General features: G+C 62.7%; 53 protein-coding genes, 1 pseudogene and 1 riboswitch (1 of these 55 running past the window's edge). Of the genes and pseudogenes, 25 read left to right on the plus strand and 29 right to left on the minus strand.

Annotation, left to right across the window (positions count from 1 at the left end; translation table 11 throughout):
• Positions 1–235: 235 nt before the first annotated feature.
• The 5 genes from ASD64_RS01855 to argH form a co-directional block, all read right to left on the minus strand.
• A complete protein-coding gene (locus tag ASD64_RS01855; protein WP_056099762.1) occupies positions 236–610 on the minus strand; it encodes a glyoxalase superfamily protein in 375 nt (124 codons plus the stop codon).
• A gap of 35 nt (positions 611–645) precedes the next feature.
• Positions 646–3216, minus strand: coding sequence for a TIGR02302 family protein (locus tag ASD64_RS01860; RefSeq protein ID WP_056099764.1), 2571 nt, complete (start codon positions 3214–3216; stop codon positions 646–648).
• Positions 3217–3338: 122 nt separating this feature from the next.
• Positions 3339–4604 (minus strand): diaminopimelate decarboxylase, encoded by a 1266-nt coding sequence (lysA, locus tag ASD64_RS01865; protein WP_056099767.1) that lies wholly within the window; start codon positions 4602–4604, stop codon positions 3339–3341.
• A gap of 19 nt (positions 4605–4623) precedes the next feature.
• Entirely contained in the window at positions 4624–4830 is a 207-nt protein-coding gene (locus ASD64_RS01870; RefSeq protein ID WP_056099769.1) for a hypothetical protein, read from the minus strand.
• Positions 4831–4897: 67 nt separating this feature from the next.
• Positions 4898–6298: an argininosuccinate lyase gene (gene argH / locus ASD64_RS01875; protein WP_056099772.1), complete on the minus strand. Its 1401-nt coding sequence runs from the start codon at positions 6296–6298 to the stop codon at positions 4898–4900.
• A gap of 34 nt (positions 6299–6332) precedes the next feature.
• Between argH and tlpA the strand changes: the two genes are divergently transcribed.
• The 5 genes from tlpA (at position 6333) to ASD64_RS01900 (ending at position 11531) form a co-directional block, all read left to right on the plus strand.
• On the plus strand, positions 6333–7013 hold the full coding sequence (tlpA, locus tag ASD64_RS01880; RefSeq protein WP_056099774.1) for a thiol:disulfide interchange protein TlpA: 681 nt from the start codon (positions 6333–6335) through the stop codon (positions 7011–7013).
• Between the two features lie 227 nt (positions 7014–7240).
• Complete coding sequence (ugpB, locus tag ASD64_RS01885) at positions 7241–8548, plus strand: sn-glycerol-3-phosphate ABC transporter substrate-binding protein UgpB (RefSeq protein WP_056099777.1); 1308 nt, start codon at positions 7241–7243, stop codon at positions 8546–8548.
• Positions 8549–8726: 178 nt separating this feature from the next.
• Positions 8727–9611 carry a sn-glycerol-3-phosphate ABC transporter permease UgpA gene (gene ugpA / locus ASD64_RS01890; protein WP_056099780.1) on the plus strand — a complete coding sequence of 295 codons (885 nt, stop codon included), beginning with the start codon at positions 8727–8729 and terminating at the stop codon, positions 9609–9611.
• A 6-nt stretch (positions 9612–9617) separates the two neighbouring features.
• The gene (ugpE, locus tag ASD64_RS01895; protein ID WP_056099783.1) at positions 9618–10466 is read left to right on the plus strand and encodes a sn-glycerol-3-phosphate ABC transporter permease UgpE; all 849 of its coding nucleotides are present in this window, start codon (positions 9618–9620) and stop codon (positions 10464–10466) included.
• Positions 10467–10472: 6 nt separating this feature from the next.
• Positions 10473–11531, plus strand: coding sequence for a sn-glycerol-3-phosphate import ATP-binding protein UgpC (locus tag ASD64_RS01900; RefSeq protein WP_056099785.1), 1059 nt, complete (start codon positions 10473–10475; stop codon positions 11529–11531).
• Positions 11532–11662: 131 nt separating this feature from the next.
• Here the strand turns inward: ASD64_RS01900 and ASD64_RS01905 are convergent, their stop codons facing one another.
• Positions 11663–12478, minus strand: coding sequence for a lytic transglycosylase domain-containing protein (locus ASD64_RS01905; RefSeq protein WP_056099787.1), 816 nt, complete (start codon positions 12476–12478; stop codon positions 11663–11665).
• A 250-nt stretch (positions 12479–12728) separates the two neighbouring features.
• On the opposite strand from ASD64_RS01905, the gene ASD64_RS01910 reads away from it, so the two are divergent.
• The 5 genes from ASD64_RS01910 to rpsP all read left to right on the plus strand — a co-directional run bounded on the left by ASD64_RS01910 (position 12729) and on the right by rpsP (position 17011).
• Complete coding sequence (locus ASD64_RS01910; protein ID WP_056099790.1) at positions 12729–13328, plus strand: DUF1236 domain-containing protein; 600 nt, start codon at positions 12729–12731, stop codon at positions 13326–13328.
• A gap of 97 nt (positions 13329–13425) precedes the next feature.
• Positions 13426–14409, plus strand: coding sequence for a CPBP family intramembrane glutamic endopeptidase (locus ASD64_RS01915; protein WP_056099793.1), 984 nt, complete (start codon positions 13426–13428; stop codon positions 14407–14409).
• A 253-nt stretch (positions 14410–14662) separates the two neighbouring features.
• Complete coding sequence (gene ffh / locus ASD64_RS01920; RefSeq protein ID WP_056099795.1) at positions 14663–16225, plus strand: signal recognition particle protein; 1563 nt, start codon at positions 14663–14665, stop codon at positions 16223–16225.
• A gap of 7 nt (positions 16226–16232) precedes the next feature.
• Complete coding sequence (locus tag ASD64_RS01925) at positions 16233–16559, plus strand: chorismate mutase (RefSeq protein WP_056099798.1); 327 nt, start codon at positions 16233–16235, stop codon at positions 16557–16559.
• 50 nt (positions 16560–16609) lie between these two features.
• Positions 16610–17011, plus strand: coding sequence for a 30S ribosomal protein S16 (gene rpsP, locus ASD64_RS01930; RefSeq protein ID WP_056099807.1), 402 nt, complete (start codon positions 16610–16612; stop codon positions 17009–17011).
• A gap of 361 nt (positions 17012–17372) precedes the next feature.
• Here rpsP and ASD64_RS01935 read toward each other — a convergent pair.
• Positions 17373–17639 (minus strand): annotated as a pseudogene (locus ASD64_RS01935) (glycine zipper domain-containing protein); the annotation flags it as partial.
• Positions 17640–17906: 267 nt separating this feature from the next.
• Between ASD64_RS01935 and ASD64_RS01940 the strand changes: the two are divergent.
• The 3 genes from ASD64_RS01940 (at position 17907) to ASD64_RS01950 (ending at position 21582) form a co-directional block, all read left to right on the plus strand.
• Complete coding sequence (locus ASD64_RS01940; RefSeq protein ID WP_056100207.1) at positions 17907–18866, plus strand: TAXI family TRAP transporter solute-binding subunit; 960 nt, start codon at positions 17907–17909, stop codon at positions 18864–18866.
• A 239-nt stretch (positions 18867–19105) separates the two neighbouring features.
• Entirely contained in the window at positions 19106–21226 is a 2121-nt protein-coding gene (locus ASD64_RS01945) for a TRAP transporter permease (protein WP_082549811.1), read from the plus strand.
• Positions 21223–21582 carry a DUF1850 domain-containing protein gene (locus ASD64_RS01950; protein WP_056099810.1) on the plus strand — a complete coding sequence of 120 codons (360 nt, stop codon included), beginning with the start codon at positions 21223–21225 and terminating at the stop codon, positions 21580–21582. Before ASD64_RS01945 ends, ASD64_RS01950 begins: the two co-directional genes overlap by 4 nt.
• A 118-nt stretch (positions 21583–21700) precedes the next feature.
• Here ASD64_RS01950 and phbB read toward each other — a convergent pair whose 3' ends face one another.
• Together phbB and ASD64_RS01960 are read right to left on the minus strand one after the other, a co-directional pair.
• On the minus strand, positions 21701–22426 hold the full coding sequence (gene phbB / locus ASD64_RS01955) for an acetoacetyl-CoA reductase (protein ID WP_056099812.1): 726 nt from the start codon (positions 22424–22426) through the stop codon (positions 21701–21703).
• A gap of 116 nt (positions 22427–22542) precedes the next feature.
• Positions 22543–23730, minus strand: a complete 1188-nt coding sequence (locus tag ASD64_RS01960) for an acetyl-CoA C-acetyltransferase (RefSeq protein WP_056099815.1) — start codon at positions 23728–23730, stop codon at positions 22543–22545.
• Positions 23731–24015: 285 nt separating this feature from the next.
• Between ASD64_RS01960 and phaR the strand changes: the two genes are divergently transcribed.
• Both phaR and ASD64_RS01970 read left to right on the plus strand, forming a co-directional pair.
• The gene (gene phaR, locus ASD64_RS01965; protein ID WP_056100213.1) at positions 24016–24633 is read left to right on the plus strand and encodes a polyhydroxyalkanoate synthesis repressor PhaR; all 618 of its coding nucleotides are present in this window, start codon (positions 24016–24018) and stop codon (positions 24631–24633) included.
• 266 nt (positions 24634–24899) lie between these two features.
• Positions 24900–25961 carry a dipeptidase gene (locus ASD64_RS01970; protein ID WP_056100216.1) on the plus strand — a complete coding sequence of 354 codons (1062 nt, stop codon included), beginning with the start codon at positions 24900–24902 and terminating at the stop codon, positions 25959–25961.
• Between the two features lie 41 nt (positions 25962–26002).
• On the opposite strand, the gene ASD64_RS01975 is transcribed toward ASD64_RS01970, so the two are convergent.
• The 3 genes from ASD64_RS01975 to ASD64_RS01980 form a co-directional block, all read right to left on the minus strand.
• Complete coding sequence (locus tag ASD64_RS01975; RefSeq protein ID WP_056099817.1) at positions 26003–26689, minus strand: DUF1013 domain-containing protein; 687 nt, start codon at positions 26687–26689, stop codon at positions 26003–26005.
• 216 nt (positions 26690–26905) lie between these two features.
• Positions 26906–27046 (minus strand): DUF1127 domain-containing protein, encoded by a 141-nt coding sequence (locus tag ASD64_RS20310; protein ID WP_082549812.1) that lies wholly within the window; start codon positions 27044–27046, stop codon positions 26906–26908.
• Positions 27047–27230: 184 nt separating this feature from the next.
• Positions 27231–28241, minus strand: a complete 1011-nt coding sequence (locus tag ASD64_RS01980; RefSeq protein WP_056099819.1) for an NAD(P)H-quinone oxidoreductase — start codon at positions 28239–28241, stop codon at positions 27231–27233.
• A 208-nt stretch (positions 28242–28449) separates the two neighbouring features.
• Between ASD64_RS01980 and ASD64_RS01985 the strand changes: the two genes are divergently transcribed.
• From ASD64_RS01985 to ASD64_RS01995, 3 genes are all read left to right on the plus strand, one after another.
• On the plus strand, positions 28450–28644 hold the full coding sequence (locus ASD64_RS01985; RefSeq protein ID WP_056099822.1) for a DUF1192 domain-containing protein: 195 nt from the start codon (positions 28450–28452) through the stop codon (positions 28642–28644).
• 109 nt (positions 28645–28753) lie between these two features.
• A complete protein-coding gene (locus ASD64_RS01990) occupies positions 28754–30001 on the plus strand; it encodes an MFS transporter (protein ID WP_056099825.1) in 1248 nt (415 codons plus the stop codon).
• Between the two features lie 31 nt (positions 30002–30032).
• Positions 30033–30305: an ArsR/SmtB family transcription factor gene (locus ASD64_RS01995; protein WP_056099828.1), complete on the plus strand. Its 273-nt coding sequence runs from the start codon at positions 30033–30035 to the stop codon at positions 30303–30305.
• Positions 30306–30325: 20 nt separating this feature from the next.
• On the opposite strand, the gene ASD64_RS02000 is transcribed toward ASD64_RS01995, so the two are convergent.
• From ASD64_RS02000 to ASD64_RS02010, 3 genes are all read right to left on the minus strand, one after another.
• On the minus strand, positions 30326–30733 hold the full coding sequence (locus ASD64_RS02000) for a hypothetical protein (protein WP_056099829.1): 408 nt from the start codon (positions 30731–30733) through the stop codon (positions 30326–30328).
• A gap of 186 nt (positions 30734–30919) precedes the next feature.
• Entirely contained in the window at positions 30920–31102 is a 183-nt protein-coding gene (gene rpmF / locus ASD64_RS02005; RefSeq protein ID WP_008834724.1) for a 50S ribosomal protein L32, read from the minus strand.
• 513 nt (positions 31103–31615) lie between these two features.
• The gene (locus ASD64_RS02010) at positions 31616–32389 is read right to left on the minus strand and encodes a biosynthetic peptidoglycan transglycosylase (RefSeq protein WP_056099832.1); all 774 of its coding nucleotides are present in this window, start codon (positions 32387–32389) and stop codon (positions 31616–31618) included.
• 85 nt (positions 32390–32474) lie between these two features.
• Here ASD64_RS02010 and ASD64_RS02015 point away from each other — a divergent pair, with 85 nt between their 5' ends.
• Positions 32475–33410, plus strand: a complete 936-nt coding sequence (locus tag ASD64_RS02015) for a polyprenyl synthetase family protein (RefSeq protein ID WP_056099835.1) — start codon at positions 32475–32477, stop codon at positions 33408–33410.
• A gap of 102 nt (positions 33411–33512) precedes the next feature.
• A complete protein-coding gene (locus ASD64_RS02020) occupies positions 33513–35846 on the plus strand; it encodes a response regulator (RefSeq protein ID WP_056099837.1) in 2334 nt (777 codons plus the stop codon).
• 81 nt (positions 35847–35927) lie between these two features.
• Here ASD64_RS02020 and ASD64_RS02025 read toward each other — a convergent pair whose 3' ends face one another.
• The 3 genes from ASD64_RS02025 to ASD64_RS02035 form a co-directional block, all read right to left on the minus strand.
• Positions 35928–36746 carry a transglycosylase SLT domain-containing protein gene (locus ASD64_RS02025; protein ID WP_413813564.1) on the minus strand — a complete coding sequence of 273 codons (819 nt, stop codon included), beginning with the start codon at positions 36744–36746 and terminating at the stop codon, positions 35928–35930.
• 45 nt (positions 36747–36791) lie between these two features.
• The gene (gene ispG / locus ASD64_RS02030) at positions 36792–38048 is read right to left on the minus strand and encodes a flavodoxin-dependent (E)-4-hydroxy-3-methylbut-2-enyl-diphosphate synthase (RefSeq protein ID WP_056099843.1); all 1257 of its coding nucleotides are present in this window, start codon (positions 38046–38048) and stop codon (positions 36792–36794) included.
• A gap of 320 nt (positions 38049–38368) precedes the next feature.
• Positions 38369–38548, minus strand: coding sequence for a YdcH family protein (locus tag ASD64_RS02035; protein ID WP_056099846.1), 180 nt, complete (start codon positions 38546–38548; stop codon positions 38369–38371).
• 246 nt (positions 38549–38794) lie between these two features.
• On the opposite strand from ASD64_RS02035, the gene ASD64_RS02040 reads away from it, so the two are divergent.
• Positions 38795–38998: a YdcH family protein gene (locus ASD64_RS02040; protein ID WP_056099848.1), complete on the plus strand. Its 204-nt coding sequence runs from the start codon at positions 38795–38797 to the stop codon at positions 38996–38998.
• 77 nt (positions 38999–39075) lie between these two features.
• On the opposite strand, the gene ASD64_RS02045 is transcribed toward ASD64_RS02040, so the two are convergent.
• From ASD64_RS02045 to thiB, 4 genes are all read right to left on the minus strand, one after another.
• Entirely contained in the window at positions 39076–40596 is a 1521-nt protein-coding gene (locus ASD64_RS02045) for a M48 family metalloprotease (RefSeq protein ID WP_056099851.1), read from the minus strand.
• 102 nt (positions 40597–40698) lie between these two features.
• Positions 40699–41460 carry a thiamine ABC transporter ATP-binding protein gene (thiQ, locus tag ASD64_RS02050; RefSeq protein WP_056099853.1) on the minus strand — a complete coding sequence of 254 codons (762 nt, stop codon included), beginning with the start codon at positions 41458–41460 and terminating at the stop codon, positions 40699–40701.
• Positions 41457–43076 carry a thiamine/thiamine pyrophosphate ABC transporter permease gene (thiP, locus tag ASD64_RS02055; protein WP_056099856.1) on the minus strand — a complete coding sequence of 540 codons (1620 nt, stop codon included), beginning with the start codon at positions 43074–43076 and terminating at the stop codon, positions 41457–41459. The genes thiQ and thiP overlap by 4 nt, the downstream gene beginning before the upstream one ends.
• A gap of 86 nt (positions 43077–43162) precedes the next feature.
• A complete protein-coding gene (gene thiB / locus ASD64_RS02060; RefSeq protein WP_056099860.1) occupies positions 43163–44161 on the minus strand; it encodes a thiamine ABC transporter substrate binding subunit in 999 nt (332 codons plus the stop codon).
• 47 nt (positions 44162–44208) lie between these two features.
• Positions 44209–44320: riboswitch (TPP riboswitch) on the minus strand.
• 92 nt (positions 44321–44412) lie between these two features.
• Between thiB and ASD64_RS02065 the strand changes: the two genes are divergently transcribed.
• Positions 44413–45057 carry a thiamine diphosphokinase gene (locus tag ASD64_RS02065; protein WP_056099862.1) on the plus strand — a complete coding sequence of 215 codons (645 nt, stop codon included), beginning with the start codon at positions 44413–44415 and terminating at the stop codon, positions 45055–45057.
• Position 45058: 1 nt separating this feature from the next.
• Complete coding sequence (locus ASD64_RS02070; protein WP_056099865.1) at positions 45059–46882, plus strand: ABC-F family ATP-binding cassette domain-containing protein; 1824 nt, start codon at positions 45059–45061, stop codon at positions 46880–46882.
• A 22-nt stretch (positions 46883–46904) separates the two neighbouring features.
• Here the strand turns inward: ASD64_RS02070 and ASD64_RS02075 are convergent, their stop codons facing one another.
• The 3 genes from ASD64_RS02075 to ASD64_RS02085 form a co-directional block, all read right to left on the minus strand.
• Entirely contained in the window at positions 46905–47843 is a 939-nt protein-coding gene (locus ASD64_RS02075) for a homocysteine S-methyltransferase family protein (RefSeq protein WP_056099867.1), read from the minus strand.
• 169 nt (positions 47844–48012) lie between these two features.
• Positions 48013–49536 (minus strand): hypothetical protein, encoded by a 1524-nt coding sequence (locus tag ASD64_RS02080; protein ID WP_056099870.1) that lies wholly within the window; start codon positions 49534–49536, stop codon positions 48013–48015.
• 69 nt (positions 49537–49605) lie between these two features.
• Positions 49606–50904, minus strand: a complete 1299-nt coding sequence (locus tag ASD64_RS02085) for an adenylosuccinate synthase (RefSeq protein WP_056099873.1) — start codon at positions 50902–50904, stop codon at positions 49606–49608.
• 203 nt (positions 50905–51107) lie between these two features.
• Here ASD64_RS02085 and ASD64_RS02090 point away from each other — a divergent pair, with 203 nt between their 5' ends.
• The gene (locus ASD64_RS02090) at positions 51108–52007 is read left to right on the plus strand and encodes a DMT family transporter (protein ID WP_056099876.1); all 900 of its coding nucleotides are present in this window, start codon (positions 51108–51110) and stop codon (positions 52005–52007) included.
• A gap of 7 nt (positions 52008–52014) precedes the next feature.
• Here the strand turns inward: ASD64_RS02090 and ASD64_RS02095 are convergent, their stop codons facing one another.
• The 3 genes from ASD64_RS02095 to ASD64_RS02105 all read right to left on the minus strand — a co-directional run bounded on the left by ASD64_RS02095 (position 52015) and on the right by ASD64_RS02105 (position 54377).
• Complete coding sequence (locus tag ASD64_RS02095) at positions 52015–52782, minus strand: amino acid ABC transporter ATP-binding protein (protein ID WP_056099879.1); 768 nt, start codon at positions 52780–52782, stop codon at positions 52015–52017.
• Complete coding sequence (locus ASD64_RS02100; RefSeq protein ID WP_056099882.1) at positions 52779–53462, minus strand: amino acid ABC transporter permease; 684 nt, start codon at positions 53460–53462, stop codon at positions 52779–52781. Before ASD64_RS02100 ends, ASD64_RS02095 begins: the two co-directional genes overlap by 4 nt.
• 141 nt (positions 53463–53603) lie before the next feature.
• Positions 53604–54377, minus strand: coding sequence for an amino acid ABC transporter substrate-binding protein (locus ASD64_RS02105; RefSeq protein ID WP_056099884.1), 774 nt, complete (start codon positions 54375–54377; stop codon positions 53604–53606).
• Between the two features lie 296 nt (positions 54378–54673).
• Between ASD64_RS02105 and ASD64_RS02110 the strand changes: the two genes are divergently transcribed.
• Positions 54674–55531 carry an RNA polymerase factor sigma-32 gene (locus ASD64_RS02110; protein ID WP_056099887.1) on the plus strand — a complete coding sequence of 286 codons (858 nt, stop codon included), beginning with the start codon at positions 54674–54676 and terminating at the stop codon, positions 55529–55531.
• A 19-nt stretch (positions 55532–55550) separates the two neighbouring features.
• On the opposite strand, the gene trmD is transcribed toward ASD64_RS02110, so the two are convergent.
• On the minus strand, positions 55551–56184 hold the 3' portion of the coding sequence (gene trmD / locus ASD64_RS02115; protein WP_056099890.1) for a tRNA (guanosine(37)-N1)-methyltransferase TrmD. Its footprint extends 53 nt past the window's final position; 634 of the gene's 687 nt are visible here — the last part of the coding sequence; the start codon falls outside the window, past its right edge; it ends in the stop codon at positions 55551–55553.

The following is a 56184-nucleotide window of genomic DNA, read 5'->3' on the forward strand; positions in this document are numbered from 1 at the left end:
ATCCGGCACCGACGCTTCCCCTCGATACCCGGTGCGCACCGAGTTTCCCGCAGAAGCGATGGCACGGATTATGGAAGAGGTTGAGAGGGCGTGGAAAAGGGTGGTGAGAGGTTTTTGCGGGAGGTGATTGGAAACAATGAGTTGGCGATGGGGTAGGAACGGCGGGTGGATGGATCGATCCACGGCTTGACGCGACCTCATCGACGGTGACGGAGAGGCCGCCGCGAGGCCTTCGTCAATCGCTGGACGCCGTCTCGAAAAACGTCAGGCGGTTGCCGAAAGGATCGATCACCGTGATTTCACGCGTGTTCCAAGGCGTGTGTTCGAGACCGGGCCTCGCATAGGCGTAGAGCCTGGCAATCAGTTCCTGATGCAGCCCGTCGATATCCGCAACCTCAATGCGCACCGCAGCTCCGGGGCTGCCGTCGCCATGGTGTTCGCTCAAGTGCAGGACACAGCCGTCCCGAACAATGCCCAGATAGAGCGGCGCCTTGTCGGAAAACCGATGCTCGAAGTCGATCTGAAAACCAAGGAAGTCGAGATAGAATTCACGCGCCTTGGCGATATCGAACATGCGCAGGATCGGCGTGACGGTTCCGAGTTCGGGCATTGCTCTTCGCCTTGACGACAAACCATGCGTGAGAATTATTTCAGTTCCAGCAGCCGTTCAAGATAGCTGCGCTCGACATCGGGCGACAAAGCGTTGCCGAGCCGCTTGCGGATGGCTTCGAGAATCTGGCGGGCCCGCTGCACGTCGATCTCGTCCGGAACCTTGACCGAATCGCCGAAATCCGGCCCTTGCGTGGCGCGTGGACGCCCCAGCGGATCGCGGTCCGCGTTCTGCTGGCGGCCGCCCTGTTCGCTACCCCCCTGATCGCCCTGCATCGCCTGCAATTGCTGCATCATTTCCTTGGCGCCTTGCCGCAGCGCTTCAAGCGCACGGCCCTGATGGCCGACCGCGCGCTCGCCTTCGCCTTGTCCAAGCGACTGCCGGGCATCGCCCATCGAGCGGCCCGCCTGGCCGAAGCCTTCATTGGGCTCCATGCCCATGCCTTCCAGATCCTTGCCCAGTTGCTGCAGATCGCCTTGCAACTGGCCCTGGCCTTGCTGCAACTGCTTCAGCGCCTCGGCAAACTCCTCAGGGGTCATCGGACGGCCTTGCTGGCCCTGCTGGCCTTGGCCTTGCTGGTCCTGGCTTTGCTGGTCTTGCTCGCCTTCGCCCATCTGCCCGTCGCCATTTTCGCCACGCTGCATCTGGTCCATGCGGAAGGTCTCGTTCATCATCTCCTGCTGGCGCCGCATGATCTCGCCCAGCTTGTCCATCTGCTGGCGAAGCTCGCTGTTTTGCTGGCCCTGTTGTCCCTGCCTGCCTGCCTGCAGATTGTTCATCATGTCCTGCAACTGCGAAAGCAGTTCCTGCGCCCTGTCACGGTTGCCGGACCTGGCCAGATTCTCGATCTGGTCCATCAGTCGCTCCAGATCGCTCTGGCGCAGTTCCTGCGCATTTGGCGGCAACTGCATTGCGTTCTGGTTCTGCTGGTTGCGCTCTGCGAATTCGCGCAGGAATTCGTTCATCGCCTGACGCAATTCCTGCATCAGCTTTTCGATTTCCTCATCGCTGGCGCCGTTCTTCAACGCGTCCTGCAAGGCCTGCTGCGCCTGGCGCAGGCGCTTTTCGGCGGCCGAAAGGTCGCCTTCCTCGATGCCGAGCGCCACTTCCCAAAGATAGGAAACCACGTCGCGAAGCTGGTCGTCGCTGCCGGCCAGCTTGAGGCGGCTGCGCGCGCTCATGATGGCAAGATAGTGGGCCATGCTGTCGAACGTATCTTCCGGGCGCAGCGTAATGGCGTCCATCAGATCGAGCACACGCGGCTTGGCATTGGCATCGAGCCCAAGCAGGCGGCGCTGCTCGATCACCGCGCGCGCCAGCGGATTGGTGAAGGTCCGCTCCGGCAGGACCATGGTCCTGGTTTCGCTGCGACCGATCTGGTCGGCACCGTCCGTTGCCGTCAGCGTCAGCTTGATCGGGCTCCCGGCCCAGACATGTTCGGTCAGGTCCTTGCTGGTCTTGGCCGCGTTCGCCTTCGAGCCGCGCCGGGGCAGCGACAACGGCATGTCCGGCGCACCGTAGAGCGGGCGGGCATTCGGCGCCGGAGCGTCGGCCAGCGCGAACTCGCTCATGGCCGAAGCCGCGCCATAGTCGTCCTCGATCTGGTAGTGCAGTTCGAGCGACCCGTTGACTGCCCGCCTTGGCTCGCCGGCAAAGCGTATCGTCGGCGGTTTGTCGGGCGTGACCGCGAAGTCCCACTGCCCGATTTCCTGCTCGCCCGCTTTCAGCACGAGTTGACCGTCACCGACGAGCTTGCTGGCGAATTGCAGCGCCACCAATCCGGATTGCGGTTGCGCCTCGGGCACGCCACCCTCTGCTCCGGAAGGTTCGATAGCCCGCGTTTCACCATCTGCCGACAGGTAAGCCAGCGTTTCCGTGCCCGCTCCCCCCGTGACGCGCAGCGACAGATCGCTGTTCTGCGGCACGGTGAACATTGCCGTTGCCTGATTGGTGTCGGCGGTGAGGAATATCGGAGCCTTGCCGGTATATGCCGGCGGCGTCACCCAGGCGTCGATACGCGGCGCAATGGCCTCCTGCCGGGCGCTTGGCCGAAAGCCGTCGGCGAGGCTGCCGCCAAGCGGGCCGAAGGAAAAGGCGAAGGCCACGGCCAGCACCAGCGCCGCCAGCGCACGCAAGCCCCAGGGATCGCGGTCAGGGATACCGGCGGACGGCAGGTCGGCGCCCAATCGGCCAAGCTTTGCCGCCATGCGCTTCTGGTGTTCGAGCCACAGCGCCTGGGCAAAACCTGTCTGCCTGCCGCTCGGCCGGTCCGTCTGGACCAGCACCGGGCTGTGCAGCAGCTTGTTCGCGCTTTCGATGCGCCGGTCGACCTCGGCGGCCAGGGGCAAGCGGAAGCGGCGCAGCGGAGACAGTGCAGCCAGAGCGGTGATGCCGAAAGCCGCGACCAGGACAAGGCGTGGCACATCCGGCATTCGTCCAAGCAGCCCGAACCATGACAGGCTGGCGAACAGGCTGGCAACGATCACCAGCGGCAAGACCAGCGGCCAGCCGCGCTCGATGATCATGGCAAGGCGCGTGGCGGCGCGGCTCAGCGCCAGCCCTGCCGGCAGATTGCGGTGCGTGCTCTCGGCAGATTTCTCTGTCATCGGCCTGTCTGGGCCTTTCTGGGGGCCTTTCCGGGTCTGGCTGCTATGGCGCGGCCTCACGTCGCAACAATAGCAGCAAACACGGCAAAGGCGAGGCAGCTTCCCGAAAACGTGAACGCTTGTCAGAGCCAGTCGGGGATGGAATCCAGTCCGATCAACTCGTCATAGGTCTGGCGTTTCCTGACAACCGCGAAGCGATCGCCATCGACCAGCACTTCGGGCACCAGAAGGCGGCTATTGTAGGTGCCGGCCTGCACGGCCCCATAGGCGCCGGCGGTGCCCACGGCGATCAGGTCGCCGAGCTGAAGACGGGGCAGATCTCGGTCGAGGCCAAGGAAATCGCCGGTCTCGCAGACCTGGCCGACCACATCGACGGTCATGCGCGGCGCGGTCAGCGCCGGCTGGACGACCGGACGGATGTCGTGGAAGGCGTCATAGAGGGTCGGACGGATCAGGTCGTTCATGGCCGCATCGACGATCAGGAAGTTCTTGGCGTCGCCTTCCTTCACGAAGATCACTTGCGAAACGAGGATGCCGGCATTGCCGACGATCAGCCGGCCGGGCTCGAACATCACCTTGATGCCCAGCGCCGTGACATGCTTGCGCACCACCGCCGCATAAGCTTCCGGCAAGGGCGGAGGATCGTTGTCGAACCGATAGGGGATGCCAAGGCCGCCGCCGAGATCGACATGGCTGATATCGTGCCCGTCGGCGCGCAACGCGCCGATCAGGTCGACCAGCAGTGCGAAGGCGTCGTCGAAAGGCTGGAGTTCGGTGATCTGGCTGCCGATATGGGTGTCGATGCCCTTCACCTTCAGACCCGGCAACCGGGCCGCGCGCGCATAGACTTCGCGCGCCCGCTGCCAGGCAATGCCGAACTTGTTCTCGGCCTTGCCGGTCGAAATCTTCCTGTGCGTTTTGGCATCGACGTCCGGATTGATGCGCAGCGAAACCGGCGCGATCTTGCCAAGCGCAGTCGCACGCGCCGAAAGCAGTTCGAGTTCCGGCTCGGATTCGACGTTGAAGCACAATATGCCGGCCTCAAGCGCGAAATCCATTTCCTGCGCCGTCTTGCCGATGCCGGAGAACAGGATCTTGTCCGCCGGGATGCCTGCCGCCAGCGCGCGGCGCAGTTCGCCCTCCGACACCACATCGGCGCCGGCGCCCAACCTGGCCAGGGTTTTCAGCACGGCCTGGTTGGAGTTCGCCTTCATGGCATAGCAGACCAGGGCGTCGAGACCGGTAAAGGCCTGCGAGAACACCCGGTAGTGCCGCGTCAGCGTTGCCGTGGAATAGCAGTAGAAAGGCGTGCCGACCTGAGCCGCAATCTCGGGAATGGCCACGTTCTCGGCATGGAGAATGCCGTCGCGATAATCAAAGTGGTTCAAGAGGGTATGTTCCGAGAGATCAAATCAACGGGTCGAGGATGAATGGCTTGTCCGTATCCGGCTTGGCCGGTTCCGGCGGCAGCGGCTCCTTGGCTTTCTGGGCGTCTTTTCGCGCCTGCACGGCCGCGTCATAGGGCGTATCGAGAGCCGATTTGCGCCCACAAGCGACAACCGTGGCCATCGCCGTAAGGAGCGTAAGCGTAACCAAAATCCTGCCAGCGGTCATCGATCCACCCGTCCGTACATTTCGTACGACGCTTTTAGCCAAGTTCTGCGCGCATTGCACCCCGGCATCATGCCTTGGCAAGGCGCTTTTTCCAGTAACGCACCTGCCGGCGCACCTGGGAAGGTGCGGTGCCGCCGAAGCTCTCGCGGCTCTTCACCGAATTGTGCACCGACAGCACCGAGAATATGTCCTCGGTTATGCCGGCATGGATAGAGCGCAAATCCTCCAGCGACAATTTCTCGAGGCCGACCTTGTTTGCTTCCGCCAGCGCCACGGCCCGGCCCGTCACATGGTGGGCCTCGCGGAACGGCATGCCGAGGCTGCGCACCAGCCAGTCGGCGAGGTCGGTGGCGGTGGCATAGCCGGAGCCGGCGGCTTTCTTCATGGCGGCGGCATTGACGGTCAGGTCGCGCACCATGCCGGTCATCGCCGCCAGCATGAGGTCGAGCGTCTCGGCGGCGTCGAAGACGGCTTCCTTGTCTTCCTGCATGTCCTTGGAATAGGTGAGCGGCAGGCCCTTCATCACCGTCAGCAAGCCGATCAGATGGCCGTTGACGCGGCCGGTCTTGGCCCGCACCAGTTCGGCCGCGTCCGGGTTCTTCTTTTGCGGCATGATCGAGGAGCCGGTGGAATAGCTGTCCGAAAGCCGCACAAAACCGAATTGCGGCGTCGACCAGATGACGATCTCCTCTGCCAGCCTCGAAAGATGCGTCGCCGTGATGGCGGCGACGGACAGGAACTCCAGCGCATAGTCGCGGTCGGAGACGCTATCCAGCGAATTGCGGGTCGGCTCGCGGAAGCCAAGCGCCCTTGCCGTCATGTGACGGTCGATGGGAAAGCCGGTGCCTGCAAGGGCCGCGGCACCCAGCGGGCTTTCGTCCATGCGTTCGATGGCGTCGCGCACCCTGGAAAGATCGCGGGCAAACATCTCGACATAGGCCAGGCAATGGTGCCCGAAGGTGACCGGCTGCGCGGTCTGGAGATGGGTGAAGCCGGGCATCACCGTAGCGGCATGTTCCTCGGCCCGCTCGACGAAGGCGGCCATCAGACCCTTGAGCGCTTCGGTGACCCGGAAGAACTCGTCCTTTACCCAAAGCCGGAAATCGACCGCGACCTGGTCGTTGCGCGAGCGGGCGGTGTGCAGCCGCCCGGCTGCCGGACCGATCATCTCGGCCAGTCGTGCCTCGACATTCATGTGGATGTCTTCCAGCCGGGTCGAGAACTCGAACTTTCCCGCCTCGATCTCTTTCAGGATCGTGGTCAGGCCGTCAGCGATCTTTTCTTGATCGGCCGCCGAAATGATGCCGGTTTTCGCCAGCATCTCACTGTGGGCGATGGAGCCGCGGATGTCTTGCGCGTAAAGTTTGCGGTCGAAGCCGATGGAGGCGTTGATCGCTTCCATGACCGCTGCGGGACCCGAGGCAAAACGTCCGCCCCACATCTGGTTGCTGGCCTTCTTGTCACTCATCGCTATAAACCCGTGTCCCGGAGCAGTTCGAAATATGGCAGACGGCAGAAAACTCTTTCCCACCACGCGCCTGATCCTGGCGGCTCTCGCCGCAGGCGTAGTGGCTGGCGCCGTCGCGGTATATGTCAGCGGCGGGCTTGCTGGCAACAACGCACCGCAAGGCCAGGTGGCGGCCCAGTCGACCGAGGATGCCGTTTGCGCCGCCAAGGTCGACCGCGCCAAGACCATTGCGGCCGCGGCAACGGGCGAGGTCGCCGCATTGCTGCCGGCCGACCCGCCGCAATCGCTCAAGTCGCTTGCCTTTGACGGGCCGGACGGCAAGCCGCTCGGTCTTGCCGGACATGCGGGCAAGACGGTGCTGCTCAATCTGTGGGCGACGTGGTGCGCGCCATGCCGTGCCGAGATGCCGGCGCTGGACGCGTTGCAAAAAGAGATGGGCGGCGACCGGTTCGAGGTCGTTGCCGTCAACGTCGATACCGGCGACGACGCCAAGCCGAAAGCGTTCCTCGAGGAAATCGGCGTCCGGGACCTGCGCTACTACAGCGACCATTCGCTGGCGCTGTTCAACGACGTCAAGCAACGCGGCCTCGCGCTCGGCCTTCCGGTCACCATGCTGATCGATGCCGAAGGTTGCCTTGTCGCCCACATGAACGGGCCGGCCGAATGGTCCGGCGCGGATGCAAAAAAACTGATCGAAACGGCGCTGAGGCCGTAACCCCCCGACGATCACGCAAGTTCGCCGCAGTCGATGACGCTTGGGACAGCAGTTCTTCGCGTCCGTTGGCTCGCGTAAGAGGTCGATTCCCAAGCGAACCAAACGAAACCAATGTGAAATAAGGGTGAAAATTCACGAGCGCGTAACAAAACTATTGTGCTACTGTCACAATGCACCGATACTCCCGCAGCGAACCCATTTCGCCAATGACAAACCGGGAGAGAAACATGAAGTTTCACGGCTTCGCGGCCGGTGTGGCCGCCACCCTTACCTTGTTTTCAACCACATCGGCCTTCGCCGTCACCGAGATCAGCTGGTGGCATGCGATGACCGGCGCCAATGCCGAGGTCGTCGACAAGATTTCCAAGGATTTCAACGCCAGCCAGAGCGACTATGAAATCGTTCCGGTGTTCAAGGGCACCTATCCCGAAGCATTGAATGCTGGCATTGCCGCGTTTCGCGCTGGCCAGTCGCCCGATATCCTCCAGGTCTTCGATGTCGGCACCGGTGTCATGATGGCCGCCGAAGGCGCCATCAAGCCCGTCGCCGAAGTGCTCGAGGGGGCCGGCCTGAAATTCGACAAGAGCCAGTATCTTCCCGGCATCGTCGCCTATTACTCGAAGCCGGACGGCACCATGCTGTCGTTCCCCTACAACTCGTCCTCGCCGATCCTGTACTACAACAAGGATATCTTCAAGAAAGCCGGCCTGGACGTGGACAACCCGCCCAAGACCTGGAACGAGGTCTGGGACGCTGCCAAGAAGATCAAGTCCAGCGGTGCGGCCGCATGCGGCTACACGTCGACCTGGCTGACCTGGATCCACCTTGAGAACTTCGCCGCATGGAACGACGTTTCCTACGGCACCAACGAGAACGGCCTCGCCGGCGGCGAGGTCGAGCTCAAGATCAATGCGCCGATCTTCGTCAATCACTTCCAGGCCATCGCCGACCTCGCCAAGGACGGCACCTTCAAATATGGCGGGCGCACCTCCGAGGCCAAGCAGATCTTCCTCGCCGGCGAATGCGGTATCTTCACCGAATCTTCGGGCGGGCTTGGCGACATCGTCAAGTCCGGCATGAACTATGGCATCGGCCAATTGCCTTATGACACCGACGCCAAGGGCCCGCAGAACACCATTCCCGGTGGCGCCAGCCTGTGGGTGATGGCCGGCAAGACGGACGAGCAGTACAAGGGCGTCGCGGCCTTCTTCGACTATCTGTCGAAGACCGAGGTGCAGGAATATCTGCACCAGAAGTCAGGCTACCTGCCGGTCACGCTGGCAGCCTATGAGGCGACCAAGAAGTCGGGCTTCTACGATGAGAACCCCGGCCGCGAAACGCCGATCCTGCAGATGATGGGCAAGGCGCCGACCGCGAATTCGAAGGGTGTCCGCCTCGCCAACCTGCCGCAGGTTCGCGATATCGAGAACGAGGAATTCGAGAAGATGCTTGCCGGCCAGCAGACCGCGCAGCAGGCGCTCGACAACGCCGTCAAGCGTGGCGATGCGGCAATCAAGGACGCGATGGGCAACTGATCTCGTTGACCTTGCCCACCGTTAAAACTCTTCCGGTTCGCACCGTACCAAGCCTCTCTCCCCGCCGGGGGGAGAGGTTAGGTGTTTTGCTCGGCGAAATTCATCTCCTTTTTACAGGGAGTTCGTGTCGCGGCAGGGGCGGGCTTGGAGTGACGCCTGTGCGAGGGGTGCGCTTCGCATGACCCCGCGCGTCGTCTTCCCCAACAGGGTTCTTCCCTATCTTCTGGTGGCGCCGCAACTCGCCATCACGCTCGTCTTCTTCTACTGGCCGGCCGGGCAAGCGCTCTACCAGTCGATGCTGAAGGAGGATCCGTTTGGGCTGAGATCGAAATTCGTCTGGTTCGCCAATTTCGAGAAAGTACTCTCAGACCCCGCCTACATGAATTCCATCAAGGTCACGACGGTATTTTCGCTTGCCACGGCGATCGTGGCGATGAGCGTCGCGTTGCTGCTGGCGGTCATGGCCGACAAGGTGGTGCGCGGCAAAGGCATCTACCGCACCTTGATGATCTGGCCCTACGCAGTCGCGCCGGCCATTGCCGGCATGCTGTTTCTGTTCATGTTCAATCCGTCGATCGGAACGCTTGCCGTGTTGCTGCGCAAGGCGGGCTTTGCCTGGGATCCGCTGCTGAACGGCACCGACGCCATGATGCTTGTCGTCACCGCCGCCGCGTGGAAGCAGATCAGCTACAATTTCCTGTTCTTCGTCGCCGGGCTGCAGGCCATTCCCAAGACCCTGATCGAGGCTGCGGCGATCGATGGCGCCGGCGAGACCAAGCGCTTCTGGACGATCATCTTTCCGCTGCTGGCGCCGACGACGTTCTTCCTGCTGGTCATCAACACGACCTACGCCTTTTTCGACACCTTCGGCATCATTCATGCCGTTACCGGGGGCGGGCCGGGCAAGTCCACGGAAACGCTGGTCTACAAGGTCTACAATGACGGCTTCGTCAATCTGATCCTCGGCGATTCCGCGGCGCAATCGGTGATCTTGATGGTCATCGTCATCGCCCTTACCGCCGTCCAGTTCCGGTACGTGGAGAAGAAGGTGCATTATGGGTGAGATCAAATGATCGGCTCATCGTCGACGCGCACCTTCATCGCCCACGCCGTCCTGCTTCTCGGCATCCTGATCGTCGCGTTCCCGATCTACTATACCTTCGTCGCGTCGACCCATACGTTGCAGACGATCCTGCGGCCGCCCTTGCCGCTCCTGCCCGGCGGCGAGTTCTGGAACAACTATTCGGAGGCCCTGACGGGAGGCGTCAACCGCATCGGCGGCGTCGGCGTCGATGTGCTCCTGCTCAATACCACGGTGATGGCGCTCGGCATTGCCGTCGGCAAGATCTGCATCTCGATCCTGTCGGCCTACGCCATCGTCTTCTTCCGCTTTCCGCTCCGGATGGTGTTTTTCTGGCTGATCTTCATCACGCTGATGCTGCCGGTCGAGGTTCGCATCCTGCCCACCTACAAGGTGATGGTCGATCTCGGCCTCATCGACACCTATGCCGGGCTGATCGTGCCCCTGATTGCCTCGGCAACGGCAACGCTGCTGTTCCGGCAATTCTTCATGACCATTCCCGGCGAACTGGTCGAGGCGGCGCGTGTCGACGGCGCCGGTCCGTGGCGCTTTTTCTTCGATATCCTATTGCCGCTGTCACGCACCAACATCGCGGCCCTGTTCGTCATCCTCTTCATCTACGGCTGGACGCAATATCTGTGGCCGCTTCTGGTCACCAACCACAACGACATGAACACCATCGTCATCGCGCTGCGCAAAATGGTGTCGTTTGCCGACGCCGATACGCAATGGCACCTGGTCATGGTGACGGCGATGCTCGCCATCGTGCCGCCGATCCTCGTTGTCGTGGCCATGCAGCGATGGTTCGTGCGCGGCCTGGTCGAATCGGAGAAGTAAGCATTTATGGCAACCGTCGATCTGAAGGATGTGAAGAAGGTCTATGCCGGCGGCATCGAGGCCGTGAAGGGCGTCAGCATCGCCATTCCGGACAAGGAACTGTGCGTGCTGGTCGGCCCTTCCGGCTGCGGCAAGTCCACGCTGTTGCGCATGATCGCGGGGCTGGAGGCCATATCGTCGGGGACCGTCTCCATCGACGGCAAGGTGGTCAATGAGATCAGCCCGACCGATCGCGACATCGCCATGGTGTTCCAGAACTACGCGCTCTATCCGCACATGAAGGTCTACGACAACATGGCCTACGGCTTGCGCAACCGCGGCACGCCGAAAGCGGAGATCGACAGCCGCGTCCGCTCGACGGCCAAGGTGCTCGAACTCGACCATTTGCTGGATCGCCGGCCGCGTGAATTGTCCGGCGGCCAGCGCCAGCGCGTCGCCATGGGTCGCGCCATCGTGCGCAACCCGAAGGTGTTCCTGTTCGATGAGCCGCTTTCCAATCTCGACGCCAAGCTGCGCGGCCAGATGCGGGTCGAGATCAAGAACCTGCAGCGCAGCCTTGGCGTGACCTCGGTCTATGTCACCCACGACCAGCTTGAGGCGATGACGCTGGCCGACATCCTCGTCGTCATGAATGCCGGCCTCGTCGAGCAGATGGGCGCTCCGCTGGACATCTATGAGAAGCCGGCCTCAACTTTCGTGGCTTCCTTCATCGGCGCGCCGCCGATGAACTTGATGGCTCTGGGACGCGATGGCGGGCAACCGCACCTGGCCGATGGCGCGAAACTCGGCGTCGAACCTCCAGCAGCGGCCACGACGCTCGGTTTCCGGCCTGAGGATGCACTTGTCTTGCCCCCGGATGCCAAGCAGGGCGGTTTCGTCCTGCCTGCCGTTGTCGAGGCGGTGGAGCCGGTCGGCGCCGAGAGCTTCCTGCATTGCGCGGCAGCCGGCAGCCGGATCCTGGTGCGTGTTTCCGGCCGCGCTACAGCCAAGCCCGGCGACAAGCTCGCCGTAGCAGCCAATTCGGACAAGATTCACTGGTTCGACGCATCGGGAAAGCGGGTCTGAAACCCGCATTCCCAGCTCTCGAGGCGAGTTAGAGCGCGTTACGATCTTTCAGATTCGCCGGCGCGCTCTAAGTATTTGTCTTTATGCATGTCGTTATCCCGAAACCGGTTCCCACTTTCGGGCGACATGCATCAGTTGGCGATGCGGTGCGCGAACTCGGCCAGCGCCTTCTGGTAGATGGTCGCCCGGTTCCAGTCGTTCCAGACGCCATAATTGGCTTCGCCCGGCCTATAGCCGCCGCCCGCGCTCCAGCCATGGCCGCGCAGGAAATTGGCGGTCGATGCGAGAACGTCGGCGCGGGAATGGATTAGGTCGCGGCGGCCGTCGCCATCGAAGTCGACCGCGAACTGCAGATATTTGGAAGGCAGGAACTGCGTCTGGCCGAGTTCGCCAAAACCGGCGCCGCGCATCTGTGCCGCGGAAATGTAGCCCTTCTGGGCGATCTCAAGGGCTGAATCCAGTTCGTTGGTGAAGAATTCCGAACGGCGGCAGTCATAGGCGAGCGTGGCCAGCGGGCCGAACACGCTCTTGTTGCCGGAATTGGCCCCAAAGCCTGTCTCCATGCCCCAGATCGCCAGCAGGACTTCAGGCTGCACGCCGAATTGCGCCTCGATCTTTCGAAGCAGGCCGGCCTGCGACTTCATATAGCCCTTGGCCTTGCTGACATAGGAGGCGGGGGCGCGGCGGGCCAGGAACTGCTCGACCGTTCCCTTGAACGCCTTGTGCTGGCTGCGGTCGATCTTGATGACGCCGGTGTCGTACTTCACGCCTTGCATCGGCCGGGTGTCGATGCCACGTGCCTGCGCGTCCGCCTTGTAGGCCTCGGTCCAGGCGGCGAAGCCGCTGCCGTCCTTGCCGCACTGGCCCGCGGCTTGCGCCCCGGTGGCCATCATCAGCGCCGCCAGCGTGGCCGCAGCAAAAACCCGTCCTTTGGCAAGAACTGCCATATTCGTCTCCTGATTGCCTGAATCACATCCTTGACGCGAATTTGCCAGTGAAACTCGCGTTTGTCATCGCCCTTTGGCTGCAGCCCTTCGGGAAGGCGGCTCTGTGTCCCATGAACACGCTCTAAATGTGGCAACGGGCCGGCCACCGGGCTTAACAATTCGTGAGGCATGCCAAGATGGATTAGCTGGAACTAATGCTAGCTCCCTCCGTTCCTTGCCCTGAGGGGTGGTGCAAAAACGGAGAGAAACCATGAAACTGCTCTTGCTGCCGATTGCCGCCGCACTTGCCCTTTCTTCAGGTGCAGCACTTGCCGACACTTCGGTTTCCGCGGTCGCCGACCTCAATGTGCGCGCAGGTCCGGGCCCGCAATATCCGGTGATCGGCGTCCTGAAGGTTGGCCAGCCGGCAACGCTCACGGGATGCCTCGAGAATTCGAAATGGTGCACGATCGCCGAAGCCGGCGGGCAGGGGTGGGTCTACTCCGACTATGTGACCGCCGAATTTGGCAGCACCCGTCTGGTTGTGACCCAGCGGCCGCCTGACGCCGGCATCACCATTGTCCCGCCACCGGCCGACCTCGACCGGTATCCGTCCAGCTATACGGCCGCCATTGTTCCGGGCGAGCCGATCGACGTGATCGACGCCCCGCCTGACGCGGTTCGCACCTATATCAGCGAGAACACGCTGGAGCCGGTCTATCTTGAGGGCGAGGTGGTCACGGGCTCGTCATTGCCGGATACCGTCATGCTTGGCGAAATTCCGGACTACGACTACCGCTACGTTTACGTGAACGGCCAGCCGGCCCTCGTCGATCCGGCAACCCGCCGTATCGTCTACATGGTTCGCTGAACACCGTTTACCCTGTCGACAACTGCGTCGCCGAAGTGAATTCAACTTTGGCGGCGCATGCGCTAGTCATACCTGCCAACACAATGCAGGGTGATGCGTGCTGTTCAATTCCCAGGCCTTTGAACGATACCGGCGTTCTCCGAACGACAAAACGACGCTCCTGCGCATCATCCTGGGCGTAGCGATCGTCATGGTCGCCTGGGCGAGCTCGACTTTGATCATGGTTGCGGCCGGCGCCTATATCCACGCCACGCAATCGGCCGATGCCGGCGAAGCCGTGAGGCCGAACGTCATGGAAAGCTTCATGGCGTCGCCGGCAGGCATCCTCACCGCGCTTCTGTCCTTCGCCGGTATCTGGCTCGGCGTCTGGATCGCCATGAGGTGGGTGCACCGCGAACGGATCACCGCATTGTTCGGCAACAGCCGCCGCATTTCCCGCGACGCTTTCCTCAAGGGCTTTGTTGCCGTCGTCATCACCTCGCTTTTGTCGGAAGTGCTGCTTTACCTGCTGCGGCCCGAGATCGGGCGTGGATCGATCCCCATCGGCTCCTGGCTGCTTTTCCTCGTTCCGATCTGCCTTCTGACCTTTGTGCAGACGTCATCGGAGGAACTGCTGTTTCGCGGCTACCTGCCACGCGGGCTTGCCAAGCTGTTTCGCAGTCCGGTGATCTGGGGCCTGTTGCCGCTTGTCGTGTTCACGTCGCTGCACTGGAGCCCGACAACAAACTCTTCGATGAACATGGCCGGCCTTGGCGCCATCGGCGCGTTCGCGCTGGTGCTGATGGTCCTTGTCTACGCGACCGGCAATCTCGGCGCGGCGTTCGGCGCCCACCTCGGCAACAACCTGTTCGGATTCCTGCTGATCTCGCATCAGGAAAGCTACAATGCCTTCGCCCTGTTCACGGCGGCTCCCCTGGAAGGTCCCGGTTGGGGCTCCAGCGACGCGTTGCTCATCACCGCGATCGGCATCATCTCAAGCGCGCTGACGCTGCTTTTGCTGGTGCATCCCCGGTCGTTCCTGCGGGTCGCACCTGACCTTGCGCCGGCAGGCGAACAGGGCGCATCGTCAGCGCCAGCTTGACTCTGGCGTAATTTTCCTGTCTACAGCGCGCAAATTCCGCGACGAGTTTTTCTCCGAGCAAGCCGACCGGGACGCGAAGCCTCTCTTGAGGTGAACGCCGTAAATCGATCCTGGAGGCCAACACCCGGCAGCGCAATGCGCCCCCGGGTGCTTTTTGGCTTTGGGTTTTTTGCCCGATGGTTTTGCTTGGACGCTTGGCGCAGACGCACTACCTTTCCGGCATCATCCGGGTGCCTGGGAAAAAGGGAAAAGAATGTTCGAGAGCTTACAAGAACGGCTTGGTTCCATTCTGAACGGCCTGACCGGCCGTGGCGCGCTGTCGGAGGCTGATGTCGCCGCAGCACTTCGCGAAGTGCGCCGCGCGCTGCTGGAAGCCGACGTGGCGCTGGAAGTGGTGCGCTCCTTCACCGACAAGGTGCGCGACAAGGCCGTTGGCGCCGACGTGCTGAAGTCGATCAAGCCCGGCCAGATGGTCGTCAAGATCGTCCACGACGAACTGGTCGAGATGCTCGGCGCCGAGGGCGTGGCCATCGACCTCAACGCGCCCGCCCCGGTCGTCATCATGATGGTCGGCCTGCAAGGATCGGGCAAGACCACCACCTCCGCCAAGATCGCCAAGCGCCTGACCGACCGCCAGAACAAGAAGGTTCTGATGGCCTCGCTCGACACGCGCCGTCCCGCCGCGCAGGAGCAGTTGCGCCAGTTGGGCGAGCAGACGAAGGTCGCCACCTTGCCGGTCATCGCCGGCCAGACGCCGGTCGACATCGCCAAGCGCGCCGTGCAGGCCGCCAAGCTCGGCGGCCATGACGTTGTCATCCTCGATACCGCAGGCCGCACCCATATCGACGAGCCGCTGATGGTCGAGATGGCGGACATCAAGAAGATGTCCGCACCGCACGAAATCCTGCTGGTCGCCGATTCGCTGACCGGCCAGGACGCCGTCAATCTGGCCAAGAGTTTCGATGAGCGCGTCGGCATCACCGGCCTTGTGCTGACCCGCATGGACGGCGACGGCCGCGGCGGCGCCGCCCTTTCCATGCGCGCCGTCACCGGCAAGCCGATCAAGCTGATCGGCACCGGCGAAAAGATGGATGCGCTGGAGGAGTTCTATCCCAAGCGCATCGCCGACCGCATCCTCGGCATGGGCGACATCGTCTCGCTGGTGGAAAAAGCCGCCGAAAACATCGACGCCGAACAGGCGGCGGCGATGGCGAAAAAGATGCAGTCGGGCAAGTTCGACCTCAACGACCTTGCCGGACAGTTGCAGCAGATGTCGAAAATGGGCGGCATGGGCGGCATCATGGGCATGATGCCCGGCATGGGCAAGATGAAGGACCAGATGGCCGCGGCCGGCCTCGACGACAAGATGTTCGGGCGCCAGCTCGCCATCATCTCTTCGATGACCAGGGCCGAGCGCGCCAATCCCGATATGCTCAAGCACAGCCGCAAGAAGCGTATCGCTGCCGGTTCCGGCACCGATGCGGCCGAGATCAACAAGTTGCTCAAGATGCATCGCGGCATGGCCGACATGATGAAGGCCATGGGCGGCAAGGGCAAAGGCGGCGGCATGATGCGCTCCATGATGGGCGGGCTCGCTTCGAAGATGGGGCTTGGCGGCATGGGCGGCATGCCGGATCTGTCGAAGATGGATCCCAAGCAGATTGAGGCGCTCAAGAAGCAGGCCGAGGCGGCTGGTTTCGGCAAGGGCCTGCCCAAAGGCATGCCAGGCGGATTGCCCGGCCTTGGCGGTGGCGGGTTGCCGGGCCTTCCAGGCGGCGGACTTCCAGGGCTGCCCGGCCTCGGCAAGAAGAAGTGAGGACGCGATGAACGAAGAACAGGATACGTCCGTGGCGAGGAAAATGCTCGCCGAATACCGCGCCTCGATCGACAATCTCGATGCGATCCTCATCCACACGCTGGCCGAGCGCTTCCGCTGCACCAAGGCTGTCGGCGTGCTCAAGGCCACGCATGGCCTGCCGCCGGCGGATCCGACGCGGGAAGCCGAGCAGATCGAGCGGTTACGCCGGCTCGCCAAGGAAGCCAACCTCGATCCGGATTTCGCGGAAAAATTCCAGAATTTCGTCGTTCGCGAGGTGATCCGCCACCACGAACAGATCGCCGCCGCGAACGGCGCAACTCAAAACGGCTGAAGACCGGCCGCAACCGACCAACGAGAAACCAGAGCTTTTAGGAGAAAGAAATGGCACTGAAGATCAGACTGGCCCGCGCGGGCTCGAAGAAGCGTCCTTACTACCACATCGTCGTTGCCGACGTGCGCTCGCCGCGCGACGGCCGCTTCATCGAAGCGATCGGCGCCTGGAACCCGCTGCTGCCGAAGGATGGCGACCGCATCAAGATCGACGCCGATCGCGTCAAGCATTGGCTGGGCCACGGAGCGGTGCCGACCGACCGCGTCGCCCGCTTCCTCGACCAGGCTGGTCTGGCCAAGCGTGAAGTCCGCAGCAATCCGACCAAGGCGCTCCCCGGCAAGAAGGCCCAGGAACGCGACGCCCTGCTGAAGAAGGCACAAGAGGAAGCCGCAGCCGCGCTTGCCGCTGCCTCTGCGCCTGCCGAGGCTCCTGCGGAAGCGACCGCCGAGTAAAATACCGCGCTCAATGAAGCAAAGCCACGCCTGCCGATCGGTTGGAGTGGCTTTGCTGTCTCAAGCGACCTGCTCCAACACTTGCCTGCTCCAACACTTGCCTGCTCCAGCACTTTGATTGAGCATCGCAACAATCCGAAAACCGAGCACGCTTTCCGGTCCGATTCTTCAGAGCGCGTCGCGATCTTTCAAATTCGCCGGCGCGCTCTAAGTATTTGTTTTTATGCATGCCGCTGTCCCGAAACCGGCGACATGCATTAGATCGTAGTGACGAACCAAATCAGTAGTACGGATCATAGCGATCGTCGTACCGGGCTGGATAACGGCGGTCGTTATAGCGGCTCGAATAATAGCGATCATTGTAGTCCCGAGGGCAGGCCGCCACATAGACCCGGCCATAGCGGTCTCGGTAACGGCACCTGTTCGGCTCGTTGGCCTGGCCGATCAGGGCACCGGCCACGGCGCCCACCGCGCCACCGACGAGCGCTCCTTCCGCCCGATTGCCGGGTGATGCCACGGCACTGCCGATCGCCGCGCCGCCCAGGCCGCCGATCGCCGCGCCCTGCTCGGTCTGGGAACAGGCGCCGAGCGGCAAAAGCAATGCCATCAACACAACTAACTTCTTCATCGGACTTACCTCTCGCAAGCGGAATATCCATCCTCGCCGCCACGCCCATAACGAACGAAACGAGGATTCGATCCGAACAAGGCCAATCGAGGGCGATGATTCCAGCAGTTATTTCAGGAACCGGGCCCGAAAACCGGCCGCCGATCAGTCTTTGCCGAAGCATGCCAGGGCAGGCCTAGACGGATTTCCTATTCCTGTCGGCGGTTTTATCAAGCATTCTGCTGTCTGGCCCGCATGCTTGACGGGCTGCATTCAAGGGAGGACTGCATGAAGCTCCATTATTCCAAGCTGTTGCTCGCTGGCGCGGTAGCCGTGTCGACCAGCCTCGCCGCACTTTCCGTGCGGGCGGACGAATTCGTCAACGTGCTGACCGGCGGAACGAGCGGTGTCTATTACCCGCTCGGCGTCGCGCTTTCGGAGATCTACGGCAAGAACATGGAAGGGGCCCACGTCCAGGTCCAGGCGACCAAGGCATCCGTGGAGAACCTAAACCTGCTTCAGCAGGGCAAGGGCGAGATCGCCTTCTCGCTCGGCGATTCGGTGCAATTCGCATGGCAAGGCAATACCGAGGCCGGATTTCCCGGCAAGCTCGATAAATTGCGCGCCATCGCCGCCATCTATCCCAACTATATCCAGATCGTGGCCACGCAAGAGTCCGGTGTGAAAACCCTGTCCGACCTCAAGGGCAAGAGCCTTTCGGTGGGCGCGCCTGCTTCGGGAACCGAACTCAACGCCCGGGCCATCTTCGAAGCGTCCGGGATGAGCTATACCGACCTCGGCAAGGTGGAGTATCTGCCGTTTGGCGATTCCGTGGAACTGATGAAAAATCGCCAGCTCGATGCAACGCTGCAATCGGCTGGCCTCGGCGTGGCATCGCTGCGCGATCTTTCGACCGCCCTGCCCATCAACATCGTCGCCGTGCCGGCTGACGAGGTCACCAAGATCGGCGCGCCCTATGTCGCGACCATCATCCCCAAGGGAACCTACGAGGGGCAGGCCGAAGACGTGCCGACCGCCGCTGTCGGCAACATCCTGGTGACGCGCGAAGGCGTTTCCGATGAAACAGCCTACCAGATGACCAAGCTTCTGTTCGAGCATCTCGACCAGTTGATTGCAGCGCATGCCGCAGCCAAGGGCATCGACCCTGCCAAGGCTGTCGAGGGCTTGCCGATTCCCCTGCATCCCGGTGCGGAGCGCTACTACAAGGAAATAGGGCTGATCAAGTAAAGCCCCTGAACCGGTCATGAGCCTGGAGCGGCGAATCTTCCGTTGCGCCGCTCCATCTCATCTGTTCGGGTGTTGGACTTTCTTCGAAAGCGGTTCCGGGAAAATGGACAGATTTTCCCTCAGCGATTGCGGGACCAAAGAGAACCCTTCGCCGATTCCATAAAAACGAACCGTCCTCGGGCCGGTTCCACTATCGGGCATAAGCTCTGAACATCAGCTGACAGCAGGGGAAGCCGGGCATGAGCGACGGGAGCTTCGCGGCGATTTCGCCGAACGAGCCGCCACCCATTCAGGAAACTCCGATCGAGGGCCTGCCGCCTGGCTTCGGCGAGGGGCTGGCAGGCCGCGCGGCGTTCGGCATCGCGGTCGCCTTTTCATTGTTCCAGCTATGGGTCGCGGCCTATGGCAGCCTGGCCAGCCAGATTGTGCGCGCCATGCATGTCGGCTTCCTGCTGTTGCTGGGCTTTGCACTGATCGCCAATCTCAAAGCCACGTCCAGGGTCGCCAAGACATGGTTTTGGGTGCTCGGCATTCTGGGCTTCATCACCGGCCTCTACCACTGGGTTTTCTACTTCGATCTCGTGCGCCGCAGCGGCTTCCTGACGGCACCTGACCTGGTGATCGGCGTCGTGTTCATCCTGCTGGTTTTCGAGGGCTCGCGGCGGATCATGGGACTGCCGCTGACCGTCATCGCCGGCATATTCCTCGCCTACTGTTTCTTCGGCAACTATCTGCCGCCGCCCTTCATCCATCGCGGCTACGACTTCGCCCAGATCATCGACAACTTTGCCTACGGGACGGAAGGCATCTATGGCACGCCGGTCTATGTATCGGCGGCCTACATCTTCATCTTCGTGGTGTTCGCCTCCTTTCTCGAACGCGCCGGCATGATCGCGCTGTTCAACGACGTCGCGCTCGGCATGGTTGGCAGCTGGCGTGGCGGGCCGGCCCAGGTCTGCGTGCTTTCCTCGGCCCTGATGGGCACGATTTCCGGATCGGGCGTCGCCAACGTCGTCGCCAGCGGGCAGTTCACCATCCCATTGATGAAGCGCTTCGGATTCCGCTCGGCCTTTGCCGGCGGCGTCGAAGCGACCTCCTCCATGGGCGGCCAGATCATGCCGCCGGTGATGGGCGCGGTCGCCTTCATCATGGCCGAAACGCTCAACGTGCCCTATTCCGACATCGTCAAGGCGGCCCTCATCCCGGCATTCCTCTATTTCGGCGCCTGCTTCTGGATGGTGTATCTCGAGGCAGGAAAGGCCGGCCTCAGCGGCATGGACAAGGCATCGCTGCCCAATCCGTGGCAGGCGATACGCCAGCACTGGATGCTGGTCATGCCGCTTGCCGTCCTCGTCTACCTGCTGTTTGCCGGCTATACGCCGATTTTCGCCGGCACGATGGGCCTGGCCCTGACGATCGTGCTGGTGCTGGGAACGCCTTTGGCGGCGCTGATCGGCCCGATGGCCTTCCGGGTGGTGTTCTGGATCGCGCTCGGCATCGGCTCGGCCGCCTTCCTGGAGTATGGGGTCAATATACTGGCGATCGTGCTTGTGCTGCTCATCGGCGCCTGTGTCGCCTTCAGGGGCGGACGCGAAACCCTGTCGCTGTGTGTCGAAGCTTTGGCGGAAGGCGCACGCAACGCACTGCCGGTGGGAATTGCCTGCGCCATAGTGGGCGTGATCATCGGTACGCTGACGCTCACCGGCATAGCCTCCACCTTCATCTCATGGGTGATCGCGATCGGCCAGAACAACCTGTTCCTGTCGCTGGTGCTGACGATGATCACATGCCTCATCCTCGGCATGGGCATCCCTACCATTCCCAACTACATCATCACCTCTTCGCTCGCCGGGCCTGCGTTGCTGCAATTGGGCGTACCGCTCATCGTCAGCCACATGTTCGTGTTCTATTTCGGCATCATGGCCGACCTGACGCCACCGGTGGCGCTGGCCGCCTTCGCTGCCGCGCCGATGGCCAAGGAATCCGGCCTCAAGATTGGCGTTCAAGCGGTCAAACTGGCGATTGCCGGCTTCGTCGTGCCGTTCATGGCCGTCTATACGCCGGCGCTGATGCTCCAGGATGCCGGGCCGCTGTCGGCCTACCTCACCTATCCAGGCGAGGTCATCTACCTCGTCACCAAGGCGTGCCTCGGAATCGTGCTGTGGGGAACCGTGGTCGTCGGCTTCCTTGTCGCGCCGATGGCTTGGTGGGAACGGCTTGTCGCATTCGCCGCAGGACTGCTGCTGGTGCTGGCGCTTCCCATGACGGACGAGGCCGGCTGGCTGCTGGCGGCGGCCTGGATCGGCTGGCATGTCTGGAATGCCCGCGCACGCCGCCCGCAGACGGGATCCGGCCGTTGAGCCTGTGCATCCTTGCGGCCGGCAAGACGACGATGATAGCCGCGACCGCCTTTACGCTTTCGTGGACGCACTCGGTACAGAAAAGCCGGTGGGAGGAAAGCTGGCGGGTCGGCCCCTCGGGCCTTCAGGTGGTCGAAGCCCGCGTCGAGGGATCAGGCGCCGGCATGGAGCCGCCGCCCGACTCAGTGTTCAGGGACGGCTGGTGGATCTATCGCCCCAACGTGCCGCCGCAACCATCGGTCGCCCTGGCTGCATCCGGCGCCACCGGGGCCGGCTGGACGCTTTGCGCAAACGGCGCCTGCCAGACCCTTGGCAGCCAACGGGACGACGCCATCATTCTTCACTACTGCGAGTGAGTTGCCTCGCCGGTTGCGGCCAGGGCTGCAACTGGCGGTCTGATGGAAACGCTTGCCGGCAAACAGAAAGGCGGCCCGGTTGTGTCCGAGCCGCCCTTGGGAAAACAGCACGAAAAGGTCAGGCGAAATACTGGCCGCCATTGGCCGAAATCGTCGAACCGGTGATGAAGCCGGCTTCCTCGGAAGCCAGGAAGGCGACGCACCGCGCGATTTCTTCCGGCTCGCCCAGGCGGCCGACCGGAATTTGCGGAATGATGCGCTCGTTGAGCACCTTCTCGTCGATGGCCTTGACCATGTCGGTAGCGATATAGCCCGGGCAAATGACGTTGACGGTGATGCCGGCGCGCGCGCCTTCCTGCGCCAGGGCCTTGGTGAAGCCGATATCGCCGGCCTTCGAGGCCGAGTAATTGACCTGGCCGGCCTGCCCTTTCTGCCCGTTGATCGAGGAAATGGTGATGATGCGGCCGAACTTGCGGTCGCGCATGCCGCTCCACAGCGGATGCGTCATGTTGAACACGCCGCTGAGGTTGGTGCCGATCACCTCGCTCCACTGCTGGGGCGTCATCTTGTGGAACATGGCGTCCCGGGTGATGCCGGCATTGTTGACCAGGACCCCCACCGGCCCGAGATCGGCCTCGACCTGCTTGATCCCGGCCGCACAGGCATCGTAGTCGGCGACCGACCATTTGTAGACGGGAATGCCGGTCTCGGCCTTGAACTTCTGCGCGGCCTCGTCATTGCCGGCATAAATGGCCGCAACTTTATAGCCGGCATTCTTCAGGCCGACCGATATCGCCGCCCCGATGCCGCGCGAACCGCCGGTCACGATTGCCACTTTGCTCATTCCAGTCCTCCTCCAGTGAATGACAGAGAAAGCTGATGCGCGGAGCAGCGGCAATGCGGACTGGCGTCGAGCCAGTCGTCCGTCTTGCCGTCGCCGCCACTCGCCGCGGCAGCAGCCTAGTTCATTGCCTCAACGCACATGGCAACCCCCATGCCGCCGCCGATGCACAGCGTGGCAAGGCCCTTCCTGGCGCCGCGGCGCTTCATCTCGAACACCAGCGTGTTGAAGATGCGCGCGCCCGACGCCCCGACCGGATGGCCGATGGCGATGGCGCCGCCATTGACGTTGACGATCGACGGGTCCCAGCCCATATCCTTGTTGACGGCGCAAGCCTGCGCGGCGAACGCCTCGTTGGCTTCGACGAGATCGAGATCGCCGACCGACCAGCCGGCCTTCTGCAGCGCCTTGCGCGATGACGGGATCGGGCCGGTGCCCATGATCTGCGGATCGACGCCGGCGGTTGCCCAGGACACGATGCGCACCAGCGGCGTGAGCCCGCGGCGCGCCGCCTCGGCCTCCGTCATCAGCACGACGGCTGCTGCACCATCGTTGATACCGGAAGCGTTGCCCGCCGTAACCGTGCCTTCCTTGTCGAAAGCCGGCTTCAGCTTGGTCATGCCATCCAGCGTCGCGCCGTGGCGGATATACTCGTCCTGGTCGACAATGGTGTCGCCCTTGCGGCCCTTGACGGTGAACGGAACGATCTCGTCCTTGAACTTGCCGGCCTTTTGCGCGGCCTCGGCCTTGTTTTGCGAAGCGACGGCGAACTTGTCCTGGTCGTCGCGGGTCAATTGCCACTGGCGGGCGACGTTCTCGGCGGTATTGCCCATGTGATAGCCGTAGAAGGCATCGGTCAGGCCGTCCTTGATCATGGTGTCGATCAGCTTGAGGTCGCCCATCTTGGTGCCGCCGCGCAAATGCTGGGCGTGCGGCGCCATCGACATCGATTCCTGGCCGCCGGCAACGATGATGCTGGCATCGCCCTGCGCGATCTGCTGCATGCCGATGGCGATGGTCCTGAGGCCGGAGCCGCAAAGCTGGTTGAGCCCCCATGCGGTCGCCTCTTGCGGGATACCGGCTGCCATCGCCGCCTGGCGGGCCGGGTTCTGGCCCTGCGCAGCCGTCAATATCTGGCCGAGAATCACCTCATCGACTTCCTTGGCATCGACGCCAGCGCGGCTCAACGCTTCCTTGATGACGGCGGCGCCCAGTTCGTGCGCCGGCGTGTTGGCGAAGGCGCCGTTGAAGGAGCCGACCGGCGTGCGTGCGGCGCTGGCGACAACGATGGCGTTGGAAGCGGACATTTTCTTCTCCAGACTCTGCGGAAAATAGGTTCACGATAAGGTTGTAGTGACTTTTGTTGCCCTTTCCAGAACCTGAGTCAAACCGGAAATCGACGGCTTCGACTTCTTGCCAAGGGCCGGTTTGGCAATGCTGCGCAGCATTTTGCAGTGCCGAAAGCGAGCCTATTCCTTCCGCACTGCACAAACCGCTTGGAGTTGCGGACATTTTGCGCATATCCTGACCGACAGGCAAATTAGTAACCGGTGACTTACCAAGCAAGCCGGGGCTTTCTGGGGAGGATGCTGATGGCCGCGAAAGACGGACCGGTGGTGATCAAGAAATATGCCAATCGCCGCCTCTACAACACCGGCACGAGCACCTACGTCACGCTCGAAGACCTCGCCGACATGGTCAAGAAGGGCGAAGAGTTCACCGTCCAGGATGCCAAGAGCGGGGATGACATCACCCATCCCGTGCTCACCCAGATCATTTTCGAGCTTGAGAACAAGGAGGGGCAGAACATGCTGCCCATTTCCTTCCTTCGACAGCTCATCGCTTTCTATGGCGACCAGATGCAGATGATCGTGCCCTCCTTCCTCGAGCAATCGATGATTGCGTTTTCGAAGGAACAGGAACGTTTCCGCGAACAGATGAAAGGCACCGTCGGCAAATCGCCCATCGACGTCATGAACATGACGACGCCGATGAAGGCGCTGGAGGAACAGACGCGCCGCAACATGGAGATGTTCCAGAACGCCATGCGCATGTTCACGCCGTTCCCGGCCGCAGGTGCAGCACAAGCCGCTCCTGCATCATCCGAGACTGCGCCAACCGGCAAGGAGACTTCCGAAAAGGGAGGCGACCTGCAGGACCTCAAGGAACAGATCGCTGCAATGCAGCGCAAGCTCGACACCTTGTCGTAACGGCGCGGCCGAGCGCCGGCTGGCCCCTCTCGGCAAACAGGGCGGCTTATCAAGCCGGACGCCTGCCCCTGCGCCGAGATCGGGGGGCGCGACACCGGTCTCGGCCGATTCCGGCACGCCTGCCTGCAGCATCACGCGCTCCCCAGCCATAAGAGGTAATAGCATGCTGGCATTTGCGGCGACGGCTCCTGTTGCCTAAACAAGCTATTCCCGGTGGTCGGCATCCTCGTCGTCGGCCTCTTTCAACGAATCCGAACGGTGCCATGATGACAGACCAAACGCTTGTCCCGGTTTTCGACGGCCATAACGACACGCTGCTGAAGCTTTATGGCGAGCCGGACGCCGACAGGGAAAAACTGTTCATCGATGGCAGCCCGGCGAACTGGCATATCGACCTGCCGCGGGCGCGAAAGGGCGGATTCGCAGGTGGCATGTTCGCCATCTTTCCGCCGCCGGTCGAGAAAAAGAAACGCGACGCAGCGCCCATGCCGGGTCCCAACGAGCCGATGGCTCCCGAGCTTTCCATGGAGGAAGCCCGGGCTTCGACGCTTGGCATGGCATCCATCCTGTTTCGGCTGGAACGCGCCGGCGCGCTGACCGTGTGCCGCAGCGCTTCCGATATCCGCACGGCGATGGCGAAGGGTTCGCTTGCCGCCGTCTTCCATATCGAAGGCGCGGAAGCGATCGGCACCGATCTTGCCATGCTCGACGTGCTCTACGCTGCCGGCCTGCGTTCGCTGGGCATCGTCTGGAGCCGTCCCAACGCCTTCGGCCACGGCGTCCCGTTTCGCTTTCCATCCTCGCCGGACACCGGCCCCGGCCTGACCGATGCCGGCAAGGCGCTGGTCAAGGCCTGCAACCGGCTCAAGGTGATGATCGACCTGTCGCATCTCAACGAGAAGGGTTTTCGCGATGTGGCGGCGTTGAGCGACGCGCCGCTTGTCGCCACCCATTCCAACGTGCATGCGATTTGCGCCAGTGCCCGCAACCTGACCGACTGGCAACTGGGCGCCATCCGCGACTCCAAAGGCATGGTCGGGCTGAACTTCGCCGTCGGATTCCTGAATCCGAAGGGGCAGCGGGGAGGAGATGCCGATCTCGACACGATGGTCCGGCACATCGACGCGCTGCTGGAAGCTCTGGGTGAGGACGGCGTCGGCCTGGGCTCGGATTTCGACGGCGCGCCGGTTCCTTCCGGGATCGACGATGTCGCCGGCCTGCCGAAGCTGATCGCAGCATTCGAAAAACGCGGCTATGGGCGCGAACTGATCGAGAAGATCGCCTGGAAGAACTGGGTCAACGTGCTGGAACGGACGCTGGGGTCCTGAACCGACCCGGATCAGCCAAGTCGGTTCAGGTCAGCCTGTAATTATTCTTCGTCGTTATCCGTCGACTTCAAAGCCGAGAGCTTGGCGAACACGGCATTGGCGTCGAGTTCGGCATCCTCGTCCTTCGGCTTGGCGGCTTCAGGCGTGAGCCGCTCGGTCAGAGACGCCGGCAGCAGCGTATCGCCGGCCGGCTGCGCCTGATCGCGGCCGCGCGAGGCGCGGTTGACTTCCATGTCGAGATCGATCTGCGAGGTCAGGCCGAGCATCACCGGATCCATCGGCACGAGGTTGGCGGCGTTCCAATGCTTGCGCTCGCGAATCTGCTCGATGGTCGACTTGGTGGTGCCGACCAGGCGCGAAATTTGCGCATCCTTCAGTTCGGGATGGTTGCGGACCAGCCACAAAATGGCATTGGGTCGGTCCTGGCGCTTGGACAGCGGCGTGTAGCGCGGGCCCTTGCGTTTGGATTCCGGCACCCGCACCTTGGGGTCGGACAACTTGAGGCGATGGTTCTGATCCTTTTCGCCGCGGGCGATTTCCTCGCGCGTCAACTGGCCGGTCATGATCGGATCCATGCCCTTGATGCCCTGCGCCGACTCACCGTCCGCGATCGCCTTCACCTCGAGCGGATGCAGGCCGCAGAACTGCGCGATCTGGTCGAAGGACAGCGCGGTATTGTCGACCAGCCAGACTGCGGTCGCCTTCGGCATCAAAAGCGTATTTGCCATCGAAAAACCCTTCTCGTTCGCCCGCGTTCCCGCGCGGGCGGTGGTTTCTAGAGCCACCAAAATAGGAAAAATCGAGGCCTATATAAACGCGTTCGCGTTCGGGGGCAAGAAATTCTGCCGCCTAAAACAAAACCCGCCGGACGGGGTCCAGCGGGTTCGGAACCGGAGGCGCGATGGTTACGCCAGACGTCGGCTCTGCTTTCAGACCAGCTCTGCTCAAAGAGCAGCGCGGGCAACCTTGGCGATGTCGCCGCGGGCGATGCCGAGATCGTTGAGTTCGCGGGCGTTCAAGCGGTTGAGCTCACGGACGGTTTCCGTGTAGCGGCGCCAGTTCTTGTAAGAGCGGATCAGGTTCATGTTTGCCTCCAGCAAGTTCGGTTGAATTCGATGGTGCTTAGATAGGCTTTCCTGCCTCACTGTTGAACAGACGCTTTTGCATAGCGGGAATGCATTTGCTGCATTGCAACATGAACGATCGGTAAACGCGCGGAAAAGCGCGGAGAACCGTCATTCGCGGGCATGCCATCACCCGAATTGCAGACTAACCGACGTCGAGCACGATCTTGCCGATAAGATCGCCCTCTTCCATGCGCTCATGCGCCCGCCAGGCCTCCTTGAGCGGAAAGATCATATCCATCACCGGCGCGATCTTGCGGGCGGCAAGCAGTGGCCATACCTGCGCCTCAAGCGCGGCTGCCACGGCGCCCTTGAACTCGACGCTGCGCGGCCTCAGCGTCGAACCGGTATGCGTCAGCCGCTTGACCATCAGCCTGGAAAAATCGGCGCTTGCCACCGCCCCCGCCTGCGTGGCGATCTGGACGATGCGCCCCTCGACCGCCGCCGCCGAATAGTTCCTGCCGACATAGTCGCCGCCCACCATGTCGAGGATGACGTTGGCGCCCTTGCCGCCGGTCGCATCCTTGACCGCCTGCACGAAATCCTCCTCGTGGTAGTTCACCGCGCGGTCGGCACCGAGCTTGAGGCAAGTGTCGCATTTCTCCTTCGAACCGGCGGTGGCGACGACATAGGCACCGAAGGCGGAGGCAAGCTGGATTGCGGTGGTGCCGATGCCCGACGATCCGCCATGGACGAGCAGCGTCTCGCCCGCTTTCAACGCGCCACGCTCGAACACATTGTGCCAGACGGTGAAATAGGTCTCCGGCACCGCGGCGGCCTCGGTATAGGTGAAACCGGCCGGTAAAGGCAGCGCATGACTGGCATGCACCACCACATATTCGGCATAGCCGCCACCTGCGGTCAGCGCGCAGACCTGGTCGCGCAGGCGCCAGCGCCGAGCGCCTTCGCCCAGCGCCGCGACCTCGCCGGCAACCTCCAGCCCTGGCAGGTCGGATGCGCCGGGCGGCGCTGGATAGGCCCCCTTGCGTTGCAGAATATCTGGCCGGTTGACCCCGGCGGCATGCACCCGGATCAGGATTTCGCCCGGTCCCGGCTGCGGCACGTCGCGCTTTTCCGCCTTGAGCACCAGCGGCCCGCCAGGCTCCGAAATGGCAACCGCCGTCATCTTCTCGGGGATCTTGTGCCCATTTGCCATTTTCCCGTCTCCATTTTTTGCGGCATGTGCCGGCTGTTTGCATCACGGCCCCTGCCCTATGTATGCTGACTGACGATTCAGGCAAACCGCCTGAAGCAATTCCAGGAAAGGGGAAGCTGGTTTTCCGCCCGGAATTGCGCAAATGCGAGAAGTTGGAGCGGTTCGAAAGCGCTCCAGCAGGCTACCAACCGGTTATCGGGGAGCGATCATGGCGATCTTCGACGATGAGCCCAGGAAAAAGCCGCAGCCGCACGAGATCGGCCAGGACCTGGCGCTGCTCTCGGTCGGCGAACTCAAGGAGCGTATCGATATATTGCGTGCCGAGATCACGCGCATCGAGGCCGAATTGCACGCCAAGGGCTCGACCAAATCCGCCGCCGAGGCGCTTTTCAGACGGGGCTAGTCGCCTGCGGCGGCTTATGCCCCTGAAAAGACCGAAACAAACTAAAGCCTGAAACAAGCTGTTGTCAGGCAGTGCCCGCCAGATTCGATTTCTCCACCGGACCGCGCAGATGTTTGCAACCTACAGACCGATCCTGTCGCTCCTGCGGGGCACCGCCTTTCTTCTGGCGGCTTCCGGCCTGCACGGCCTGCTCTTGCCGCTTCGCGGCCAGATGGAGGGGTTTTCCACCGCTTCGCTGGGCCTGATGGGCACGGCCTGGGCAACCGGCTTCGTCGCCGGCTGCTATTTCGCCCCCCGCATCGTTCGCCGCGCCGGGCATGTGCGGGCCTTCGGCACCTTCGCAGCCTCGGGCGCCATCATCGCCCTGCTCACCGGGCTCATCATCGATGAATACGCCTGGATCGTGCTGCGCGCCTTCACCGGTTTCGTCATGGCCGGCGCTTTCATGATCATCGAGAGCTGGCTGAACGAAAAGGCCACCAACGAGAACCGCGGCACCGTTTTCGGCCTCTACATGATGGTCACCTATGCCTCCATCATGGGCGGTCAGATGATCGTGGCTGCCGGCGACGTTCAGTCGGCCTCGCTGTTCATGATCACCGGCATCTTCTTTTGCCTGTCACTCATTCCGACAGCCGTTTCCACCCAGTCGACACCGCAACCTCTGCAGGACGTGAAACTCGACCTGACAGGGCTCTACGCCAACTCGCCGGTCGCGGCGATCGCCTGCCTGCTGATCGGCATCGCCAATGGTGCCTGGGGCACGCTTGGCGCGGTCTATGGCGCACGCGCCGGCATCCCGACGGCTCAGATCGCGCTGATGATGAGCCTTGTCGTCGTCGCCGGCGCTGTCATGCAACTTCCGGCAGGCCGGCTCTCGGACAAGACCGACCGCCGCTTTGTGCTGGCGGGCGCCGCGTTCGGCGCAGCGTTTTTCGCCCTGGTCGTCTTCCTTCTGCAGCCGCGTTCCGGCCTGGTCGTGCTGATAACGACCGCGGCCTACGGCGGCTTCGCCTACACGCTCTATTCCATTGCGGTCGCCCACGCCAACGACCACGCCAAGGCGGAAGATTTCGTCAAGGTTTCCAGCGGCTTGCTGATGCTCTACGGTTTCGGCACCATGATCGGGCCGCTGCTGGCCGCCGCATTGATGGAGTGGATGCGCCCCGAGAGCCTTTTCCTCGCCACCGCGCTCGCCCACATCTGTCTTGCCGGCTACACCATGCTGCGCATCAAGCGCCGCGCGCCCGTTCCGATCGAAGAGCGCGACGCCTTCAAGACACTGCCGGTCGAGCGCTCGATCACGCCGGAATCGCTGCGGCTCGACCCCCGCACAAAAAATGAAACCGATGGTTGAGATTCGGGCAACTTTACCGCACAAATAGACCATGATGCTGATAGATGCGTTCACGGCCATCGCCGACCCCACCCGACGCCATCTTCTCGAAGAGCTTCGGCGCGGGCCGAAAACCGTCAACGAACTGGCCGCCGGCCTGCCGGTATCGCGCCCGGCCGTTTCTCAACATCTGAAAGTGCTGCTTGACGCCGGCCTTGTCAGTGCGCGGGCCGACGGCACGCGACGCGTCTATACCGTCACCAATGCAGGCTTTCTCAAGCTGAACATCTGGCTCGACCAGTTCTGGGATGCGCAGGCTTCGTAAGCGCCCGCCCACAGACGCCGTCAGTTCAGATTGACGTCCCGGCCGGCAGCGCGGATCGACACCGAGAAACCTGCCAGCACGTCGATCAGCGTGATAACCATCAGCGTGAAGAACACCGAGTGCGCCGCGCCCTTGATCAGCAGGAACTCTACCAGGAAAGCCACGAAGACGAAGGTCGACAACAGATGATCGATCACCGAGGCGTTGCTGGTGCGGGTCGATTTGAGGATTTCGACAAAGAAGAAGACCAGGCCGATCAGGACCATGAGATCGCCGAGCGTCATGGAAAAGACGCCGCCGGACATCATGCCGATGGAGAGTATTTCGGCAGCCCAGGGATCGCCGTTGACGCCGGAGCCGAAAAAGCCGGCAAGGCCGAGATTGTAGATGATGAACGGCACGATCAGCAGCGGAAGGCTAGCCAGCATGTCATGTCTCCAACCGAGGCGCCAAGGACAGTTCGGCGCGGGTTTGCTTTCAGCGCGAGCATCCGCTCCTGCTCACAGTTGTAGAATGCAGGTCGCTTTGCCGGTCAAGCCCCAGGCGGGTTTCCGGAAAGCAAAAGACCGCCCGAAGGCGGTCTCGAATGCGTCGCAAATGCGGGAAAGCCGAACTCAGCTTTCTTTCGGCGTCAGCACCTGGCGGCCGCGATACATGCCGGTCTTCAGATCGATATGGTGCGGACGGCGCATTTCGCCGGAATTCTTGTCCTCGACATAGGTCGGCGCCTTGAGCGCGTCGGCCGAACGGCGCATGCCGCGCTTCGAGGGAGAGGTTTTTCGTTTCGGTACGGCCATGGATATGCTCCACTCAAGTGTTCAAAAGCCTGTCATGCCCTGGTGAAAGGGCCGCGTGTCGGGCCTAATTCTAGGAGAAAGTGGCGTGCCTATACACGGCCCACGGCGCTTTGACCAGCGTCATGGCAAGATTTTTTGCGCCGACGCCTTATACCGGCCGGACTGTGGCGGGATCAAGTCGGAGACGAGCCGGCACGGTTCTTGGCAAATCCACAACCGTCCGCGGCGGCCCCAAGCGCGTCGAGATCTAGGGTCAGGACCTGTTAATTTGGCTGGAATGGCGTTCGAAATGGCGAGAGATGCAAGGAAAAGCCCCAAGAGTGGGGTTGTTCCCCCAGTCGAGGGTTTTGACGAAGCAGGTCGACGCCAGTTCGATCGTCCTTCGGATCGGATGGATTTGCCCGGACTACTTTGTCGCAATGTCTTGAAAGGCTTGAGCCTTCCTGCGGCATTGCTTCGCGTATCCGCACAAATCCGCTCCGGCCATTCGAGCCAAATTAACAGGTCCTGACCCTAGTCGAGACAGCCGACATATCCGCCAGCCCGCGCAGCCCTGCGCTCGATGACGCTCGCCAACTGCCTCAATCCACGGCTTGGCTTGCCTGGATTTCGTGCCACCGGATTGGGCAGGGCAACGGCAAGCAGGGCAGCCTGCCGGCGCGACAGTTTCCTGGCGGCAACACCGAAATGATGCTGTGCGGCAGCCTCAATGCCGTAGATGCCCGGCCCCCATTCGGCAATGTTGAGATAGATTTCCATGATCCGTCGTTTCGGCACGACAAGGTCGAAATAGACCGCCAACGGCAATTCGACGACTTTGCGCAAGGTCGTGAACGGCCGCTGCCACAGATACAGGTTCTTGACCGTCTGCATGGTGATGGTCGAGGCGCCGCGCGTTGCCTCCCCCGCGATGGCGTCGCTCACCACGCCCTTCAGTTCACGGAAGTCGATGCCGTGATGGGAACAGAACTGGCCATCCTCCGACATGATGACGGAATGCGCCAGCACCGGGGCGATATCGTCGATACCCACCCAGCGCCGGTCGTAGCCGGAGAAGGTCGCCAAATCCTTCAGCATCAGCGTTGAAACCGGATGCACGAAGGAAGGCAGGTAGAGGATGGTCAAAATCACGGGAATGAGCGCAAGTATGACCGCGCCTCTCACCCCGGTGCGGATCAAGCTCTTGCGCGAGATGGTCCGCCCGCCCCTTTTTGCTCGCGACATGAGATGTCCCTCGGTTCCATGAACCAATCCCTCAGTCTCTTGCTCGATGATCGGTTCCGGCACCTGGCTTGTCCCTGCCAATCACCTTCCCGCATAACGGCGCCTGACTGCTTGCGCAATGTCTGAGTGTCGGCTACCGCTCGCCGCCATGACGACAGACGCTGAAATCGCCTTTGAAACCCGGCTGACAGAGCAAGCCAGCGCCGTTGAAGCCAGGCTGCGGCGCAGTCTCGACGATCGCCCGCTTTCCGGCGAGATCGCAAGGCCGGAGCGCCTGCTTTTAGCCATGCGCCACGGCGTGCTCAACGGCGGCAAGCGGCTGCGTCCCTTCCTGGTGATGGAAAGCGCCGCCCTGTTCGACCCCGATGCCAGGGACGATACGGCGCTTTGCGTGGCGGCTGCGCTGGAATGCGTCCACTGCTATTCACTGATCCACGACGATTTGCCGGCGATGGACGACGACGATCTGCGGCGCGGCCAGCCGACCGTGCACAGGGCATATGACGAAGCGACGGCCATCCTCGCTGGCGACAGCCTGCTCACGCTTGCCTTCGATATCATTGCCGGCGAACCCTGGGAGCACGGAAAAAGGCCTACAGCCGCCACGCGCCTTGTCCTGGTCAAGGGCCTTGCCCGTGCAGCCGGCCTTGGCGGCATGACCGGCGGACAGATGCTCGACCTGGCGGCGGAGCATGCCTCCCCCGACGAAGCCGGCATCATTCGCCTGCAAGCGATGAAGACCGGTGCATTGATCCGCTTTGCCTGCGAGGCCGGCGCGATCCTTGCCCATGCCTCGTCGGCGGACCAGGAACGGCTGGCTGAATTCGGCTCGGCCATAGGGCTTGCCTTCCAGCTTGCCGACGACCTGCTCGACATGACGGCGGATGCCAGCCAGATCGGCAAGGCCACCGGCAAGGATGCCGCCGCCGGCAAGGCCACGCTGGCAGCCCTTCACGGCGCCGACTGGGCACGCCGGCAACTGAACGGCCTTGTCGAACAGGCGCACGCCTTGCTCGATCCCTACGGCGAACGGGCGGCAATGCTGAAAGCCGCGGCGACATTCGTCGCCAATCGCACCAGATAGGCCCTGGCCAAGCCGCAAAGCTCTGCCGCACCAACGAAATCTTAATGTTAATGCAGTGTGATCCCCGCCGTTACAATTGCGCGTATGTGTTGGGGGTTACGCATGCCGGAATACATGTCCTTCTTCCGGTCTATCCGGATTCGTTATCTGTCCGGCCTGCTGGTTCTCGCATTGTCCGTCGGCGGCCTTATCGCCACGCTGAACCACGTCAATTCATATCGCCATCAGGTCGATACGCTGAGCGCGCATTTCGTCGCCTTTTCGCGCGATCTCAACAATGCCGCGAGCTTCGCTGAAACGGCCGTCTCCGCCTGGCGCCCGGATACGCGCAATGAACTGGCCAATGCCGCCTTCGGCCATGCCCAGAAGATTACCCAGGGCATTGAAGCGCTGACCAGCGAAGTTGCGGACATCTCCCCGCGCCTGACCAGGCAGACGGTAGACGAGTTGAAAGCGGCCTCGATCAACGGCTATCTCTTGTGGTCGGCGCGCGACATGGTGCGCAATCTCAACCTGATGGCCGAAGCAAAGTCGATCGACGACTGGAGCTATCGCGAAATCCGCAACCAGAACGACCTGTTTGCACAGTCCATGCTGGTCCGTGCCCGTGCCGCCGTCGACAGCGAGCGACGCCTCGCCGATGCGCGCGCCGACCGGCTGCTTTTGTGGGGAACCTTCCTGATGGCCGCGGCACTCGCCGCGGTTGCCTTCTGGATATTCCGCCCGATGGAAAAGGCGATCCGCCGGGCTTTTGCCGAAACCTCAGCGTCGCTGTTCAAGGCAGAAGCGGCAGATCGTGCCAAGTCCGAATTCCTGGCCAATATGAGCCACGAAATACGCACCCCGATGAACGGCGTGCTCGGCATGGCCGAACTTCTGGCCAAGACGGAGCTCACGCCGCGCCAGAAGACGTTCACCGATGTGATCGTCAAATCCGGCAACGCATTGCTGACCATCATCAATGACGTCCTCGATTTCTCGAAGATCAACGCCGGCCAGTTGACGCTCGACCCTGCCCCGTTCCGCCTGACCGAAGCTGTCGAAGACGTTGCAACCCTGGTTTCGGCTCGCGTTGCTGAAAAGAACCTGGAACTGATCGTGCGGGTAGATCCGCGCCTGCCGGCCTTCGTCGTCGGCGATGCCGGCCGCTTCCGCCAGATCGTCACCAACCTGCTCGGCAACGCCATCAAGTTCACCGAAAAAGGCCACGTGCTGATCGATGTGTCCGGTGAGGTCGTGGACGGCACCGTCCGGCTCAAGGTCGGTGTCGAGGATACAGGCATCGGCATTCCGGCCGACAAGCTGCAAAGCGTGTTCGAAAAGTTTGCACAGGTGGATTCCTCCTCGACCCGCCGTCACGAAGGCACCGGCCTCGGCCTGGCCATCGGTGCCCGCCTCGTCGATCTGATGGGCGGCAAGATCGGCGTCGAAAGCGAAATCGGACGAGGCTCCATCTTCTGGTTCACCGTGCCGTTGCCTGTGCATGAGGCGCAACAGCGCGACGAAGTCGTTCCCGGTGACGTCACCGGAGCGCGCGTCCTGGTCATCGACGACAATCCCGTCAATCGAGAGATCCTGCTGGAGCAGCTCAAGAGCTGGCGCTTCGATTGTGCGGCGGCAGAAAGCGGAGCAGTCGGCCTCGCCTTCCTCGACCGCGCGTTCCAGCTCGGCGCCTCCGTCGACTGCATCATCCTCGATTACCAGATGCCCGGCATGAGCGGCGCCGACGTGGCCAAGGCCATCGCCGCCGACAGCCGTCTGGCCTCCATTCCGGTCGTGCTGCTGACCTCCGTCGATCAGGTCGACTTCGGCAAGCTGGTCATCGATTTCGGTATCGCCGCCCATCTCACCAAGCCGGCGCGTTCGGCAATCCTTCTGGGTACCGTCATCTCCGTCATCCAGAAGGCGCGTACCCAAGCCGGTACGGCGCATTTCGTGCGCGAGCCGGTGCCGGCCCCGCAACCAGTGCGTCCAGCCCCGACGGTCCTGCGCCATCCCGCCCTGGTAACAACGGCCCCGGAAATCACCGGCACCGCGAACGCCTCGATCGATATCCTGATCGCCGAGGACAACGAGGTGAACCAGTTGGTGTTCGGCCAGATCCTCAACGGACTTGGCCTCAGCTACCGTATCGCCGGCAATGGCCGCACGGCGGTGGAGATGCACCGGGCCTTGAAGCCGAAACTGATCCTGATGGACGTCTCCATGCCGGAAATGAACGGCTATGAGGCAACACGCGCCATCCGCGCCTACGAAGCCGGCAAGGGCGAGCATATCCCGATCATCGGCGTGACCGCCCACGCGCTGAAAGGCGACCGCGACAAATGTCTCGACTCAGGCATGGACGACTATCTGCCTAAGCCGATCTCGCCCGATCGCCTGGGAACCAAGATCGGCAGTTGGTTGAGCGAAACCATGTCTGTCAAGATCGCCTGATCGCGCCACGCTACAGCTAACGCTTTGCTTTCAGAGTATCGGAATTTTCCGAGAACGAGGTCCAGCATCCCGGTCCGGTGCCTAACGGTTCCTGACCACGACACAAGCACCGCCGGCGCTATGCAGGTCGCGGCAAATGGTGTTGGCTTCGCCCCTGTTGTCCGCTCCGATGCGCACGGCATAGATGCCGCGCCAGCCAAGTGGCGACCGGACCCGGCTGACCACCGGATCGTGTGCGCCGAGCACAGCTGGAAATCTCGCTTTCAGGCGTTGCCATTGCCTGATTGCCGCGCTGCGCTGGAAAGTGCCTGCCACCTGAATGCCCCACGGCTTCACGTGCACGCTGGCCATCGCCACGGTTGCCGACATGGTGACCGGCAACCTGCGGCAGGCGACAGCAAAATTCTGCTTTTCGTCCAGTTGCGCGACCCGGCCCGCATAGGCGGTATCGGTGAAATTGTCGGCCGGTTCGCCCATGATGTCGAGCACGTAGTCCTCGGTTTCCAACGGCAGGAAGCCGCCTGATCTTAGCCAGCGCGACACGCGGCTTTCGCCGGCATTGTAGGCTGCGGCCGCAAGGCCGAGGTTGCCGAAACCTGTCTTGAGCTCCCCGAGATAACGGGCAGACGCCGGAATCGCCTGCTCGATGTCGAAAGGATCGGCCAGCCCGCGCATCTTTGCGGTTCCGGGCATGAACTGGGCGATGCCTTCCGCGCCGACCGGGCTGACGGCGTTGGGGTCGAAGCGGCTTTCCTTCCAGATCAGCCGGGCGAAAAACGCCTCCGGCAAACCGGCGCGCTCGGCGTGAACCTCGATAAGTTCGCACACACGGCCGACAAGCCGCTCCCTTGCCGGCTTGGGCGGATCGGCTTCAGCCGTCCCCTCAGTGGCGAGCAGCATCGCAAGGATTGCAATGAGCCGCGCCGCGTCCCGAGCCCGCATCGGCTACTCCGCGGCCTTGGCCCTGCTGCCATGGCCGAAGCGCTGCTCGATATAGTCGGCAACCATTTTCTCGAAATCGGAGGCGATATTCGGTCCGCGCAGCGTCGCCGCCTTCCTGCCGTCGATGAACACCGGTGCGGTCGGCATTTCGCCCGTTCCCGGCAAGGAGATGCCGATATCGGCATGCTTGGATTCGCCCGGACCGTTGACGATGCAGCCCATCACCGCGACCTTGAGTTGCTCGACGCCGGGATATCTGGTGCGCCATACCGGCATGTTCTTGCGCAGATCGTCCTGGATCGACTGCGCCAATTCCTGGAACACGGTGGATGTCGTGCGCCCGCAGCCCGGACAGGCCGCCACGATCGGCACGAACTGGCGAAATCCCATCGTCTGCAGCAGTTCCTGCGCCACCTGCACCTCCTTGGTGCGGTCGCCGCCGGGCTCGGGCGTCAGCGAAACGCGGATGGTGTCGCCAATGCCTTGCTGCAAAAGGATGCCCATCGCCGCCGATGAGGCCACGATGCCTTTCGAGCCCATGCCGGCCTCGGTAAGGCCGAGATGCAGGGCATGGTTCGAGCGCGTTGCAAGTTCGGCATAGACGGCGACCAGGTCCTGAACGCCGCTGACCTTGGCCGAGAGGATGATCTTGTCGCGGCCAAGCCCGATTTCCTCGGCAAGCTCGGCCGACAGGATCGCCGACTGCACGATCGCCTCACGCGTCACGTCCTGCGCCGTCATGGGAGAGCCGTTCCGCTGGTTTTCGTCCATCAGCCTGGTCAGCAACTCCTGGTCGAGCGAACCCCAATTGACGCCGATGCGCACCGGCTTGTCGTGACGGATCGCCATCTCGACGATCGCCGCGAACTGCTTGTCCCTCTTGTCCTTGAAACCGACATTGCCGGGGTTGATGCGGTATTTCGCCAGTGCTTCGGCGCAGGCCGGATGATCGGCAAGCAGCTTGTGGCCGATATAGTGGAAGTCGCCCACCAGCGGCACGTTGACGCCAAGCCGCGCCAGCCGGTCGCGGATGAACGGCACGGCGGCGGCACTTTCGTCCCGATCCACGGTGATGCGAACGATCTCGGAGCCGGCGCGATGCAGGGCCGCCACCTGGGCGACCGTCTGGTCGATGTCTGCCGTATCCGTATTGGTCATCGACTGGACGACGACCGGCGCAGATCCGCCAACCATGACGCCGCCGACATCGACACCGACCGAGGCGCGGCGCTGAAATGGTGAGGAATAGTATCCGGTCATGCCCGGCCGCCTCTAGAATCTTTTCGAGACGTCGCGCATCCGGCCGGATGCGTCAGGGCGCCCCACTGCATCAATGCGCGCAACATGCCGTGAGAAATGTGAAATCCTTTTGGCGGACGCGCAAAATCCTCGCATGAGGTGGAGGAGAGCGCCCGACTTGTCAATGCGGCGATTGCATCAGCAGGGTTTTAACAGGTGCCGGACACGCCAAAACACCTACCTGACCCGATAGGGCAGGTCGGTCGAAATAAAACCCGATATCATTCGGCGACGCTCACGCCGCCGAAATCAATTCGGCTTTGACTTGATGACCTTGTGCGTCAGTGCGTAGTCGGTTGACCTCGCAGTTTTTCAATCTCGTCCTTGATGGCCAGCTTGCGTCGCTTGAGGTTAGCTATTTCGAGATCGTCGACCGACGGATGCAACAAGGCATTGTCAATCTCGCGCTCGATGTCGCCGTGTTTCCTCTGCAATTCGTCAAGATGGGATGCAAGAGACATGATTGGTTCTCCCTTTCATGGTTTCCTCGATTGCAGCCGTCACGGCACACCGCAAGTACCCACTGTGACGGCACGATGACAGTGTGCCATCAACTCAAGCCGATGTCGAATGAACTTGGGTCGCATTCCACGACAAGCTGAAATGTGATATCTGCATGACTTCAGTGGCCCGACGCCGCTGTTTCCGCCCAACAGGGTTCCCAGCCAAGGCGCACTGTGGGCGCCGAAATATGCAGACGGTAAGTAATGTCCGAACAGGAACAGGCCGATATCCGCCTAGAATTCGCGCGCTTGAAGCAGGATCACGCCGACTTCGACGCGGCCATCAATGCAATGCTCGCCACCGGCTGCGATCCGCTGCAAATCCAGCGCATGAAGAAAAAGAAGCTGGCCCTGAAAGACCGGCTGCGATCTCTTGAGGATCGCATCATCCCCGACATCATCGCCTGATACGGGTAGGCCGAACCGCCGCAGCGTCAGGCTGCCAAAGCCGATCCGGTTTCGGAGCATCGGCAAGGATGCGCGCGCTATCGATCGGTGATGATCTTGACCTTGTCTCCAGCCGAGACGGTGGCGCCGGGCGCAAGTGCGTTGAGCACCCGGAAAAGGTCCAGCTTGCGGTCCACGCCCACCATCTGGGCCGAAAGCGTGCCCATGGTCTGGCCCGGCTTGACCGTCACGATGCGGATGCGTAGCGGCTTCAAAGCCGCCTTTTCGGCAGGGCTCAGGATGCGGAAACTGCCGCCGACGGAGCGGGCAACGCTGTCGAGCGAGGTGCTTGCCGCAGGGGCCGCAGTCAGCAGCCGATAGACCTGCCCGCCGGCGCGGATGACGGTGACGTCGAAGCGCCAGCCCTCGGCGCTGGCGCTGGCCACCGCAGCTTCGTTGCCGTTGATCGTTTCCTGCCGCACGCTGGCGTCGTCGAGGCCGGCGACCCAGCCGCTGCGGATATAATCGGTCAGCGAGCGGCTCTGGCTCACCGTCACGCCGTCGAAGCGTACCGCCATGTCGCCCGGTCCGGTCGCGGTAACGGCGGTCGCCGAATTGTCGATTATGAAGCCGTCCGGTACCGAGAACGAGACGCCGAGCCCGGGATGCAGGAAGGTATTGCCGCGCACATAGCCCTCTTCCGGCGTGTCGCCGTAAAGCAGACCGTCTATGCCGGCAAGGAAACTGTCCCGGTCACGCGTGCCGACGCCTGGCGGGCCGAACTGGCGCGCATGGCGCAGCGCCAGTTCGATACGCTGCGGCGTGTTGGGATGCGTCGCCAGGAAGTCGAGGCTGGCGTCCGTCGCGCCGCTGACCGAGCGGAAATCGGTGTAGGTGGACATCGATTGCAGGAAGCGGCTGGCAGCATAGGGATCGTAGCCCGCCTCGCCCACCGACTTGATGCCGATGGCGTCGGCCTCCAGTTCCTGGTTGCGCGAAAACTGTGCCAGCCTGAGCTTGCCCCTGATCAGCGCAACTTTTGCGGTAGGGCTATCGCCCAGCACGTCCGAGACGACCTTGGTCGCCAGACTTTCTTCCGCCTCGAGTTGCTGACGCTGCAACCCGTGATTGGCGGTGACATGGCCCATTTCATGCGCGACGACTGCGGCAAGCTCGGATGAATCGTTGGCCAGCGCCAGGAGACCGCGGGTGATGTAGAGGTAGCCGCCCGGCAGCGCGAACGCATTGACGTTCGGCGAATTGAGGATGGTGATGCGGTAGTTTTGCGTTGGATTAGCCGAAACCGTGGTCAGGCTGCCGATGACCTTGGCGACCATGCGCTCAAGCTTGGGATCGGAATATTCGCCGCCGTAAGTGGCCAGAATGCGCGGATGCTGGGCACGCGCCAGTTCGGCCAGCTTGTTGTTGGCGGTGACATTGTCGACCGTGACCGGCCGGTCGGACGGACGGAATGCCGATTCCTGCACGCCGGGCGGCGTGATTGCCTGACAAGCGGCCAAGACGACGGCAGCGCCCGCCAGCACGAGCGCGCGCGACAGCGTGGATTTGCTGATATGATCCAGGCCGGTCGACAGATCGGCGTCCTTTCGCGTTCCCATGGGCAAATCAGGGCTGCCCAACCATCCTTGTGCGGACCTAGCCACACTCAACCTTGCATAGCAAGAACGGGCCCCGACTGCTGGCGACGCTTTGGCCGTAAATTATGTCCGCTTCCGGGCAACATCTCGTGATTCGTTCTCGGAGCCGATATAGCGCCGGAACGCCTCCGGTCCACCCCCGTTGAAGAAATGCTCCGCAGGTCCGGCCGCCGCGACTGCGCCGTTCTCAACGAACACCATGTTCTTGACGATTCGACGCGCATCCTCGGGCTGATGGGTCACGAACAGCACCGTCATGCGCCGCTCGGCCTGCAAATTGGCCACGAGATCCAGCATGCCGTCGCGCAATGCCGGCCCCAGCGAAGCGAAAGGCTCGTCAAGCAACAGGACCGGACGGTCGCGCACCAGGACGCGCGCCAGGGCCACCCTTTGGCGCTCGCCGCCGGACAGTTCGCGCGGCAAGCGGCATTGCTTTCCGTCGAGCCCGGTCCGTGCCAGCGCTTCTCCAACGGCATCGCGCTCGGCGGTGCTCAGCTTGAATGAGGGTGAGCAGCCCAGCCCGACATTGTCTTCGACCGACAAATGCGAAAACAGGTTGTTTTCCTGGAACACCATGGACACCGGGCGGTTGGCCGGCGCTTCGAGCGTCACGTCCGTGCGGCCGATCACGACGCGGCCGGCCTGAGGCATCTCGAAGCCGGCGACAAGATTGAGCAGGGTCGACTTTCCCGAACCGCTCGGTCCCATCACCGCGGTGATCTCGCCCGGGACGAATGCCACGTCGAAGGTGAAACTGGTCTCGCCATAGCTGAATTCCACCGATTCAAGCTTGACTGCCGCGCCTGCCCGTACCGGTTCGTTCATGCGGAAGCTTCCTTTCCGAAACGGCTGGCGGCGAGCATCAAAACGAGGCAGACGGCACCCAGGATCAGCGCCAGTCCGGCCGCATCCTCGGTGCGGTAGCTGCCCATGCGCGACAGGAGCAGATAGGGCAGCGTCTGCACCGAATCGCTGCCGAACAGCGCGATCACGCCAAGGTCTCCCAGCGACAAGGCCATGGCGAAAGCGAACGCCGTCGCCAGCGGGCGCCGCAACGGCGGCCAGTCGATCAGCTTCAGCCGGTTCCAGCCCGAAATGCCAAGAAGCGCACACAGACGCTCATGGCGTTCGCTGGCGGCATCATAGGCGGGGCGTAGCGCCCGGATCGCAAAGGGCATCGCCATCACCGCATTGACGGCCGCGACCATCACCGGCGCAAGCGCGAACACGTCGCTGCTGTGGCGCAGGAGTACGAACCAGCCTGCGCCGATGACGATGGGCGGCACGACCAGCACGAAGCCGGCACCGGTATCGGTCGCGTGTTCGAGAAGCGTCCTGCCTTGCCCGGAACGCCGCAGCGCCAGAGCGCGGCGCGCCATGATCAAGGCGAGCGACAAGACCGACGCCAGCAAGGCAGACACGAATGCCAGCACCATGCTGGTCAGTGCGGCACGACGCACGGCGTCCTCCATGACCAGCCGCCCGAGGTCGGCCTGAACGCCCGCCGCGACAGTCGCGGCCATCGGCCCGGCGACAAACGCAAGCGCAAGCACGATCAGCGTCACGTTAAGGAGAGCCTCGCCCTTGCCGACCGAATGGTAGCGGCGCGGCGCGACCTGCAGGTTGGCATCGCCTGTGGTGTTGGCGCCGAGGCGGGCAAGCACGAGCACGACGACAAGCGTCAGCCCGATCTGCAGCAAGGTCAGCGACACGGCACGCGCCGGATCGAAATCGAAGCGCAGCGCCTGGTAGATCGCCACTTCCAGCGTGGTGGCGCGCGGCCCCCCACCAAGCGTCAGGACGATGGTGAAGGAGGTGATGCAAAGCATGAATACCAGCCCGGCAACGCCCGGAAGCGCTTGCCTGAGCACTGGCCATTCGATTAGCCGAAAGGCCGGCCGCGCACCCATGCCGAGTTGGCTGGCCAGCCGCCACTGGTCGGCCGGCACGGCATGCAACACTTCGAGGAACAGCCGCACCGCCAGAGGCAGATTGAAGAAGACATGGGCAACGAGGATGCCGGAGAGACCGTAGATGCCCGGCCATGTCCCGCCGCCCAGTTCGCTCAGGAAGCCGGCGAAATAGCCGGCGCGGCCATAGAGCGCGAGAATCCCGAGCGCGGCGACGATCGCCGGCAGCGCCAGCGGCACCGCAAACAATTGCAGGATCAGGTCGCGGCCGAAGAAGCGCGGATGGCGCGCCAGTGCGCGGGCGACGAACAGCGCCGGCAGCACCGAAAACAGGGTGGACAGGATCGCTTGCCACAGCGTGAAACGGGCGACGCGCGCCAGATAGCCGTCGAAAGCGGCATAGGCCCCCGACATGTCGCGCGCGCCCTCGGCGATCAGGCCGGCGAACGCCCCGCCGATCAAAAGCGTGACGAATGCCAGCGCAATGATACCGGCGTGAATGCGGGGGTCTGATGTACGGGTCGAATGCATAGGCTGCAAAGTGCCCAAAAACCGGTTTGTTGGAACACCCTTTTCCGACCAGCCGGAGAAGGGTGTTCCTGTAGGGTGGGGAAGAACTATTTGCTCATCACGCCGAGCCATTCGTCCACCCAGGCCTTGCGGTTCTCAGCTACTTCCTCGGAGCTGAACAGCAAGGTCTTGGCCGGCTTGACCAGTTTGTCGAAAGCCGGGTTGAGCGGCTTGTCGGTCTTTCCGGCCGGGAACATCCAGTTGGTTTCCGGGATGACATCCTGGAAGCCGGGGCCGGTCATGAAGGCGATGAACTTTTCCGCCAGCGGATTGCCGGCTCCTGTCGTGGTGACGCCGGCAACTTCGATCTGCAGGTAATGCCCCTCCTCGAAGGCGGCCGCCTGGTAGCGTTCGCTGCTTTCGGCCACCATGTGGTAGGCCGGTGAGGTGGTATAGGAAAGCACCATCGGCGCCTCGCCCTTGGTGAACAGGCCATAGGCCTCGCTCCAGCCGGGCGTCACCGTCAGCACGCGGCCCTTGAGCTTGGCCCAGGCCTCGCCCGCCTGGTCGCCGTAGACCGACTTGACCCACAACAGCAGGCCAAGTCCGGGCGTCGAGGTGCGCGGATCCTGGATGGCGATCTTCTGTTCGGGATCGCCCTCGACCAGCTCCTTGAGGCTCTTCGGCGGCGTCTTCAGCTTTTCGGCATCATAGATGATGGCAAAATAGCCGTAGTCATAGGGAACGAAGATATCGTCGCTCCAGCCGCCCGGCACGTTGATGTCGCCGACGGTGCCATGCGGGACAAACAGCCCGGTTTGCCTGGCTTCGGCGGTCAGATTGGTATCGAGCCCCAGAACCACGTCAGCCTTGGTCGAAGCCCCTTCCAGCTTGACACGGTTCAGCAGGGCGACGCCGTCGGCGACCGAGACGAAATCGACTTCGCAGCCACATTCGGCCTCGAAGTTCTTTTTCACCTGCGGACCCGGACCCCATTCCGCGGTGAAACTTTCATAGGTGTAGACGGTGAGCTTGTCCTTGGCTGCCGCCGGGACAATCAAGGCAAGCGTGGTGGCTGCGAGAAACGATAAAAGCAATGTGCGCATCGGCGCCTCCTTCGTTCAAACAATTAAGGGAATTGAGGCGCCGGGAGTTCCCGAAAGCATCTAATCCCTCCGCCGGTACAAGCCGGATCAGGTTCAGCGGGTTGGCATTTTGCCTCTCAGCCGGTCCGCATGACGCGTCCGGCACCCCGTTAGAGCGTTTTGACACATAGTCCGCGATGACCGGCCATGCAAGAGCAGCTTGCTTGTGTCGGACTTCCGTTCTGTCATGGGGGCTGCTAAGGGCCTCGCCCATGAGCCAATTCACCATTCTTCTGGGCGGCGACCTTGTCCGCACCCCGGTGCTTGACGATCAGGTCGCGGGAACACGCGTCATCGCTGCCGATTCCGGCATCCGCCATGCCGAATTGCTCGGCCTGACACCGGAACTTTGGGTCGGCGATTTCGATTCGGTCCCAAAGGATTTGCCGCCACGCCTGCAATCGGTGCCGACGCGGAAATTCCCGGCCGAAAAGGACAAGACCGACGGCGAACTGGCCATCGACATTGCCCGTGAAAAGGGCGCGACCTCGCTGATCCTTGCCGGAGCATTCGGCGGGCTGCGCGCGGACCACGCCTTCCTGCACCTGGCACTGGCGCTGCGCCTTGCGGAAAACGGTGTCTCTGTTCTGTTGACCAGCGGCGCCCAGGAGGGTGTGCCGCTGCTCAACCGGTCGGCTGAATTCGACTATGGCGAAGGCACCATGTTCTCGATCCACGGCTTTTCCGATCTGGCCGGCTTGACCGTCGAAGGGGCAAGGTGGCCACTTGCCAACGTCGAGGTGCCGTTCGGCTCATCTCTGACCATATCAAACGCGGTCGCCGGAAAGCTGCGCATCCAACTCGCCAGCGGCCGTGCGTTGCTGGTTGCCCATCCCTTCCCCATTTCCGGAAGCTGACATGGCCCCGCCTCTGCTCAATCTTACCGGCATCAAGCTGACTTTCGGCGGCACGCCGCTGCTCGACGGGACAGAGCTGACGGTAGCCCCCGGCGACAAGATCGCGCTGGTCGGCCGCAACGGTTCCGGCAAGTCGACATTGTTGAAAATCGCCGCCGGACTGGTCGAGGCGCAGGACGGCGAGGTCTTCCGCCAACCTTCGGCGACCATCCGCTACCTGCCCCAGGTGCCGGATCTGGACGGCTTCGCCAGCGTTCGCGCCTATGTCGAGGCGGGCCTCGGCCCAGCCGACGACCCGCATCGAGCCACCTACCTGATGGAACATCTGGGCCTGAGCGGGGAAGAGCGCCCCGACGAGTTGTCCGGCGGCGAGGCCCGCCGTGCGGCGCTTGCCCGCGTCATGGCCCCGGAACCCGATATCCTGCTGCTCGACGAGCCGACCAACCACCTCGACCTCCAGGTCATCGAATGGCTTGAAGAGGAACTTGTCCGAACCTCTTCAGCCCTGATCGTGATTTCGCACGACCGCCGCTTCCTCGAGCGTGTCTCGCGCGCCACCATCTGGCTGGATCGCGGCCAGACCCGACGGCTGGACCGAGGCTTCGGCAATTTCGAGGAATGGCGCGACAAGGTGCTGGAAGAAGAGGAGCGCGCGCAGCACAAGCTCGGCCGCCAGATCGTGCGCGAGGAGCATTGGCTGCGCTATGGCGTGACGGCGCGGCGCAAGCGCAACATGCGCCGGCTTGGCGAGTTGCAGACGATGCGCCAGCGCTTCCGCGGCCACAAGGGTGCCGAAGGCTCCGCCACCATGGTGGCCAGCGACGCGGCCGAATCCGGCAAGCTGGTCATCGAAGCGAAAGGCATCGGCAAGAGCTTTGGCGACCTCACCGTGGTCAAGGATTTCTCGACCCGTATCCAGCGCGGCGACCGCGTCGGTCTCGTCGGCCCCAATGGCGCGGGAAAGACGACGCTGCTCAAGATGCTCACCGGCGAATTGGCGCCCGACGCCGGCACGGTCCGCCTCGGCGTCAATCTCGAGATCGCCACGCTCGACCAGAAGCGCGAATCGGTCGATCCGAACGAAACACTTGCCCACTATTTGACCGACGGCCGCGGCGAGAGCCTCGTCATCAACGGCGAACAACGCCACGTCGTCTCCTACATGAAGGATTTCCTGTTCAAGCCGGAGCAGGCACGCACCCCGGTGCGCGAACTCTCCGGCGGCGAACGGGCGAGGCTGCTGCTGGCCCGCGTTCTCGCTCGCCCGGCCAACCTTCTGGTGCTCGACGAACCGACCAACGATCTCGACATGGAAACGCTGGAATTGTTGCAGGAACTGGTCGCAGGCTTCGCCGGCACGGTGATTCTGGTCAGCCACGACCGCGACTTCCTCGACCGCACGGTGACCAGCATCATAGCCCCGGACGGCAACGGCCGCTGGGTGGAATATGCCGGCGGCTATTCCGACATGCTGGCCCAGCGCGGGGGCACCAGACTGGACGACCGCAAGTTGCGCGCCCGCTCGGCTGGCGGGGAAGCTGTTGCGGCGGCGGAGCGGGCCGAACAGACAGAGCCCAAGGTTCCGGCGAAGAAGCTGTCCTTCAAGCAGAAGTTCGCGCTGGAGAACCTGCCGTCCAAGATGGCCGCCGTATCCGCCTCCATCGCGGCACTCGAGAACAACATCGCCGATCCGGCCTTCTATGAGCGAGACCCAAAGGGATTCCAGAAGATTATCGCCGCGCTTGACAAGGAGCGCGTCACGCTTGCCGCCCTTGAAGAAGAGTGGCTGGAACTGGAAATGCTGCGCGAAGAACTGGAGGGATGAGAGCCGGATCCAGCGCCTGGCACTATAGGCAGGCTTCGCAGATCGCCTCGATATGGCGGCTGTCGGTGCCGCAACATCCTCCAAGCACCGAAATATGCTTGAAACGGTCGCGCATCGCACGGTAGCGACGGCCAAGATCGGCGGGATCGCCTGGGTCGAGTTCGGTCGCCCCATCGAGTTCCGCGTGGCTCCTGGTAGAGGCGTTGGCCCGCACCCCGCGAATGCGGCTCACCCAATGTGCATTGTCGCTGAGAATGGCCTCGAAATGGCTTGGATGGGCGCAGTTGATCATGAAATAGGCCGGGGCGCCGTCGGTCTCGTCATCGACCAGTTCGATCGCCTCCTGCAGGCTTTCCCCCGAGGGCAAGCGGCCATCCGTCTCGACCGTGAAGGAAATCACCGAAGGCAATCCGACACTCATCGCGGCGCAGGCGATACCGACAGCTTCGTCGGGATAGTTCATGGTAACGGCGCTGACCATGTCGGCGCCGGCATCGCCAAAGGCCCTCATCTGATCGCAATGATAGTCTTCCGCCTGCCGGGTCGTCATCAGCGCGTCGGGCCGGTAGCCGTCGCCGCGCGGGCCGATGACGCCGTTCACCAGAACCGTCATGCCGCGCGCCACATAAGGCGCGCCAAGCGCCCTCGCATGCGCAATGGCGCGGCGATTGACGCCAGCCAGAACCTCACGCGAATAGCCGAGCTTTTCGCCCCAATCGAGATTGGCTCGCCAGGTGGGTGTATCGAGCACGAAACCCACACCATGCCTTTCGGCGATATCCAGATACTGGCTGAAATAGCTATCGAGCCGTTCCAGGCCCTTGGCATCGTCAAGCAGGGGGAAGGCCGCGAAGCCCGGCAATTCGATCCCGTCCAGAAAGACAAGCGAAGTTTCCAGCCCGCCATCTGTGAGAAGAACGGCTTCGCCCAGATTTCTCGGATCGATCCTTGCAGCGCACATGCGCGTGCTCCGCTAGCCGTGGAGCCTCAAGAGGTTGTTCTCGGTTAGTCCGATGCCACAGCAAAAGAGCGGCGCGGCGCAAACGTCGCGTGCCGCCAATCACTGTTTCAGAATATTAGCACATGCCGACGAAACTGCCACAGGAAGGCACCGCCGCCGCAGCGGTGTTTCATCCAGCCGAGTTTACCTGCCAGGCTTTCAGCGCTTCATCGAACACCTTGTCGCCGGGGATACCCTTTTCCATCGTCAGCAGCGCCCTGCGCCCCGATTTGTAGATGACCGGAACGTCGATCCAATCCTGATTGCGCAGGAGCGTCATGTTGGCGTTCTCGTCGGCTTTGGTATCATTGAGGGCAACGAGGAAGTAGCCGTCGGCGATCTTGGCCGGGATGCCGATCAACGGGCTGCCAGCTTCCTGCTCGGCAGCCTTCATGGCAATCCGAAGCACGTTCTCGATGCCGCCGCCTTCAAAGCCGTCGGGTGTCAGGAATATCATCTCGATGATGTGGCTCGCGGGCAGCGTCTGGTCCGCATTGCGGCGGATCGTCAGGCGCAGTTGCACATCCTTGCCCGGAATTGTCGCCTCGCCCCGGATCGCCGGTTCGGGAGGCGCATCGCCGCCAGGTGATTCCTGCACGAGTGACCAGACGATATTGCCGGATTCGGCCGAACCCTGCGCGACACTGGTACGCTCTTCGTAAAAGATCGCTTTCTGCCCGACAGGTACGGCAGCCTGCGCTTCGGGAGCAGCCGGTGCTGTTCCTTCGCCGGCGGCGGGCGGCGTGGCCGACCCTTCGGAACCCGGCTCCGTAGGCGCAACGGCAGGCGGCGGCGTGGTCAGCGCCACGACGGAGGTGCCCTCGCCGATACCGCTTTCACCGCCGGCCGGACCGGGATCGGTTTCATTTCCGTCCGGCAGCAGGCGCTGCGTGAACTTTGCCGCTTCGCCGGCATCGTTCCCGCTTGCCGGGTTATTGGCCGGCGCCGGCGTGGTTTCGGCAGCTGCGGTCTCGCTGGCGGTCGGCGGCGCAACTTTCACCGGCTTGACCACGACAGGCGTCGGCTCGTCGCTGGACGCGAACATACCCTGGAAGGCATCCTTGTTCGACCATACGCCGTAGGCACCGCCGGCGACGACCAACACGGCAACGGCAGCCGCGATCAGCCCCCGGTAGCTGCGTTTGCCATCCGGCTCGTCGCCAGACGCGAACACATCGCCGCGCCGATCGCCTTCCGTCTCAAGCTCTTCGCCTGCCGTGTACGAGGGGCCGTTCCCGGCCGCCGGCAACTCGGGCGGCGCCGGCTCTGTCCACACCGCCTGCTCGGCCTTGCGCCAGGACGGGTCCGGCCTGGCCTCCAGGTTCGGCGACAAAGGTTCGGCCTTGGCGGCCGGCCGGACATGGTTGGGCTGGTTCTTGTTCTTGTCGATCGAGGAAAAGATATTGTCCAGTTCCGCCAGCGGATCGATGTCTGCGGCCACCGGCGGCGCAAAGCCCCGCTCCACCGTTGCAATGGCATCTTCCAGCGCGCGCGTCTGACGCTCGGCCACCGAAGCCGGCGGCGCAGGCTCGATGGCCGCCAGCTTGGCAGCCACCGTCGAGCGGGCCTTGTCGTAGACCCTCGCCCGCATCTGCGGCGTCGTTTCGCCGAGACCGTCGAGCGTCTTTTTCAGAACCGCAACGAAATCTGCCATGCTTCAGTCGACCTGTCATTTCCTTGCCGGCAGTCCTCGGTTGGGCTCGCGGCCGGCAAATCGGGAGTGTTAGTCTTGAAACGGATCGGTCACAAGTATCGTGTCGTCCCGTTCCGGGCTGGTTGAAAGTAGCGCCACAGGTGCGCCGATCAATTCCTCGATATGGCGTACATACTTCACCGCCTGCGCCGGCAGGTCGGCCCAGCTTCTGGCCCCGGCCGTGGTTTCCTGCCAGCCTTCAAGGGTTTCGTAGATCGGCTGGACGCGCGCCTGCGCGCCCTGGCTCGCCGGCAGGTAATCGATCACCTCGCCGTCGAGCGTGTAGCCTGTGCACACCTTGATCTCGGGTAGCCCGTCGAGAACGTCGAGCTTGGTCAGCGCGATGCCCTTGATGCCGTTGACGGCAACCGCCTGGCGCACCAGCACCGCATCGAACCAGCCGCAGCGCCGCTTGCGCCCGGTGACGACCCCGAACTCGTGCCCCTTGGTGCCGAGGAACTCGCCGATCTCGTTCTGCTGCTCAGTGGGAAACGGTCCCTCTCCGACCCTGGTCGTATAGGCCTTGGTAATGCCAAGTACATAGCTCAGGGCGCCCGGACCCACGCCCGATCCGGCCGACGCCTGCCCGGCGACGGTATTGGACGAGGTCACGAACGGATAGGTGCCGTGATCGATATCGAGCAACGTGCCTTGCGCTCCCTCGAACAGGATGCGCTCGCCAGCCCGGCGGCGATCGTCGAGAATCTTCCAGACCCGATCCATATAGGGCAGGATCTCTCCGGCGACAGAGGTCAGTTCCTGCATGATCACATCATGCGCCACCTCGCCGTGACCGAGGCCGCGCCGCAAGGCATTGTGGTGGGTCAACAGCCTGTCGACCTTCGCAGGAAGCGTGTCCAAATCCGCCAAATCCATCACCCTGATGGCGCGCCGGCCTACCTTGTCCTCATAGGCTGGGCCGATACCGCGCCGGGTCGTGCCAATCTTCGTCCCGGAATTGGAGGCCGCGTCCTCGCGAAATCCGTCCAGTTCCCGGTGCAGCGACAGGATAAGCGCTGTATTTTCGGCTATTTTCAGGCGCTCGGGCGTCACCTCCACCCCTTGCGCCTTGAGCTTGGTAGCCTCGGCCACGAAGGCGTGCGGATCGAAGACGACGCCGTTGCCGATGATCGACAGCTTGCCTTTGCGCACCACGCCTGACGGCAGCAGCGAGAGTTTATAGACATTGCCGTCGACCACGAGCGTATGCCCGGCATTGTGGCCGCCCTGGAAGCGCACCACCACATCGGCGCGTTCCGACAGCCAGTCGACGATCTTGCCCTTGCCCTCGTCGCCCCATTGGGAGCCGACGACCACCACATTGGCCATGTTTTCTTCCCTTCAATCCCGACCGCAAACAACGGCCGACCCGTCAAAAACGACAGGCCTCTATAGCGTCATGCAAGAGCCTGCGCGACCATTCTTTGCCGCCGGAATGCACCCCAGGCACAACAATTTTCGTCTTTCGCATCATTTACTTGACCGTCAAGCGGTATTAGCCCGAACCCGGCCTTGATATATCGGACACAGCCATGCACCGAAACGCCTACCTCCTTTTGCTCCTGACCATGCTGTTTTGGGCCGGCAACGCAATTGCCGGCAAGCTGGCGGTCGGGCATGTGTCGCCGATGATCCTGACAGCATCGCGCTGGGGCTTCACCCTCGCCATCCTGGCGGTCGTCGGCCGCCGCCAGCTAGCAGCCGACTGGCCTGTCATTCGGCAGCGCATCTGGTTCCTTCTTTTGATGGGCATGCTTGGCTTCACCATCTTCAGCGTCGCCATGTACTGCGCCCTGCTCTACACCACGGCCACCAATGTCAGCATCGAGCAGGGCGGCATGCCGCTGTTCGTCTTTGCCATGTCGTTCGTTCTTTTCAGAACGCGAACCACGGCGGCACAGATCGTGGGCTTCGCCCTGTCCTTCGTCGGCGTCATCGTTACCGCGACGCATGGCGAGATCGAGCGCCTCGTCCATCTCGACATGAATTTCGGCGATGCGCTGATGCTTCTGGCGATCCTGACCTACGGTATCTACACGGCCGCGCTACGCCACAAGCCGCAGGTGCATTGGATGAGCCTGATGGCAGCCCTTTGCCTCGGGGCTTTCCTAAGCGCCATACCCTTCGTCTTCGCGGAAGCCCAGGCCGGCGCCACGATCCTGCCAGACGCCAGGGGATGGGCGATCATCGCCTATGTGGTGTTGTTTCCCTCACTGATCGCGCAGGCCTTCTACATTCGCGGCGTGGAACTGATCGGGGCCAACCGTGCCGGCCTGTTCATCAATTTCCTGCCGCTGTGGGGTGCGCTTTTGGCGGTACTGATCCTTGGGGAAGACTTCCAACCCTACCACGCGGTGGCAATGGTTCTGGTGCTCGGCGGCGTGCTGATCGCGGAATATAGCGGCCGCAAGGTGGCGGCACTGCAGCCGTGACGACGCCTCACCTGGCTGCGCCACCTTCCTGCTCGTGGCGCAAGGTGGCAATGAAGCGCTTGGTGCGCTCACGCCGGGGGTTGGCGAAAACGCTTCCCGCCGGCCCGCTCTCCACCACCACGCCGGCATCGAGGAACACCACCTCGCGGGCGATTTTCGAGGCAAGGCGCAGATCATGCGTCGCCATCACCATGGTCGTGCCTTCGCTGGCCAGTTTGTTCAGCACATCGACCACTTCCTGCGCCAGTTCGGGATCGAGCGCCGAGGTCGGCTCGTCGCACAGAAGCACTTTTGGCGAAGGTGCGAGCGCGCGCGCGATGGCCACGCGCTGCTGCTGGCCGCCCGACAGCGTCGCCGGCCAAGCGTCGGCCTTGTGCGCCATGCCGACCTTTTCCAGAAGGGCAAGCGCCCGTTCGCGCGCCCGCTCGCCAGGCCATTTCAGCACTGTCACCAGCCCCTCCATGACGTTCTCGATCGCGGTGCGGTGCGGAAACAGCTGGAAATTCTGGAACACCATGCCGGTCTGGCGGCGCAGGCGCTGGATGTCCTTCGTCGCGACTTTGACGCCCGGCTCGAACACCAGCGTATCGTCGCCGATGCGCACCGTGCCGGAGGTTGGAATTTCGAGCAGGTTGATGCAGCGCAACAGGGTGCTCTTGCCGCCACCGGACGGGCCGACAAGTGCGGTGACACTGCCCTCGGCGATGGTGACACTGACGCCCTTCAGCACATGGTTGTCGCCAAAGCGCTTTTCGATGTCGGTAAGGCCGATCATACCCGTGCCTCCTCAAGGAAGCCGCCATAGCGGTTGAGCCGTCCTTCCAGCCGTGTCTGCAGCGCCGACAGCACGGAACTCATCGCCAGGTAGAGGATCGCCGCCTCGACATAGAGGATCAGCGGTTCGTAGGTGACGGCGACGATGCGCTGGGCGGCCTGGAACATTTCCGGCACGGTGATGGCGGCGGCCAGCGAAGTATCCTTGACCAGCGAGATGAAGGTGTTGGACAGAGGCGGCACCGCCACGCGCGCCGCCTGCGGCAGGATCGTGCGCCACATAGCCTGCCTCCAGGTCATGCCGATCGAATAGGCGGCTTCCCACTGGCCCTTCGGCACCGAGCCGATGACGGCGCGGATAATCTCCGACGTATAGGCGCCGACATTGAGGGTGAAGCCGATCAGCGCCGCCGTGAAGGCGTCGAGCAGGATGCCTGCGGAAGGCAGGCCGTAAAAGATCAGGAAAAGCTGAACCAGAAGCGGCGTGCCGCGAAAGATCCAGACGTAGAAGCGCACCACCGCCACCAACGGCTTCGGCCCGAACAGCCGGATCAGCGCCACCGCCAGCCCGACGAAAAGACCGAAGGCGAAGGACAGAAGCGTGAGTGGCGTGGTGAAAACGGCTGCGGCCCACAACAGGGGCCAAAGCGAATCCAGCATCAATTGCAGCCAATGGGGCACGGAAAACCTCCGGAAATCATCGCTCGCATGACAGCGGGACGCGCAAGATAGCGCGCCGACCCGTCAAGCGGAAAGCGGCGGCCGATTGGTCTGGCGGCCGCCGCTCATTCATTCGGTTAGGCTGGAAGACCAGCCCGGTTCCTACTTCGAAACGTCCTGGCCGAAATAGGTGTCGGCGATCTTCTGGTAGGTGCCGTCGGCCTTGATGTCGGCCAGCGCCTTGTTGATCGCAGCCACCAGTTCAGGATCGCCCTTGCGCACAATGACGCCGGAATAATCGGCGTTTTCTTCCTGGGCGGCGATCTTCACATCGGCATCGGGCTTGTGTTTCTTGAAGTCGAGGAAGGACAGGCTGTCATTGATGGTGGCGTCGGCCCGGCCGGTCAAAAGCAGCTGGATCGACTGGTCGAAACCGTCGGTGCCGACGAGTTCCGCACCATTCTTCTCGGCCAGCTTGCCGAAATTGGAGGTCAGCGACTGAGCCGACTTCTTGCCCTTGAGATCGGCGAAGCCCTTGATCTCGCTATTGTCGCCCTTGACGATCAGCACCGCCTTCGAAGCGATATAGGGGTCGGAGAAGTCGTATTTCGCCTTGCGTTCGTCGGTGATGCCGACCTGGTTGATGACGGCGTCATAGCGGTTGGCGTCGAGGCCGGCGATCAACCCGTCCCACTTGCCTTCAAGGAATTCGGCCTTGACGCCGAGCTTGTCGGCAATTGCCTTGCCGATCTCGACATCGAAGCCGACGAGCGTGTTCGACGCGTCGTGATAGGTGAAGGGAGCGTAGGTGCCTTCGGTGCCGATCTTGAAGACGCCCTCGGCCTTGATCTGGTCGAGATTGGCACCCGCGGCAGCAGCCGTGACAGCCAGCGCCTGCAGCGTGCCGGCGATGATGAGCGATTTAAGCCAGTTCATTTTCCTGTGATCCTGTTCAGCCCGCAACGGGCACATTTTGTAGAGGCCGGCAATCTCGCAGAAGTTTAAGCATAAAATAAGGAATGAAAATCCGAAGATGCGTGTCGTTTTGGAATGATATGCCAAGAAGCCTGATCCCTGCTGCGCCCCATGCCCTGCATCACGAAAACGCGTTCCAAACCACCGCCACCACGCGGAACCATCCTCTGTTCTTGCACGTTCAATCATGGTGACCGCATTGCAGTCCACGCGCGGCGTGGCGCACGCAAGATGTTCATCGAAGCCGGGGCACCGCCATGTTGCAGGACAGTACATCGCGAGATTTCATCCGCATTGCCATGGCCGCCCCTTATCTCGATCGGGAGCAGGAGCACGAACTGGCGCTGAGTTGGCGCAAGGATCACGACCAGAGCGCTTTGAACCAGATAACCGTGGCGCATATGCGGCTGGTGATTTCCATGGCCACCAAGTTCCGCCACTACGGTCTATCGGTGAGCGACCTGATCCAGGAAGGCCATGTCGGCCTGCTCGAAGCGGCGGCCCGCTTCGAGCCGGAGCGTGAGGTGCGCTTCTCCACCTATGCGACATGGTGGATACGTGCCTCCATGCAGGACTACATTCTGCGCAACTGGTCGATCGTGCGGGGTGGCACCAGTTCGGCGCAGAAATCGCTGTTCTTCAACCTGCGACGGCTCAGGGCGCGGCTGGCCAGCGGCAACGAAATGCTGTCTAACGCCGCGCTCTATCAGGAGATCTCGGCAGCGCTAGGTGTTTCGGAGGCCGACGTCGCGACCATGGATGCGCGCCTGTCCACACCTGACAGGTCGTTGAACGCAACGTTGTCCGGCGACGCCGACACAACGGAACGGATGGATTTTCTGGTTTGTGACGATCCCTGGCCGGATGAAGTCGCCTCCACGGCCATCGATGTCGAAAGACGTTCCGGCTGGCTCAAGGCCGCGCTCAGGGCGCTGAACGCACGAGAGTTGAGGATCATCGAAGAGCGTCGGCTGAAGGACGAAGGCGCGACACTCGAAGAGCTTGGAGGCAAGCTTGGCATCTCCAAGGAACGGGTTCGCCAGATAGAGGCGCGAGCTCTGGAAAAGCTCAAGGTTGCGCTGGTGAAGCAGAATCCCGAATTTCTTGCCGCCTGAAAACGACCAGTTGGTTCATTCACGCCTTGCCGAGCAAATCCGGTCGCCGTTCCCGTGTCAGGCGCTCTGCCTGGCCTCGCCGCCAGGCTGCGATCTTGGCGTGATTGCCGGAGACCAGCACCTCGGGAATAGGCTGCCCTTCGAACTCCTGCGGCCGTGTATAGTGCGGGTGTTCCAGGAGCCCGTGCTCGAAGCTTTCCTCCTCGCCCGATTGTTCGTTGCCCATGACGCCGGGCAGCAGGCGCACGATCGCATCGAGCAACACCAGAGCCGCCGGTTCGCCGCCTGAGAGAATATAATCGCCGATCGAGACTTCCTCGAGATCGCGCGCCTCGATCAGCCGCTGGTCGACACCTTCGAAGCGTCCGCAAACAACGACGACACCGGGACCGGAGGCCAGTTCGCGCACCCTCGCCTGGGCCAGCGGCCTGCCGCGCGGACTCATCAGGAGGCGCGGACGCGGATCGCCTTGCGGGGCCGTACTGTCAATGGCGCGGGCAAGCACGTCGGCGCGCATGACCATGCCGGCGCCACCGCCGGCAGGTGTATCATCCACCGTGCGATGGCGATCGGTGGCGAAGTCGCGAATCTGGACCGCCTCAAGCGACCAGGTGCCGCCCCCCAGGGCACGCCCGGCGAGCGAAAGCCCGAGT

The sequence above is a fragment of the Mesorhizobium sp. Root157 genome (assembly GCF_001427385.1).
Lineage (GTDB): Bacteria > Pseudomonadota > Alphaproteobacteria > Rhizobiales > Rhizobiaceae > Mesorhizobium.

Coding starts and splice junctions, on each gene's coding strand:
- ASD64_RS01855 (WP_056099762.1), bottom strand. CDS start 610: ATGCCCGAACTCGGAACCGTCACGCCGATCCTGCGCATGTTCGATATC.
- ASD64_RS01860 (WP_056099764.1), bottom strand. CDS start 3,216: ATGACAGAGAAATCTGCCGAGAGCACGCACCGCAATCTGCCGGCAGGG.
- ASD64_RS01870 (WP_056099769.1), bottom strand. CDS start 4,830: ATGACCGCTGGCAGGATTTTGGTTACGCTTACGCTCCTTACGGCGATG.
- argH (WP_056099772.1), bottom strand. CDS start 6,298: ATGAGTGACAAGAAGGCCAGCAACCAGATGTGGGGCGGACGTTTTGCC.
- tlpA (WP_056099774.1), top strand. CDS start 6,333: ATGGCAGACGGCAGAAAACTCTTTCCCACCACGCGCCTGATCCTGGCG.
- ugpB (WP_056099777.1), top strand. CDS start 7,241: ATGAAGTTTCACGGCTTCGCGGCCGGTGTGGCCGCCACCCTTACCTTG.
- ugpA (WP_056099780.1), top strand. CDS start 8,727: ATGACCCCGCGCGTCGTCTTCCCCAACAGGGTTCTTCCCTATCTTCTG.
- ugpE (WP_056099783.1), top strand. CDS start 9,618: ATGATCGGCTCATCGTCGACGCGCACCTTCATCGCCCACGCCGTCCTG.
- ASD64_RS01900 (WP_056099785.1), top strand. CDS start 10,473: ATGGCAACCGTCGATCTGAAGGATGTGAAGAAGGTCTATGCCGGCGGC.
- ASD64_RS01905 (WP_056099787.1), bottom strand. CDS start 12,478: ATGGCAGTTCTTGCCAAAGGACGGGTTTTTGCTGCGGCCACGCTGGCG.
- ASD64_RS01910 (WP_056099790.1), top strand. CDS start 12,729: ATGAAACTGCTCTTGCTGCCGATTGCCGCCGCACTTGCCCTTTCTTCA.
- ffh (WP_056099795.1), top strand. CDS start 14,663: ATGTTCGAGAGCTTACAAGAACGGCTTGGTTCCATTCTGAACGGCCTG.
- ASD64_RS01925 (WP_056099798.1), top strand. CDS start 16,233: ATGAACGAAGAACAGGATACGTCCGTGGCGAGGAAAATGCTCGCCGAA.
- rpsP (WP_056099807.1), top strand. CDS start 16,610: ATGGCACTGAAGATCAGACTGGCCCGCGCGGGCTCGAAGAAGCGTCCT.
- ASD64_RS01940 (WP_056100207.1), top strand. CDS start 17,907: ATGAAGCTCCATTATTCCAAGCTGTTGCTCGCTGGCGCGGTAGCCGTG.
- ASD64_RS01945 (WP_082549811.1), top strand. CDS start 19,106: ATGAGCGACGGGAGCTTCGCGGCGATTTCGCCGAACGAGCCGCCACCC.
- phbB (WP_056099812.1), bottom strand. CDS start 22,426: ATGAGCAAAGTGGCAATCGTGACCGGCGGTTCGCGCGGCATCGGGGCG.
- ASD64_RS01960 (WP_056099815.1), bottom strand. CDS start 23,730: ATGTCCGCTTCCAACGCCATCGTTGTCGCCAGCGCCGCACGCACGCCG.
- phaR (WP_056100213.1), top strand. CDS start 24,016: ATGGCCGCGAAAGACGGACCGGTGGTGATCAAGAAATATGCCAATCGC.
- ASD64_RS01970 (WP_056100216.1), top strand. CDS start 24,900: ATGACAGACCAAACGCTTGTCCCGGTTTTCGACGGCCATAACGACACG.
- ASD64_RS01975 (WP_056099817.1), bottom strand. CDS start 26,689: ATGGCAAATACGCTTTTGATGCCGAAGGCGACCGCAGTCTGGCTGGTC.
- ASD64_RS20310 (WP_082549812.1), bottom strand. CDS start 27,046: ATGAACCTGATCCGCTCTTACAAGAACTGGCGCCGCTACACGGAAACC.
- ASD64_RS01980 (WP_056099819.1), bottom strand. CDS start 28,241: ATGGCAAATGGGCACAAGATCCCCGAGAAGATGACGGCGGTTGCCATT.
- ASD64_RS01985 (WP_056099822.1), top strand. CDS start 28,450: ATGGCGATCTTCGACGATGAGCCCAGGAAAAAGCCGCAGCCGCACGAG.
- ASD64_RS01990 (WP_056099825.1), top strand. CDS start 28,754: ATGTTTGCAACCTACAGACCGATCCTGTCGCTCCTGCGGGGCACCGCC.
- ASD64_RS01995 (WP_056099828.1), top strand. CDS start 30,033: ATGATGCTGATAGATGCGTTCACGGCCATCGCCGACCCCACCCGACGC.
- ASD64_RS02000 (WP_056099829.1), bottom strand. CDS start 30,733: ATGCTGGCTAGCCTTCCGCTGCTGATCGTGCCGTTCATCATCTACAAT.
- rpmF (WP_008834724.1), bottom strand. CDS start 31,102: ATGGCCGTACCGAAACGAAAAACCTCTCCCTCGAAGCGCGGCATGCGC.
- ASD64_RS02015 (WP_056099835.1), top strand. CDS start 32,475: ATGACGACAGACGCTGAAATCGCCTTTGAAACCCGGCTGACAGAGCAA.
- ASD64_RS02020 (WP_056099837.1), top strand. CDS start 33,513: ATGCCGGAATACATGTCCTTCTTCCGGTCTATCCGGATTCGTTATCTG.
- ASD64_RS02025 (WP_413813564.1), bottom strand. CDS start 36,746: ATGCTGCTCGCCACTGAGGGGACGGCTGAAGCCGATCCGCCCAAGCCG.
- ispG (WP_056099843.1), bottom strand. CDS start 38,048: ATGACCGGATACTATTCCTCACCATTTCAGCGCCGCGCCTCGGTCGGT.
- ASD64_RS02035 (WP_056099846.1), bottom strand. CDS start 38,548: ATGTCTCTTGCATCCCATCTTGACGAATTGCAGAGGAAACACGGCGAC.
- ASD64_RS02040 (WP_056099848.1), top strand. CDS start 38,795: ATGTCCGAACAGGAACAGGCCGATATCCGCCTAGAATTCGCGCGCTTG.
- ASD64_RS02045 (WP_056099851.1), bottom strand. CDS start 40,596: ATGGGAACGCGAAAGGACGCCGATCTGTCGACCGGCCTGGATCATATC.
- thiQ (WP_056099853.1), bottom strand. CDS start 41,460: ATGAACGAACCGGTACGGGCAGGCGCGGCAGTCAAGCTTGAATCGGTG.
- thiP (WP_056099856.1), bottom strand. CDS start 43,076: ATGCATTCGACCCGTACATCAGACCCCCGCATTCACGCCGGTATCATT.
- thiB (WP_056099860.1), bottom strand. CDS start 44,161: ATGCGCACATTGCTTTTATCGTTTCTCGCAGCCACCACGCTTGCCTTG.
- ASD64_RS02065 (WP_056099862.1), top strand. CDS start 44,413: ATGAGCCAATTCACCATTCTTCTGGGCGGCGACCTTGTCCGCACCCCG.
- ASD64_RS02070 (WP_056099865.1), top strand. CDS start 45,059: ATGGCCCCGCCTCTGCTCAATCTTACCGGCATCAAGCTGACTTTCGGC.
- ASD64_RS02075 (WP_056099867.1), bottom strand. CDS start 47,843: ATGTGCGCTGCAAGGATCGATCCGAGAAATCTGGGCGAAGCCGTTCTT.
- ASD64_RS02080 (WP_056099870.1), bottom strand. CDS start 49,536: ATGGCAGATTTCGTTGCGGTTCTGAAAAAGACGCTCGACGGTCTCGGC.
- ASD64_RS02085 (WP_056099873.1), bottom strand. CDS start 50,904: ATGGCCAATGTGGTGGTCGTCGGCTCCCAATGGGGCGACGAGGGCAAG.
- ASD64_RS02090 (WP_056099876.1), top strand. CDS start 51,108: ATGCACCGAAACGCCTACCTCCTTTTGCTCCTGACCATGCTGTTTTGG.
- ASD64_RS02095 (WP_056099879.1), bottom strand. CDS start 52,782: ATGATCGGCCTTACCGACATCGAAAAGCGCTTTGGCGACAACCATGTG.
- ASD64_RS02105 (WP_056099884.1), bottom strand. CDS start 54,377: ATGAACTGGCTTAAATCGCTCATCATCGCCGGCACGCTGCAGGCGCTG.
- ASD64_RS02110 (WP_056099887.1), top strand. CDS start 54,674: ATGTTGCAGGACAGTACATCGCGAGATTTCATCCGCATTGCCATGGCC.